Genomic DNA, 55137 nt, shown 5'->3' with positions numbered 1-55137 from the left:
GACCGACATCCTGCCTAAACTGCCGACCCGCTCCGCCGGCCCCGAGAGCTTCCCGCATCGCCAGCCGCGCAGCCTGCGCCAGTGGTGTCGAGCGCTCCCGTCGGCCGACCCGGAATCGGCCTTTTCCCATTTGCGTCAGGCCCTGAGAGAACTGAACAGTCTCGCGCTGGAACCCGGGGTTCGTTACTTGCTGGTCACCCTGTTGGAAGAGCCCCTGCTGCCCTTGCTGCAGCGGAACGGAAGATCCCTTTCCCAGCGCACGCTACCCCTGGGGGCACGCAGTCTGAGGCGCGCGCGGGAGCAGGCCGAGGCACTGGACAGCCTGCTCACCGCCTGGCTCCTGGTTGCCCGCGAGCACCATGGGCAGGGCGAACGCGGTGCGCGCGCGTTGCAGGCCGCCCTGGCCTTGAGCGCCGCCCAGGCCGTGCACCACTGGCGCCTGTATCAACCGCTCCCGGATGACTTCTGGCAGCGTACCTACGCCGTCCTGTCATGGGCCCGCGCACAGAACCTCGCGCAGGCACAGCCGCGTGACAAGCCCCGCTATGGGCTCCTGTCCATGGTCCCGGTCGAGACCCTGGCGGCACGTCTGATGCTGCTGGGCGGCAGCGACCCCAACGCCCTGGAGGTGGGCGAGGTCGACCTGCTGGCTCGCTGGCTGGACCGGCTGCCGCTGTCCTGTGCCGAAGGGCTGTCCGCAACCCCGCACCCCGGCCTCCCGGTCCTCTGTGCGGCCCTCGACAGCGCCCACCCTCCGGGGCTAACGCTGCGCGAGCACGCACGGCTGCACAGCGACTGTTGCGTCGAACTCGGACCGGTGCTGGAGCAGCTGCGAGAGGAACCCCGCCGCCTGGAACCGCATCGGCGCCCGGACGAGCGCAGCCTGACCGAACGCCTGCTGCGGCTCTGGTCGCAGCTGCCCACCCGCCAGCATTCGCGCGAAACCACCGAGGGCCAGCACCGTTTGTGCCTGCTGGGGATCAAGCGCATCCAGCACTTCCTGTGCGAGGAACTGGAGGAGCGCAAGCGCGGCACATCGGATGCATTCCCTCCAAGCGGAGTCACGCGGGACACGGATCGGGTGGGCGTTTACCACATGTCGACCGCCGCCGAGCGGGGCTCGGACTTCGCCCTGGTGGACGCCGCGAGTCCACACCGGCCACCGTCCGAGCTGCGCAAGCTGGCAGATGAGCCGCCCGATACGGCCGCAGCCGCCTGGGAGAACGTCGGCCGCGGGCTGGAGAGTGCCCGTCCGGACGAGCCCCGCACCCCGATCACCAAGCGGCATACCCCCGAGCAATGGACCGTGGACGATATCGGGGCGGGCGGACTGCGCCTGCGGCTGGCTCAGCCCCGCCAGTCACTACTGATTGGCGACCTGGCCGCCCTGCGCCACTCCGACGACCACTACTGGACGATCGGCGTCCTGCGCTGGATCCGCTACGAAAGCGAGATCGAGATCAGCATCGGGGTGGAATTTCTCGCCGAGCGCGGCCTTCCGGTGCAACTACAGGAGTACCGTAATGGTCGCGCGGCCGGCCCGGCGCACCCGGGTCTTTTTGCCTCGCTGCGCAGGGATCGCGGCGGTGCGGCGCTGTTCATGCCGGCCCAGGTATTCGACCACGAGAGCCGCCTCGTATGCTGGCTGGCCGGGCGCCCGCGCGTCCTGGCACTGGACAGCGAGCGCACCGGTACGACACTGTTTACCGAAACCGGCTGCCGGATGACCGATCTGACGCTGGGAGAACCGCCTCCCGATGACATGGAAGCCAACGAAGCAGTGACCGAGCAGGTCCGATCCGGGCTGTCGCTCACACCGCGCGAACGCAAATAATGGACCCGCATGAGCGAAACCATCCGAATCCTCTTCGTCACAGCGAACCCGAATCTCGCCGAGCAAGTCATCAGCAGCATTCGTACGCGGGGTAGCGCGGTACGGCCGGAACAGGTCGAGACCCAGGATGACCTGATCAACGCGCTGGAGAACACTCGACACGATGTGGTGGTATTGATCGAGCCGGGTCTCGCGCTCTCGCGCGAGGTGGTCGATACCGCCCTGCGCGACAGTGGGCGCCGCATCCCGCTGGTCCTGCTGACCGAGCGTCCGGAGCCCGAGCGCGTCCTGGACTACGAGGCCGGGAGTTTCGCCGTGGTCGATCACGAACAGGTGGAACTGGCGAGCCTGATGGCCATCCGTGCGGCCGAACAGCGGCGCCTGCGCCAACGCATCCAGCGCCTCGAGGCCGCGCTGCACGAGTCGGAAAACCGCTGCCAGTTGCTGCTCGACAACTCGCGCGATGCGATTGCCTATGTGCACGAGGGCATGCACCTGTACGCGAACGCCTCCTGGCGCGAGCGCTTCGGTATCGAGGATCCGGACGAGGTCGACGGGCTGCCACTGATGGACTTGGTCACGGCCGATAACCGCGGCGAGATGAAGGCGCTGCTGCGCCGCTTCCAGAATGGCGAGGAAGGCGATACGGCTCGCGCCCACTTCCACCTGCAGAGCATCGATGGCCTGCCATTCGAGGCCGACCTGCGCCTGTCCGCCGCAAGCGTGGAGGGCGAGGCCTGCACCCAGCTCCAGCTGGAAGCCAGCCAGGAAGACCCCGAGCTGGCGGAGCGAATCGACTTCCTCTCGCAGCGCGATCTGGTCACCGGCTTGTACAACCGCCAGCACTTCCTGTCCGCGATCGAGAGCGCTCAGACCCGGGCCGAGGAGACGGAGAAACCCTTTGCCCTGCTGACCCTGGCAGTCGACCGCTTCGCGGAGATCCGCGCGAAGGTCGGGATGTCCGCCGCCGACCTGCTCCTGGCCGACATGGGCAAGCTGATCGAGGATCACTTCCCCGAACCCGCGATTGCCGCGCGCCTGGAGGGCGAGCACTTCGGCGTGCTGGCGCCAGAGACCCGCCGCCAGGAGGTCGAAGAGCGGGTCCACGGCCTGATGCAGGCCGTCACCGCACATGTCTTCGAACTCAACCAGTCGTCGACCAACTGCACCCTGTCGGCCGGCGTGGTGATCGCCGACGAGAGCGCCCCCAGCACCGAAGATCTGCTCGACCAGGCCCACCGGGCGCTGGAGGAGGCCGTCGAGGCGGGCGGCGGCGTCCATCGGTTCTACCACCCGGCCGAGGGCGAATTGACCCAGGGTCAGGCCGACCAGCAGTGGAAGCTGCGTATCCAGGACGCCCTGGACCATGACCGCCTGGAGCTTCGCTTCCAGCCGATCGTGCATCTGCACGGCAACGACCGGCCGCGCTATTCGGTGTTCGTGCGCCTGCGCGACGCCGACGGCCACCTGCACGAACCACCCGCCTTCCTGCCTGCGGCCGAACGCACCGGCATGGCCCCGGCCGTGGATCGCTGGATCGTCAAGACCGCGCTGACCGAACTCGCCGGGTGCCTGAAGACCCAGCCCAAGACCCAGTTTTTCCTGAAGCTGGGCACCGGCTCAATGGGCGATCCGACCGTGGTCAGCTGGCTCAACGATGACCTGCACGCCCTGCGCATCCCGGCCGACAACGTCGTGGTCGAGCTCAAGGAGCCGACCGTTGTCACCAACCTGAAGCCAGCGATGAATGTATCGCGCGGCCTGGTCGAGATGCACAGCCACCTGTGCATCGACGACTTCGGCAATGGCCTGAACCCGTTCCAGCTGCTGCAGCACCTGGAGGCCGACCACATCAAGCTCGACCCGTCGTTCGTCGAGGGGCTGGCGGAGAACGAGGAAAACCAGGAGGCGATCCGCGAATATGTCGATGCGGCACACGCCAAGGGCAAGCAGGTAATCGTGCCGCACGTGGAGGATGCCAGCGTGCTGGCCGTGCTCTACGGGCTGAACGTCAACCTGGTGCAGGGGTACTTCATCCAGTCGCCTCTCGCCAAACCAACGTTCGACTTCGAGGCGACCTGACCGCCGCCTATTTCGACCAGAAGTTCAGATCCTCGAAAAAGCCCTTCACGCCATCCAGCCAGGAGTGCGCCTGCGGGCTGTGCTTGGTGCCACCTGCCTGGGTCGAGTCCTCGAACTGGCGCAGCAGCGCCTTTTGCTCCTTGGTCAGGTTGATCGGGGTCTCCACGGTCACGCGGCAGATCAGATCGCCGACACCCCCCCCGTGCACGGACTGCACGCCCTTGCCACCGACGCGGAACTGCTTGCCGGTCTGGGTCTCGGCCGGCACCTTCAGCTTCACTCGGCCATCCAGGCAGGGAACCTCCAGCTCGCCGCCGAGTGCGGCGGTGGCAAACGAGATCGGGACCTCAATATGCAGGTCCGAGCCCTCGCGGCGAAACAGCTTGTGCGGCTTGACCCGCACCTGCACGTAGAGATCTCCGGGGGGCCCGCCGTTGACCCCGGCCTCGCCCTGGCCGGCCAGGCGGATGCGGTCACCGCTGTCGACCCCGGCGGGGATCTTCACATCCAGCGTGTTCTGCTCCTGCACCCGGCCGTTGCCGTTACAGGCCTTGCAGGGATTGGCGACGATCTTGCCCGAGCCCTCGCAGCGCGGGCAGGTCTGCTGCACCGAGAAGAAGCCCTGCTGGATGCGCACCTGCCCCACGCCGTTGCAGGTCGGGCAGGTCTCTGGCGAGGTCCCCGGTTCGGCACCCGAACCGTCACAGGCCTGGCAGGAGACGGTGGTCGGGATGCGGATCTTGACCTCGGTGCCGAACACGGCCTCCTCGAGGGTCAGGTCCAGGTTGTACTGCAGGTCGGAACCACGGAACGCACGCGAACCGCGCGCGCGACCACCGCCACCCCCGAAGATGTCGCCAAAGATATCCTCGAAGATATCCGAGAAATTGGAGGCCCCGGCACCACCACCAAAGCCCCCGGCCGCGCCATCGACACCGGCATGGCCGTAGCGGTCGTAGGCCGCACGCTTCTGGTCGTCACTGAGGACGTCATAGGCGGCGCGCGCCTCCTTGAACTTGGCCTCGGCCTCCTCATCCCCCGGATTGCGGTCGGGGTGGTACTTCATCGCCAGGCGGCGAAAAGCCTTCTTGATGTCGGCGGCCGAGGCGTCCTTGGAGACACCCAGCACCTCGTAGTAGTCGCGTTGTGACATGGTCATTCCCAGCTAGCCCGAATGTTTGCGTGAACGCGGAGCGCCTTCACGCAAACGCCCGGAGAGTACCCCGGGCGCTGCGTTAAAACGACAGGGAAACGCAGGTCTCCCTGGCGGTGGGGCACCAGGCCCCACCGGATGTGGCATCAGCCCTGCTTCTTCTGGTCGTCGTCGACTTCCTCGAACTCGGCGTCCACGACGTCGTCGGCCTGCTGCTCGCCACTGGCCTGCTCGGCCCCGGCCTCGCCCGCGGCATCGGCACCCTGGGCGTAGGCCTTCTCGGCCAGCTTGCCGGAGGCCTCGGCCAGCTTCTGGGTGGACTGTTCGATGGCCTCGACGTCATCCCCCTCCATCGCCTTCTTGACCTCGGCAACGGCCGCCTCGATCGCGGAACGCTCGTCGTCGGAGACCTGGTCACTCAGGTCCTTCAGCGATTTCTCGGCCGAGTGCACCAGGGCATCGGCCTGGTTGCGCGCGCCGACCAGCTGCTGGAACTTCTTGTCTTCCTCGGCGTGGGCCTCGGCGTCCTTGACCATCTGTTCGACTTCTTCGTCGGACAGGCCGGAGGAGGCCTTGATCACGATCTTGTTTTCCTTGCCGGTCGCCTTGTCCTTGGCCGACACATTCAGGATGCCGTTGGAGTCGATGTCAAAGGTGACCTCGATCTGCGGCACACCGCGCGGCGCGGCCGGGATGTCCTGAAGGTCGAAGCGACCCAGCGACTTGTTGGCGCTGGCCATCTCGCGCTCACCCTGCAGCACGTGCACGGTCACCGCGGTCTGGTTGTCCTCGGCGGTGGAGAACACCTGATTGGCCCGGGTCGGGATGGTGGTGTTCTTCTCGATCAGCTTGGTCATCACGCCGCCCATCGTCTCGATCCCGAGCGACAGCGGGGTCACGTCCAGCAGCAGCACGTCCTTGACGTCGCCACCCAGCACACCGGCCTGCACCGCGGCACCGACCGCGACGGCCTCATCCGGGTTCACATCCTTGCGCGGCTCCTTGCCGAAGAACGCCTGCACCGCTTCCTGCACCTTGGGCATGCGGGTCTGGCCGCCGACCAGGATCACGTCGTCCACCTCGGAGGCGGACAGGCCGGCATCCTTCAGCGCGACCTTGCACGGCTCGATGGAACGCTTGACCAGGTCGTCAACCAGGCTCTCCAGCTTGGCGCGGGTAATCTTCAGCGCCAGGTGCTTCGGCCCGGTGTTGTCGGCCGTGATGTACGGCAGGTTGACCTCGGTCTGCTGGCTGGAGGACAGCTCGATCTTGGCCTTCTCGGCGGCCTCCTTCACGCGCTGCATCGCCAGCGGGTCGCCCTTGATGTCGATGCCCTGATCCTTTTTGAACTCCTCGACCAGGTAGTCGATCAGGCGGTTGTCGAAGTCCTCGCCACCCAGGAAGGTATCGCCGTTCGTCGCCAGCACCTCGAACTGGTGCTCGCCGTCGACCTCGGCGATCTCGATGATCGAGACGTCGAAGGTACCGCCACCCAGGTCATACACGGCGATCTTGCGATCCCCGCGCTGCTTGTCCATGCCGTAGGCCAGCGCGGCTGCGGTCGGCTCGTTGATGATGCGCTTGACCTCGAGCCCGGCGATCTTGCCGGCGTCCTTGGTCGCCTGACGCTGGGAGTCGTTGAAGTAGGCCGGGACGGTAATGACCGCCTCGGTCACGGGCTCGCCCAGGTAGTCCTCAGCGGTCTTCTTCATCTTCTGCAGCACACGCGCGGAGATCTCCGGCGGGGCCATCTTCTTGCCCTGCACCTCGACCCAGGCATCGCCATTGTCGGCCTTCACGATGTTGTAGGAGACGAGCTTGATGTCCTTCTGGACCTCGTCTTCCTCGAACTTGCGCCCGATCAGGCGCTTGGCCGCAAAGATGGTGTTCTGCGGGTTGGTGACCGCCTGGCGCTTGGCGGACTGGCCGACCAGCACCTCGCCATCGTCACTGAACGCGACGATGGACGGGGTGGTGCGGGTGCCTTCCGCGTTTTCGATGACCTTGGCCTGGTCGCCTTCCATGACGGCGACGCAGGAGTTGGTGGTCCCGAGGTCGATACCGATGATCTTGCCCATGGCTGAATTCTCCTGATGCGAAAATTGTTGCTCGGCAGAGAAAGAGTCTCTGCCAACTTGTACGGGAATTTGGGGCCCCGGGCCGTGTTTTCAAGGGACGCCGTGTCACGCGCCCCGAAAACCCGCCCGAAGGGACCGGATCAGGCGCTCTCGTCGATATTCGGCGAGGCGGGCGCCTTGGAGACCACGACCATCGCCGGGCGCAGCACGCGGTCCTGCAGGAGGTAGCCCTTCTGCATGGTCGCCACCACGGTATTCGGCGGATTCTCCGGGTCTTCCTGCATGGACATCGCCTGATGGCGCTCCGGATCGAAACGCTCGCCGGTGGGGTCCTCGGCCTGGATACCGAACTTCTCGAAAACCCGATTCAGGTTCTTCAGGGTCAGCTCGGCGCCCTCGATGATACGCTCGACATCCTTGGACTCGCGGGCGGCCTGCAGGCCCATCTCCAGGGAATCGCCCACCTCCAGCATCTCGGAGGCGAATTTTTCCATCGCGTACTTGTGCGCATTCTCCAGCTCGCGCTCGAAGCGCCGGCGCTGGTTTTCCAGCTCCGCCTGGGCACGCAGGGCCTGGTCGCGGCGTTCCTCGGCCAGGGCCTCGAGCTCCTGCAGGCGCGCGTCAGTATTATCGACGGCCTCGGCGCCCTCGGGCTGGGTGTGCTCCGAATCCGCGGCCTCGGATGCTTCCGCCGGTTCCTGGGGTTCACGCTGATCGGACATGTCTGCCTCGTAAGAATCGGTGAAAAGTAAAACGCATGCCGGACCCTGCGGGCGGCATACGCGAATCAATTCGGTTTAACTATCGGGACTCTGGGGGCACCCGGAGCGGTTTCAAGGGTGTCCGGCTATTTCGTGTCATGGACCGGGTCACCGAGCGCCGAGCCCAGCAAGCGCGCGGTCACGTCCACAATCGGGATCACGCGATCGTAGGACATGCGCGCGGGTCCGATCACCCCGAGCACGCCGACCACTTCCCCGTCGACACTGTAGGGGGCCGTGACCACCGAACAGTTTTCGAACCAGTCGAGCCCGGACTCGCGGCCGATGAAGATCTGTACCCGATCGCTGCGGATGCACTGATCCAGAATCCCGAGGATCTCGCGCTTCTCGTTGAAGGCCTCCAGCAACTGACGCAGGCGGTCGATGTCGGCTAGTTCCTCGTAGCTGAGCAGGTGGGTCTGCCCCGCCACCACGACGTCGTCCGGGTCTTCGCCGGCCACGGCCTTCTCGCCGAGATCAATGGCCGCCAGCATCATCGCGTCCAGGTTCTCGCGCACGTCGCGCATCTCGCGCAGCAGGGCATCGCGCACCGCGTGCAGGCTCTTGCCGGCCAGGTGCGCGTTCAGATAGTTGGCCATGCGCTGAAGCTGGTCCTGGTCGAAGTCGCGCTCCAGTTCCAGCACGCGGTTCTGCACCTCCTTGCCATCGATCACCAGGATCGCCAGGACCCGGCGTTCGCCCAGGCGCAGGAACTCGAGCTGACTGAGCGCCACGTTGCGGTGGCGCGGCAGGCGCACCATGCCGGCCATGCGCGTCACCTGCGACAACAGGTTGGAGGTCGCCCCCATCAGGTCCTGGGTGGTCGCGTTCGGGTCGAAACCCGACTGGATCGCGCGAATCTCCTCGACCGTCGGTTCGCGCACCTGCAGCAGACTGTCGACGAACAGGCGGTAGCCGCTCGCGGTCGGGATCCGCCCGGCGGAGGTATGCGGTGCCTGAATCAGACCCAGATCCTCGAGATCGGCCATCACATTGCGCACCGTGGCCGCGCTGACCTTGAGCCCGGAGGTGCGCGCGAGGGTACGCGAGCCGACCGGCTGACCGTCGCGGATATAGCTCTCGATCAGGGTCCGCAGCAGGGTACGGGCCCTGGCATCCAGATTGATCGCCGCATTTTCCATCGTTGATCAGCGCTCCATTGGGGCGAGTGACAGGCCCAAGTGTTTGCCCCAGACCAGGAGACGTCAAGAAACCGCGGATGCAGTCCCCCGCCCTTTTCCGGATAATGCCGCCATGATGCCGGAATTCAACACGATCGGGCTGGTGGGCAAGGCCAGCGACTCGCGCACGGGCCCACTGGTGGGCCGGCTGGTCGAACTGCTTCGCACGCGCGGCCGCCAGGTCCGAATGGAGGAGGACATCCCCGGCTTCGAGCGCCCGGACGATATCCCGCTGCTCCCCCTGGCTGAACTCGCCGAAGCGGCCGACCTGCTGGTTGTCATCGGCGGCGACGGTACGCTGCTGTCCACCGCACGCCGGATCGCGGATGCCGAGACGCCGGTACTCGGGATCAACCTGGGGCGTCTCGGTTTTCTGGTGGATGTCTCGCCGGAGACCGCCTGCGAGGAACTGGGCGAGGTGCTCGACGGGGCCTATGAGCTGGAACCGCGTGCGATGCTCGAGGCCGAGTTGATCCGTGACGGTGTCACCATCCACGAGGGCATCGCGCTCAACGACGTCGTGCTGCATGTGCTCAGCGTCGTGCGCATCATCGAGTTCGACACCGCGATCGACGGCATGGACATCGGCCGCCTGCGCGCCGATGGGCTGGTCGTGGCTACGCCCACCGGCTCCACCGCCTATGCCCTGTCCGCCGGCGGCCCGATTCTGACCCCGCAGCTGGATGCGATGGTCATGGTGCCGGTCTGCCCGCACAGCCTGAACCACCGCCCTCTGGTCGTCAGCGGCCGCTCCACGGTGGAGATTCGCCTGTCCAGCGGCAGCCGGTCGCCGGCTCAGATCGCACTGGATGGCCAGGAGAACATCGATTTCGCCCCCGGCGATCTGGTGCGCATTCGCCGCCGCGAGCGCAACCTGACCCTGATCCACCCGCGCGAGCACTACTTCCTGCGTGTCCTGCGCACCAAGCTGCGCTGGGGCGAGCAGCCCTGATCCCGCCATGCTGCGACTGATCAGCATCCGCGACTTCGCCATCATCGACCACCTCGAGCTGGAGCTGGACACGGGCCTGAGCGCCCTGACCGGCGAGACCGGCGCCGGCAAGTCCATCCTGATCGACGTGATCGGCCAGCTGCTGGGGGATCGCGCCGACGCCGGCATGGTGCGCGAGGGTACCCAACAGGCCGACCTGTCCGCCGAGTTCGCCCTGCCCGACACGGGCCCGGCCGGCAGGTGGCTGGCCGAACAGGAGCTGGCGGACCCCGACGACGACACGGTGCTGCTGCGGCGGGTCCTGACCCGTCAGGGCAAGAGCCGCGCCTGGATCAACGGCCGCCCGGTCGCGGTCGGCCAGTTGCGCACGCTGGGCGAGTGGCTGGTGGACATCCACGGTCAGCACGCGCACCAGCAACTGCTGCAGCGCGACACCCAGCGCCACTGGCTGGACGGCTTCCTCGAGGGCGACCGGGTGTCCCGCGTGCGCGAGGCCCATGGCGCCTGGCGCGAGGCCGCCCGCGCGCTGGAACAGGCCCGCGAGAGCCAGGCCGACACCTCCGACCGCCTCGACCTGCTGCGCTTCCAGACCACCGAGCTGGCCGAACTGGCCCCGGTACAGGACGAGTACCCGCAACTGCTGGTCGAGCAGAACCAGCTCGCCCACGGCACCGAGGTGCTGACCGCGCTGCAGACCGCCAGCCAGCAGATCGAGGACGACGCCGGCGTCGATTCCCGGATCGGCCATGTCCTGCACGCGCTGCAGGACGCCGCGCAGCACGACGAACGGGTCAACCCGGCTGTCGAGCTACTGGAATCGGCGCGCATCCAGATCGACGAGGCCAACGACACCCTGCGCCGACTGGCCGACGGCATCGAACTGGACCCGGAGCGCCTGGCCGAACTGGACCAGCGCGTCGGCGAATACCTGCGCCTGGCGCGCAAGCACCGGGTCGACCCCGAGGCCCTGCCGGGCCTGCACGACGAACTGCAGACCGAGCGGGACGCCCTGGAGAACGGCGACCAGACCCTCGAGGCCCTGGAGGCGCGCGAGCAGGAGACTCGCACGGCCTTTGATGCGGCCGCCGCGGCGCTCAGCAAGGCCCGCCGGCAGACCGCCAAGCGCATCGGTCAGGCAGTCACCGACACCATGCAGGAGCTGGGCATGGCCGGCGGCCACTTCGAGATCGCCATCGAGCCCGCCGACAAGCCGCAGGCACACGGCGTGGATCACATCGAGTTCCGCGTCGCCGCGAACCCCGGCGCCGCCCCCCAGCCGATGGCGAAGGTCGCCTCCGGCGGCGAACTCTCGCGTATCGGGCTCGCGCTACAGGTGCTGGCCAGCCAGCAGCAGACCGTGCCCACGCTGATTTTCGACGAGGTCGACAGTGGCATCAGCGGCGCGGTCGCCGAGGTCGTCGGGCGCAAGCTGCGCACCCTGGGCGAGCGCCATCAGGTCCTGTGCGTGACCCACCTGGCGCAGGTCGCCGCCCAGGCCCACCAGCAACTGGAGGTGCAGAAGTCGCACGGCAAGGACGGCACCCGCACCGCCATCCAGCCGCTGGACGACGAGCGCCGCATAGAGGCCCTGGCCCGCCTGATCGGCGGCACCCAGCTCACCGAAACCACCCGCACCCACGCCCGCGAACTCCTCGCCGCTGCTGGCTAGTCCTGCACGAAGACCACAAGGCAAAACGCAGGATGCGATGAGCGCATCGCATCGCTTCAAGCGTGGAACCTATCTCAGCCCCAATGTGATGCGATTCGCTGCGCCCATCAGCATCCTACACCCCGCGCGGATCGTGGAGCGGACGCTACAGGACCACCACAGCTGAGCCAGGCGGTTCAGGGCCGTGCCGGCCAGGTGCCGTCCGCCAGATGGCGCGCGCCGGGCGGCAGGCGTGGCATCCAGTAGACCCAGAGGGCAGCCGGACCATCCTCGGTCCAGGCGGGCACCAGGGCGCGGCGATACTCCCCGCGGCCGTCCGGGCGTACACCCTCGAGGGCGTCGACGTGCGGCAGGGTCCGTGGCGGGTCGGGCAGGCGAATCCACTCGCCGTGCACAAGCCCCTGCGCCCCCTCCGGGGCTGGCTGCGTCAGACCCCGAAAGCGGTGCTGACGCCCCGCGTCACGGGCCGGGTCCTGACCGGCCTTCAGGAGAATGCTGTTGTCGGGAATCTGCACGGCGGGATAACCCACGGGCAGGTCATAGAGCTGTCCGGCAATCGTGGCGGCGCGGATCTTCAGGGCCTTCTTGCAGAACGTCCGGTGGTTGGCGAAGCCCTGCTTCAGTGTCCCGTACACGAACAGGTCGACGTAGCCCGACATCGCTACTCCTGCGGGAGCCGTACCACCGGGCGCCACAGACGCGCGGACTCCGGCACCTCGCCGGGCCAGTCGACCACGTAGTCGATCAGGGGGAGGTCCGGGGCATCACACTCGCGGATGACCCGGCCGGCCACCGAGACGCGGGCTTGCTTGACCGTCTCCGGATCGCCCGTCAGCAGCGGGTGCCAGGTGGGCAGCGGCTGGCCTTCGAAGCGCAGTCGGTAGGCGCAGGTCGGCGGCAGCCAGTGGTAGCTGGCCAGGTCTTCCAGGGTGAGCTGGATGCAGTCGGGCACGAAGTTGCGGCGATTTGCGTAGTCCGAACAGGCGCCGGTCTCGCAGTCGAGCAGGTCGCAGGCCAGCCAGGTAAAGGCCAGGTCACCCGAATCCTCGTCTTCCAGCTTGTGCAGGCAGCAGCGGCCGCAGCCGTCGCAAAGGGCCTCCCACTCGGCGTGGCTCAGCGTCTCGAGCGGGCGCTCCCAGAACGGGACCGGGGGCTCGTCTGCAGGGTCACTCATGGTCCTCGCCGAGCATGCGCCGTCCTTCATCACGCAAACGACTCACCGTCTGGGCCCAGCGCTCCTGGGTGACAAAATGCATCAGCACGCGGCCCCGGCGCGGCACCATGATGGCCAGGCCGCGGTCGGGATAAAGCCAGTAGCTGTGGTCGGAATCGACCTGCATACGTTCGGCCGGTTCGCCAAAGCGCTCCACCAGAACGTCGTGGGTCCAGCGCGCGCGGGGGATGTAGCTCATCTCGACGATCGGCACATTGCCCAGCGAACTGAGCGCCTCGTCGCTCAACCCGTAGCGCCATGCCCCGCTGGGCATGGGCCGATCGGAGGTCGTCTGGGACTCGATGCGATCAAGGTCGGCCTCGTCCAGATCCGGGCGCAGAACCAGGTTCGTCTCGAACGGGGGAATGCGCGCGTTCACGTAATAGGCCTCGACCGAACGGCTCCCGTCCGGGTCCACGAACAGGCGGATATCCGGCACCGGCAGACGGCCCATCTGGTCCGCCATGGTGGATTCACCCAGCGTAATACCCAGCACGCGGGTACGCTGCTCGTCGATCACCTGCACCTGCCAGGGCAGGTCGGTGAACTGCTGGGTACGCTGACCGCCCGGGTTGGAATAGACCCACATCGCCAGCGCCATAATCACGGCCATCGCGATCAGTCCCACGATCCAGCGTATCTGCATGCCTTGCACTCTCCGACGCGGGGCGGCCCCGGCGCGCCGGCTCTCGTATAATGCCGGCCCTCCCGCTGACCACCGGATGACAGCCCGCCATGTTCTCACGTTTGTCCGCCTGGATCACCGCCCGCTCCGTGCCTGCCGGCAGTGCCGGCCGCATCGTCGTGCTGGCCCCGAAACAGACCCTGCTGGCCGCCAGCGACTGGCTGGACGACCTGGCCGCTACCGCGGGCCCACTGACGCTCGGCGTGACCGATTCCGAGCGCGACGGAGAACTGCCCGACCCGGGTGGTGACCGGCCCACCGTGGCGCTGCTGCCGAATCTGGCCCGGGAACGGCTGGCACGCCTGCAGCCACGGGCCGTGGTCGTCATCGGCCCGGCGGGCGAACTGGGTCCGCCACTCGCCGCAATCACCGTGCCCCGCCTCTGGGTGAACGCCGAGGGCGACGCCCCGGCTGGCGTCGAGTGGACCGGGATCTTCGCCGCGCGCGATCAGGCCTGCAAAGCGCCCGGGGCACAGGTGATCGGCGATCCGCTCGCCGGCGCCGTCGAACTGCCCGCAGCCCCGCCTCCCGACTCGGACTTCTGCGAACGCTTCCGCGAATACCACGAGAAGGGGCACCCCATCCTGCTCGCCCCCAACACGGGGCCTGGCGAAGAGGCCTTTGCGTTCGCCGCGCTGTTCGCCGTGCTGCGCCAAACCGCCGCGATCCTGCTGCTGGCGCCCGCGGATCGCGAGCGTCACGAGCCGGTGTACCGCGACGCGATCAAGTATTCGCTTCCCATCATCCGCCACAACCGCTTCATGACGTCCTTTGTCCCCCGCAAGAATCGGGTGTACTACATCGAGGACCCCGACACCCTGCATTCGGCCTATGGCTGCGCACACGTGACCCTCCCTGGCGGCACACTGGCCGCCAGCGAGACGCCGCCGGATCTCGCGCTGCCCCTGGCCTACGGCAGTGCCGTTGTTTGTGGCCCGGCGGACAATCCGGCTCAGCCGGACGCCGCTACCCGCCTGCGGCTGGCCGCCGAGCACACCGGCCTGGTGTCGCGCGGCAGCACACCGGAAGAGGTGGCCGACGAGGTCCTCGCACGCCTGGCCGAGGGCCGGACCGCACAGGATCGACGCGATGACCTGGCGCAATGGCAGCAGCGCCAGGCCAATGCCCGCTCCACCATTCGCGATGCCCTGACCGGCAGTCTCGCCAACGCATGAAGCGTCTTCCAAGTAATTGATCTATAATTGTCAAGACGTTCATTTAACGGATTCACCCGATGATCGATGGCAGCGCGTCCCTGACGGGCATCCAGAATGGGGTCACCCGCCTGCGCCAGCAGGCGCATACGGTGGCCACCGAGCCGGCCGGCGGGCGCGAAAGCACAACCGCACAGGTCGGCATGATCGCGAGCCAGAATCAGGTCGAGGCCTCGGTGAAAACCCTGCAGGCCGAAGATCGCATGATCGGCTCGCTGCTGGACGTGCGCGCCTGAGAAGGCGGATTCCGGGAGGCGCAGGATGGAAGTCCCCGTCAGTAATCCTTCAGCGGCAGTCCCGCTCGGCACGCGGCCGACGGGTTCCGATCGCCTGGGACTCGGCCAGACCTCGGCACCCGCGGAGTTTGACCGCCCGCTGAACGACCCCGAGGCCGGCGAGGCCCGCCGTCCGATCGAGGACGATGCGGAGCAGGATAGCGATCGCCGCGGTGGCGACCAGAGTGACCGCTCACTGGAGTTCGGCGCGCGTTCCGAACAGGAACTGTCGAGCCGTGCGCGCATCAGCGCCGAGCAGGAGGCGGCCCGCATGCGCCGCGATGGCGACACGCCGGACGATTCAGCGATTCGTGATGGCAGTTCGCTGGGGCAGGACGGCGTCGAGGCCTTGCGCCGTCGGGTGGAACTGGCCGTGCGCCTGGCAGGCCCCACTGAGGAGCCACGGCGCGAACTTAACGTGGTGGTCTAGTCACGCCACCTTACGCACCAACCCCGCCGGTTATTGCAACCGCGTCACCGGCTGTCCCTGACTTTGCAGCCACTCGCGGGCCTTCTCGCCCGCATGCAAGCGCTCGTCGGGAGACAGCTCCCGGGCCACGCGCTCGCGATAGCGGGCGGCATTGGCCACGCCCATTTCAGCGGCAATCGCGTACCACTTGAACGCCGACACGTCCGAGCGCTCCACACCCTCACCCATCGCGAACAGCCGCCCCAGATTCGCGGCACCCCGGCCCTCGCCACCCTCGGCTGCCAGCAGGTACCACTGCGCGGCCTGCTCGGCGTCCTGGGGCAGCCCGCGGCCCTCATCGAACTTGAGTCCGAGATTGAACATCGCCTGGGCATTGCCGCGCTCGGCGGCTACGTGAAACCAGCGGGCGGCCTCGTTGGCATCGGGGGCGACACCATCGCCCTGTTCGTAGAGGACCGCGAGATTGAAGGCGGCATCCGGAAAGCCGGCCTCCGCGGCTCGGCGGTACCAGCGGGCGGCTGCTTCCGGATTGCGCGGCTGATATTGCCCCTCGTCGGCCAGTACACCCAGGTTGTAGGCGCAGCGGGCATCGCCAGCAGCGGCACCGGCACGCCAGCCATCGATCGCGGCCTCGATATCGCCGCGCCCCCAGGCCTTGCGGGCCTGTTCCACGAGGTTTTCCAGTTCTGGAGTATCAGCCATCGTTATGTCTTGCGAACCCGATATTGTCCGGGACCCTCCGGGTAGTAGTGAGTTCACTTTAACGCCCCCCCATGCGGAGGGCGATTTGGCACACAGTCTTTCGTGACGGCCGGCACAGCCGGGGACGCTCCGAAAAATTCGGTCGAACTCATGAAAACGGCGATTGTCCCCTGACCGGAAAGCAGAGTGTTTTCACACACGACTCACCCAAGCCTTCGAGCAACAAGGAGAGCCATCATGAAACGATCCACTGGAATTCTGGCAACGCTTGCGATCGCCCCGTTTGCCCTGATCCTGGCCGGCTGCGGCAATGGCGACATGGACATGGAAGAATTCGAGCAGCAGCAGATGGAGCAGCAGGAACAGGGCGGGGGTGAACCGATGCAACCGCCGGCCGATGAGGGCATGCAACAGCAGCAGCCCCCGCAGGAAGGCGGCCAGATGCCGGATGAAGAGGGCAGCATGGAACCGCCCGCGGACGGGGGTGGTGAACAGGACTTCTAGTCCTGCTGCACGCCTGAAGCGTACGAAGGGAGGGGCCTGTCCCCTCCTTTTTTGTGCCCGGCCGACTGCCCCGGACACAAAATCAAAAAGGGCAGCGACAACGGCCGCTGCCCTCCTGGATCAGAAAACCTGACAACTGGCAATCAGTTGTCGAAGGTGTCTTCCATCTCTTCGCCCGCATCTTCCATCGTATCGCCGGCATCATCCATGGCGTCATCAATGTCTTCGCCCGCCTCTTCGGCCGGGCCCTGGTTGTCACAGCCGGCGAGGCTGGCACCGCCCAGCGCCAGCATCAGCGCCAGGAAGAAAATCGTCAGTCGAGACTTGTTGAGCATCGGTTCGCTCCTTTACCGGAAAATGGATCCTTCTCGTAGATAGTCCAATCGGCGACCTCTGTCGAGGACCGCCGCTTGCTGGACTCGGGCGTTGGGACCGTCCACAACACCGAACGATCACTGCAATCCACGCATCGACCCTGGTTTTGTGAAGTCTGTCGCGGCGCTCGGACCGAAGCTTCAATCCATGCTTCCAGGCTCAAGGCCGGCAATAGGGGCGCAGACGACCTCGTCCTTATTGCGTCTGGATCCAAGGCCCGACCGGCCAACCCGCCGGGATCTATCCGAGCCGAGCCGCCCCGTTCTCGGCGGCCGCAGCTCAGAACCGGTGTTTCAAACCGACGGAAATCGTACGGGGTTGGTTCGGCCGGGCTCCGTAGGGCGAACGTGCCACGATGCGTTGCTCATCGAAAACGTTGCTGGCCCGCAGGAAGATGTCGGTCTGGCTGGATAGTGCATAACGGCTTGTCAGATCAACCGTCATCAAAGAATCCGTCTCGTCAAAGGACGATCCACTGCGATTGCAACCAACCGAGCTACAGGACGAATCGGTGTAGTTCAGCACCGCATAGTGATCCCAGCCACTGGGATGCTCCAGGCCCGCGCGCAGGTTGAGTTGATGGCGCGGGATATCCTGCAGGTGATCGCCCTTCTCCAGACCCTGTGCCGGGTTGTCGCGACTGATGCGCGCCCGGGTATAGGTATAGGCGGCCGACACCGGCACTTGAAAACGTCCCATGGCAAATTGCGTCCCGGCCTGGAGTTCAAGCCCGGAGATCTCCGCTTCACCGGTGGTGAACGTGCCGGAAGTGGAGCCATCCGAGCAGGGCGAGCCTACCGAACAATCCTCTCTCTGGTCGGTAAAGTCGCTATGGAAACCAATCGCCTCGACAAAAAGGTTATTGGTTCGATAACGCCCTCCAAGCTCCCAGTTGATGCTGGTCTCGGGTTGCTCACCGTCGCTCGATCCACCACCCAGAGGCGAGAAACCGCGATGAACCCCCGCCAGTAGCTGCCAATTGTCGTTGACATCGAACGTCATGGAAGCCCCGGGCAACCATTCGCTGTAGGCGTTCGAGCGCCGGTCTTCCACGGTGTTCCGACCCGGGTCGGCATATTGGACACGGGACGTCCTCACATCCTCGTAGCGCATCGCGAGATTCAGTCGCAGGCGGTTCGTCACTCGCCATTCATCGGTGATCCAGAGGCTCCAGGCCTTGGCATCCTCGAGACGGTTATTGCTACCAGTCGGTTCGACGCGACTCTGGCGTACCAACGAACCATTAACCTGGTCATAGAGTTCGTCTGGCTGGAACCGATCCATTTCGTCTTCGTGATAACGCACTCCCGTACGAATCCAGTGATCACCCAAAGCCAGGTCAAACTCGGTTTGCACTCCCTGGGAGACGTACTCTCGATTGTTGTTGCGATAGGTCAACTCGCCACCCGAGGTATCTTCCGTTCCCTGAAGGATCCGATAGGCACGTTCATCGCCCTCGTTGGCATCCGCCACCAGATCGCCGCTCAACTTGAACCAATTGCGAGCGGTATCGTTACGGTAGACCGTCGAGGTCTGGCGCACGTGGGGCGACCAGTCGAATTCATGCGTAAGGCTGGCACCCTGATGCTCGACATCCATCTGATCAATCTCGGACAGCCCGTAACGGCGATTCGGCGCACGGGAGAAGTCGCCATCGGTCAAGCCGAGGTAGGTCTCGTTGGAAACCTCCTCGGAATGCTGTGCCTTGAGCTCGACGCTCTGACGGTCCCCGTCCCACCGAAGCTTCGCGACATAATCCTCGACTCGGAAACCACTGTCCCGGTTACTGCGGTCGATATCCTTGAACCCATCACTACGGCGCTGGACCGTTTCGACCATGTAGCTCCAATCCCCCACGCGGTCGCCCCAGGTCCCGTGTACGTCCAGCCCTCCACGCTCACCGACGACGGTCTCGATACTGCCTTGACGCTCGGTCGGGATCGGAGTCGACAGCAGATTGACCACCCCGCCGGTTGTTTGCGGCCCATGCCGTAGCAGCGGCGCACCCTTGAGAATTTCAATGGAGTGGATACGTTTGGTGGTCGGAAAATAGTACGCCGCCGGGTTGGAGTATGGCGCTGGCGCCATCAACACCCCGTCCTCCATGATGGTGACCTTGCTGCTGCGGCCCGGGGGCGCGGCCCGGACCCCAATGTTCGGCCTTAGCCCATAACCCTCTTCTTCACGCACATACATGCCCGGGACGGTCTTAAGAGCCTGATGGATATCGGTCGTGCCATCCAGTTCCAACTGTTCGGGTTCCACAACGGCACCCGAACCAGCCAGATCCCGGGCATGCACAGAGTCACCAATGATCTGCACGGGTGCCAAGTGCGTTGGCTCCGCATCCTGGGCCTGGGCCACCGGGACTCCCATAACCCCCAGAACCGCAAGCGTGACAGCGTGGCGGCGCCAGTCCCTACGATTGCGGGTGTATGGGGTGGTCAGAAGTCCCACCTGACGGCATTTCGTCTTTCGAGCCATGAGTTTTCTCCCTCTATTCGGACAGCAGACGTCGTGCCACGGGCGACAAACGTCCGTAGCAGTCGTGATTGAAGGCTGGCTGAGGGAGAAGGTCCCTTGGCTGGCGGGGCCGTATCGGTCGAGACGGCGGTGTAAAGCTCGTTTTACTTGTTCAGAATCAATTTCTTGCTGGAAGTCACCCGAAGGGTGTAACACTGCCCTTCGTGGCGGATAAACAGGCGGTCGGCATCACGCAGCAATTCACTCGAGGCCACCTCTCTCGGCGTACCGAGAGAGTGATCATGCGTCCTCAGGCTCACTGGAGATGCGTCAGTGGATTCCGGGATACGCCTGCCTTCGCTGGAACTCATGATTGCCTCCCCGACCGCCCTGAAGGACGGTCGAACTTGTTGAAACGGTTACGACGCGGAGCTCGCCTGGCTCTGCTCGTAGTTCTGCAAGCCGATGCGATCGATGAGCTGCAGCTGGGTCTCCAGCCAGTCGATATGGCTTTCTTCACTGTCCAGGATCTTCTGCAGCAGATCTCGCGTCACGAAATCCCGCACCTGTTCGCAATGGGCAATCGCGTCGCGGTAGACAGGGGTACTCGCGTGCTCGAGGGCCAGATCCGCTTCCAGGATCTCGCGGGTGTTCTCGCCAATGCTCAGCGTGCCCAGGTCCTGCAGGTTGGGCAGTCCTTCGAGAAACAGGATGCGGTTGATCAGCTCGTCCGCGTGTTTCATCTCGTCGATCGATTCTTCATATTCGGCCGCGGCCAGTTTCTCCAGCCCCCAGTCCTTGAACATGCGGGAATGGAGGAAATACTGGTTTATCGCGGTCAACTCGCCCTTGAGGGCCTGGTTGAGGTAACGAATTACATCCTTATCGCCTTGCATCAGAACTCTCCTGAGAAGATATTTTGGGGTTGGTCGGGTCAAACGCCGGATTGATTAAAGAGACCCCGGGACCGCCAGGGTCCGTCCCCACTATCCCGCCCGGCTTCGCCCGGATGCAAGGCACCCTCAACGCGTCGATACAATATCGGTAATGCGAACGATTTGCAACACCATTATCTATATTTGCAGCGAAACCGGCTGGACAGGCCACGGTAATCTCCTGGCACCTGCCTCAACGAATCAGGGGCACATCCGCCAGACTTTCGATCTCCAGCCGATCGACGCAGCCCTCTATCGCGCCCTCGGGGCCTTCGCAGGCGGCGATCTCGTTGATCAGGATTCGCCCGATGCCGTCGCAGTCCGTGTCCGGCATCCGGAAGGCCCGCACGGAAGTGCTCCCCTCCCGCAGCGGTGCCAGTTCGACTGCGGTGCGGCGCTGAATAACCCCCTCCTTGTCGAAAACCACCATATCCAGCTGGAATGATTCCAGCGCTTCACCCAGGGCATTTTCCAGTACCAGATGGGCACGACAGTCATCACCGTCGGCTTCCAGCTTGTTAAGTTGGACACTGATCTCGGGGTCCGCTTCGGCTGCCGCGTTTCCCGAAAGGCCGAATACGAAAAGGCCCGCGATCAGTATCCGGATGCTCCTGCCTGGTAAATGCATGGGTAAGTCCTCGTTTTCAACTGGGTCTGCCGCCAAGGTCCGGGTCATCGGTCCTCATGCCGGTGTCCGTGACGGTGCTCCACTCCTGGTCAGCGAATGGAAAACGTTACGGGAACCACGATCTCGAACTCGTCTCGATCGATCGCGCTCGGCGCCGGAAACGGATCGGCGCGCTCGACCATCTCCTCGACCGCCCGATCCAGGATCCGGCTGCCGGATCCCTCCTCGATCCGATAGTCGACGACGTTGCCATCTCCATCGAGCCGCAACCAGACCGATGCCGTGCCCTCTTCTCTGCGGCGCTGGGCCTGGCGCGGATAGCGTTTGTGTTGCTCCACCCAAGCCTGCAGTTCCGCAAGATAATCGGGATCCACACCCGGCTCACCACCACCTTCGGCATCAGCGTCCGCAGGAGTGGCACCGGCACCCGGAGTACCGGCTTCCTCGTCGCCAGGGTCGTCCTCGACCGCTTCGGCGTCCTCATCCGTCGGGGAGGCATCCGCGGCCTCCACAGAGTCCGCATCGGAGTCTGGCTCTGGCTCTGGCTCTGGCTCTGGCTCTGGCTCTGGCTCTGGCTCTGGCTCTGGCTCTGGCTCTGGCTCTGGCTCGGGCTCTGGCTCGGGCTCGGGTTCGGGTTCGGGTTCGGGTTCGGGTTCGGGTTCGGGTTCGGGTTCGGGTTCGGGTTCGGGTTCGGGTTCGGGTTCGACAACCTCGGCCTCTTCGACGGGCTGACGTTCCGGTTCCGCAGGTTCCGCGTCGACCGCTTCGACAGGCTCCGCCTCCACGGGCTCGTCGTCTACAGGCTCGGCCTCCGTAGTCTCGGCCGGCTCTGCCTGCTGGGCATGAGGAGCACCACCAGCGGCCGCCATGGAGATTTCCAGCCCGCCCACTCCGGCATCCTCGGCGCCCGCCGGCGGCTCGCGCAGCAGGAAGGCCATCGCCACCAGCAGGTGCAACGCGACCGCCAGCACGATGGCCACCATCCAGTGTCGAAACGTCGGCTGCATCAGACTTCCGGTACTGTCAGCAGATCAATGCGCTCGATCCCCGCCTCGCGCAGGCGTTCAAGCACCCCGACGACCTCGACGGCTTCCGCCCGTCCATCCGACTTCACACGGACCCGGGCCGCATCTCCGTGACGCTCGACGTGTTCGCGTACCAGGCCGGCCATTTCGTCAAGATCGACTTCATCCTGATTAACCGCCAGCCGGCCCTCGGTCCCGATGATCACCATGAACTCGTCCGGCCCGGGCTGGCCATCCACGGCCGACTCCACCGGTTCGACCTCGAACGGATCGATCGCGCTCAACTGGCCAGCCACCATAAAGAAGATCAACAACAGGAAAACAATGTTGATCAGCGGCAGGATGCTCTCGTCGTCGTTGCGCGGGCGATGGGCAACCTGAAAGTGGCGACGCTGTCCGATCATGGCTGTGCCTGCCGGATTACCGAAAGATTGCGCGCCCCAACATCTGCGAGTCCCTCCAGCACGTTGACGGTGTCCTGCATGCTGACCCCCGGGGCCGGCATCACCAGGACCCGCGTGTCCGCTTCTTCGCGCACGCGCGCGCTGATACGGTCGTGCAGGTCGCCCTCCGACAGCATCTCTCCCGCCAGCCGCAGCCCGTCCGACCGGATCTCGACCAGCATGGCGCCTTCCATCGAGCCGGCCCCACCGGCCTCGGCCGGCGCCTCGAGTTGCACCGCGCGCCACTCAAGGAAGCTCGAGGCGAGCATGAAGAACACGAGCAGGATGAAGACGACATCGATCAGCGGAGTGAGGCTGATCAGATTGCGTCGGCGCGGGCGGCTAGTGTCCAGCATCGGCCGTTCGGGGCAGAGCGCCCCCAGGCGAGTTTGCCTCGTCAGCCTCGCAAGGCCTCGGTTGGACCGGGCTCTCGGCGGTCAGGGGTACGGCCGCGTACTGCCCCCCGGTGAACAGGCGGGTCACGGCATCATCCATGCGGTGCGCGACCCGCTCCACCCGCGTCTCCAGCCAGTTGAGTGCCGCCACGACCGGGATCGCGACCGCCAGCCCGACGGCGGTCGTCAGCAGGGCCTCCCAGATACCACCGGACAGGACCGCCGGGTCCACCTGACTTCCGGCCTCTTCCATCGCTCGGAAGGCGCGGATCATCCCCATCACGGTACCCAGCAGGCCCAGCAAAGGCGCCAGCGCGCCGATCACTTCGAGTGGCCGCAGCCCCTGACGCAGGGACTGGATGGTCGCGTTACCGTAGCGCACGACCTCCTCCCGCACGATGGACTCCGACGCGCCGGCCTGCAGGCCCCGGATGCCCCGCGCCACCGCCCGCGCGGCGGGATTGGGGGTGGCCTCGGCACACTGGATCGCACCCTGGATATCCCCGCGGTGGAAGCGGTTCAGCGCTTCATCCGCCGGACGCACATCGGTGACCCTCATGCGCCACAACTGCCACAGCTTGACCAGCACAAAGGCCAGTGCGACCACCGAGGCCCCCAGCAGGATCAGGACGACGGGCCCACCCGCGTCGAGAAAGCCGGCCAGGCGCTCCGATGGAATCCATTGATCGAAATTCATCGCTAAGCTCCGAGCGTTCTGAAAATGCACACCGCCCCATGCAAGCAACGCCTGGCAACGGACGTAGCACGATGGCCCATGGCAGGCGACGGTATGGGCAAAAAATGGGCGCGGCGGACCCGCCACCGCGCCCCACTACAATACGATAAAGCGAATGATGGACTTACATGGCCACGGCGGGGTCGGGTCGCCCGACAGGCTCCGGGGGCGTCCGCGCTCCCGACACCTGCAGCACATTCACGGCGGTATCACGGGAGCACCCCTTCAGCAGGCAATTGGCTCGACGAGCGCACTTGCCACATTCGGAACTCACACCCAGTCGATCACGAAGATCCCGCATACGCAGGCCTTCCTGGCTGGAGTCGATCAATTCCCGGATATCGCGCTCGCGAACCGATTTGCAGATACAGACGATCATCACCTTCCTCGACCTACCTGACTGTCGAGGCAGACGATACGATGACTGAGAATGGTTTTCAACACCATTAGCGATTGGAAGGGTTTCGCATGCTGGAGGAGTGCACCGCACTGCCACCCCGCGCACCCAGACGAAAAAAGCCCCGCATTCGCGGGGCCTCAATAAAGCGCTTGGCAGGCCAGGAAACGCGATGTATGCGCGTCCTTCGAGGCCCTGGCAACAAACTCAGTGCTGGTGACCGCCGACGCCGTGGGCGTGGCCGTGCTCCAGCTCCTCGGCGGAGGCCTCGCGGACCTCGACCACCTCGACGTCGAAGTTGAGGTTTTCGCCGGCCAACGGGTGATTGCCGTCCACGGTCGCGGTGTCGCCCTCGACCTTGGTCACGGTCACGGTCAGCGGACCATTCTGAGTCTCGGCCTGGAACTGCATGCCCGGCTGCACGGAATCCACGCCCTGGAAGGCCTCCAGCGGGATCTCCTGCACCATGGCGTCGATTTTCTCGCCGTAACCCTCGGCGGGGGCAACCTTGGCCTGAACCTTGTCACCGGCGGCCTTGCCCTCAAGCTCGCGCTCGAGACCCGGGACCAGCTGGCCGTTCCCGTGCAGATAGGCGAGCGGCTCGCGGCCCTCGGAGCTGTCGATGGTCTCGCCAGCGTCGTTGGTCAGGGTGTAGTGGATGGACACCACGGCGTTTTGTGCAACTTGCATGGGCTTGGCCCTCTCGATATATGAGCCGCATAGGGTAACGCGCGTACCCCCGCGACGTCAGGTCCACCCGCTTCCGGGACGGATTCCAGGGAGGGGCGGACCCTCCCCGGCTTGGCCGTCAGGCCTTTTGCAGCAGCAGGCGGTTCAGGCGCGAGACGAAGCCGGAGGGGTCTTCAAGCTGTCCCCCTTCGGCCAGCAGTGACTGGTCAAACAGCAGCGATGCCAGATCGTCGAAGTCGTCCCCTTCGGCGGTGCGCAGACGCTCGACCAGCGGGTGCTTCGGATTGATCTCGAGCACCGGCTTGCTGGAGAAAGTCTCCTGTCCGGCTTGCTTCAGCAGTTCCTGCAGGTACAGCGCCATCTCGTGCTCGCCGAGCACGATGCAGGCCGGTGAAGCGACCAGGCGCTTCGAGGCGCGTACCGAGTCGACGCGCTCGCCCAGCGCGGCCTGGATGCGCTCCGGCAGATCGCCCAGGTCCTCGTCGGCCTTCGCGCTGTCGTCCGCGGCATCCTTTTTCGCCGCGTCTTCGCCAATGATCTTGTCCAGGTCGAGGTCGCCCTTGGCGACATTCTTGATCGGCTTGCCGTCGAACTCGCGCAGGTGCGACAGCAGCCATTCGTCGACCCGGTCGGACAGCAGCAGCACCTCGATACCGTGCTTGCGGAAGATCTCCAGGTGCGGGCTGTTGCGCGCCGCGCTGGCGTTGTCCGCGGTGATCACGTAGACCGCGTCCTGCCCGTCTTTCATCCGGCCGATGTAGTCGGCCAACGAGACGTTCTGGGTGTCATCACTGTTATGTGTGCTGGCGAAGCGCAGCAGGCCCGCGATCTGTTCGCGGTTCGCGTAGTCCTCGCCCGGGCCCTCCTTCAGCACGCGACCGAAGTTCTGCCAGATCTCGGCGTATTTCTCCGGCTCGTTTCTGGCGATCGTCTCGAGCAGGCCGAGGATCTTCTTGACCGAGCCCGAGCGGATCGAATCCACCAGCCGGTTGTCCTGCAGGATCTCGCGCGAGACGTTCAGCGGCAGATCGGCCGAGTCCACCACCCCGCGCACGAAACGCAGGTAGCTGGGCAACAGTTTCTCGGCGTCGTCCATGATGAACACGCGCTTCACGTAGAGCTTGACGCCGTGGCGCGCGTCGCGGTCCCACAGGTCGAACGGGGCGCGCTTCGGGATGTAGAACAGCGTGGTGTACTCCTGGCGCCCCTCGACATGGTTGTGGGTCCAGGCGGCCGGATCCTCGAAGTCGTGCGCGACGTGCTTGTAGAACTCACGGTATTCGTCGTCGCTGATCTCGCTCTTCGGCCGGGTCCACAGCGCGCTGGCACGGTTGACGGTCTCCCACTCGTCGGTGGGCTTGCCGTCGTCATCCATCTTGCGCATGCGGATCGGGAACGCCAGGTGGTCGGAATAGCGGCTGATGATGTGACGCAGACGGAAGAGCTCGAGGAACTCGTCGGCGTCCTCTTTCAGCGTCAGCGTGATCTCGGTACCCGCCTCGGGGCGCACGCAGTCGCTCAGGCTGTACTCGCCGTCGCCGCGCGACTCCCAGCGGGTGCCGCTGGCCTCGGACGTCCCCGCTCGACGGGTCTCGAGGCGGACGTGGTCGGCCACGATGAACGAGGAATAGAACCCGACGCCGAACTGGCCGATCAGCTGCGAGTCCTTTTTCTGGTCTCCGGTCAACTTCTCGAGGAAGGCCTTCGTGCCGGAACGCGCGATGGTGCCGATGTGCTCGATGACCTCGTCGCGCGACATGCCGATGCCATTATCACGCACGGTGACGGTGCGGGCCTCCTTGTCCACCTCGACGTCGATCGCCAGCTCGGCCGGCTGCGGGATCGCGTCGGGCTGGGCCAGCGCCTCGAAGCGCAGCTTGTCGCAGGCATCGGCGCCGTTGGAGATCAGTTCCCGCAGGAAGATCTCGCGGTTGGAATACAGCGAGTGGATCATCAGCTGCAACAGCTGACTGACCTCGGTCTCGAAGCGGCGGGTCTCGGTATGGGCCTCGGCGGCCGATGCGGTCTGCGTGTCCGTCATGGTCCTGTACGTTCCTCTCGTGCGCTTGGATGGGTTCTACAGCACGCACCTTGGGGGCAGCGTTCGCATTTTCAAGCCCGCAGGCTCCGCGCGACGTCCTCTAGCCGTGGCCAGCACCCGGCCCCTGCAAACAAAAAAACCACCGCGGGCAGCCCGCGGTGGTCCAAGGGGGCCGGCCCTCTCAGACCCGCCCGCGACCGTGTGAACGGTTTACTGATTCACCGGCGATTCGGGATCCAGCAGATAGGCCATAACGTGGCTGATCTGCTCCTCGGTCAGGAAGTTGCGCCCGAATCGCGGCATGTAGGTGCAAGGGAAATACTGGTGCGGGTTACTGACGACCTCATGGACATAGTTCAGTACTGACTCGTCGGTACCGCGCTCGCGACCGTAGTTGGCAAGACTCGGGCCAATCGTCCCGTAGGTGGTTTCCGCCGGATCCATCTGGTGACAGGCGTAGCAGTTCGCCCCCGGCTCGCGGGTGCCGTGATCGTCGTTGTTGTGCCCGACACGATAGCCATAACCGGAACGGGCCAGCTCGGCGCCGCGGCGCCAGTCGCCCAGTTCCACACCGCCATCGGGGCGTTCGTACGCCGCGCGCGCGGCTGCGACGACCTGGCCTGCGGTTTCACTGTCCGGGGACCCTTCGAGCGAGCACAGCGCCTGGATCTCGTCCTGCTGCATCCGTTCCCGGCCGGTACCCCCTTCCTGAACCTCCTGGTCCAGGCGGTAGCTGTCGGTCTCGAGCACCAGGTGCTCGGCCAGTTCCTCGGGGCTCATCTGGGTGATATCGACCTCGCGATCCGAGGCGTCCTGAAAGAACTGGTCGCAACCCGCCAGCGCCGCCGATGCCGAAACCACTACAGCGGCAGTCAGAATTTTTTTATTGAACATCCCTGAGCCTCCCCTCACGTCCGTCACGACCGATGGCTTTCGTAGCCCATGCCGCATCAGTCCTGCGGCCCATCGGTTCCCCTGTTCAGCCCATCTGTGCGGCCCGGCGGACACGCTCGCAAAAAAGCCGAGCAAACACCCAACCGCAGAAATTTGTAAGGAAGCGGGTTGCCGCGCGCCTGGCGCGACAACCCGTTCTACTGCCTTGCTGCACCGGCCCCGATGGGGCCGAGCAGCTGTCGTGCAAGACGACTACCGGTTGTTAACCGGGGACTCCGGGTCGAGCAGGTAGGCCATGATGTGGCTGATCTGCTCTTCGGTCAGCAGCCCCTGGAAACGCGGCATCTGCGTGCAGGGGAAATACTGGTGCGGGTTGGAGATCACCTGATGCACGTACTGACGGATCTCCTGGCTGTCGCCACGCTGCGCACCGTAGTTTTCGAGGTTCGGGCCAATGGTGCCCTGTACCGAAACGCTCGAATCCATCACGTGGCAGTTGTAGCAGTTGCCACCCTGCTCGCGGGTGCCGTGATCATCGTTGTTGTGGCCGATGCGGTAGCCGAAGCCGGAATCCGCCAGCTCGGCGCCCCTGCGCCAGTCACCCAGCTCGATGTCGCCTTCCGGCGCTTCGTACTGCTCGCGGGCGAGTGCTACAACCCGACCGGCAGTTTCACCGTCCAGATCATTGCGGGTGGAGTCGAACGAGCAGGCCTTCTGGATCTCGTCCTGGGTCATACGGTCGCGCCAGGTACCGCCTTCCTGCATCTCCTGATCACGCCAGCTGTTGGTCTCGAAGATGAGATGCTCAGCCAGCTCCTCGGCACTCATGGCCGTGATATCCACGTCATCCGCCTTGTTGCCATCGGCGACGGCACAGCCGGCAGCCAGGGCGACGGATGCAAATGCGGCTACACCGGCCGCAACAGTGTTTTTATTAAACATACTTGATGTCTCCTATTGCGTCCGTAGTTACCGCTTCAGGTCGGGCAGGATGGCCGGTTCGCCACGCGCCGCGTCATTCCAGTAGGAGATCAGCGCGGTGTTCACCGGGGTATCCGGCAGGATACCGGCATGACGCATCTGCCATACGCAACCACGGATACGGTGGTTCTGGCTGCGGACGTTATCCTGTCCAGCGCGGTGGGCCGGCCAGGAAACCGCCTTGGTCCACTCCTGCGAGTTACGCATTTCCGGCAGCACGGACGCACGGATCTGCTTGCCCGAATCGCCATGGCAAGCCGCGCAGTTGAAGTCCATCGCGCCGCCACGGCGGAAGAAGAGCTTCTCGCCCGCGTCACGCATCGCCTGCTCTTCCGGGTGGTCCAGCGGCGGATTCCAGGCATAGCCGGACGACTGGTGCGCGATATAAGTCGTCAGACGCATGATGTCCGAGCCGGAACCATGACGCTGGGAGACAGCGGAATCGTCGCTGGTAAAGCCCTGGATTTCCTTCATGCAGTGCACGAGGCGCTGCTCGAAGTCCATGACCTTGCCGACGTCGTCGAAGTACCGCGGCAGTTCGACGTAGGCACCTTCCAGCACGCCCTCGCCCTTGCCGAAGTCGCAGCTTTCGAGCGATGCGTTATTCGGGCCGCGCTCTTCGTGGAACAGGCGCTCGCCGTCATCCAGCAGCCACAGGGCGGGGTTGTCCGGCATCATCATGATGTTCATTTCACTCTGATGCAGGTACTTCGAGTCGGGCTGCGCCTCGAGCAGCATCTGCAGGACGTCGTTCGGATCCTGCCATTCATCCGCTTGGGCCGCGGTACCCGCAACCCCGACCGCCATTGCTACGGGCAACGCAAGCAATGCTTTCTTGAACATGGAAACCTCCATCACACGGTTTTTTCGATACGGTCCGTGACCGGAGCGGCCCGGACCTGTGTAGCAGAGTGCTGAACCGGGGTCCGTGCTGTCAACACAAAAAGCTATATTAGCTTTTTCTAACAGTCTGTTTTTCAAGGATTCTCGGAGCCCAGCACCGTCTGGCAGACGCAGCATACGCGAATTCTATTCCGCCGGGTGATGGAATTTTCGGGGGTATCGTCTCACCGACCCTGGCCAGGCCAGACGAGGTGCCTGGCAAGCCATTGAACTAGGAAGAAAACCGCGCCGCGCACGAAGGGCACGCTGCCAGTAACTGGAGTGGGAAGCGCTAGCCGAGCTGGGGCACACCTTCGTGAACGAGCAGGGCGCGTTTCACTTCGGCCAACGGGCCATCCTGGTCGCCCGCGTAGCCACCAATGTCGCGCGTACCGCGGTGACGCGCGGACACCACGCGATGACAGGGGATGAACAACGGCCAGGGGTTGGTGCGGCAGGCTTGGCCCACCGCGCGCGGGGCCGAGCCGATCTGCGAGGCAATCTGCGCGTAGGTCCGCACCTCGCCGACGGGGATGGCCGAGAGCGCGGCCCAGACCCGGCGTGCGTGCTCCGTCCCCGGCGGTACCGCTGGCGTTGCCCGCCACTTGGTCGGATCGCGGGCGTAGTCTGCAGGGTCGAAGGCAGGAGGGGACCGGTCAGCGGTCGGGATATCCCGCAGCGGGGACAAATCGAGTGGATCGTCGGGGCGCTGCCAGCCACAGGCCAGCAGATCCCCCTGCCCGGACTCCAGCCACACAAAAGCCAGCGCGACTCCCGGCAGGAGACAGCGCTGGCTTCGCATGGCCAAGTCGGCCGACAACGGAAAACCGGGTGGGCGCGAGCGGAGCTGCGCGGCCACCCTGGTCATCAGGCGCCGTTCCGGTTCGCCTTGATGTCTTCCTTGATGCGCGCGGCCTTGCCAGTGCGATCCCGCAGGAAGTACAGCTTGGAGCGACGGACCTTGCCGCGGCGCTTCACCTTGATCTCGGCAATCTGCGGGCTGTGCGTCTGGAAGGTCCGCTCCACGCCATTGCCGTAGGAGACCTTGCGCAGGGTGAACGCCGAGTTGAGGCCACGGCTGCGCTTGCCGATCACCACGCCCTCGAAGGCCTGCAGGCGCTCGCGCTCGCCTTCGCGCACCTTCACCTGCACCACCAGGGTGTCGCCCGGACCAAAGTCCGGCACGTCGGACTTCATCTGTTCGGCTTCCAGTTCCTGAATCACGCTGTTCATTGTTCGACCTCAATCATCGCTTTCGGTGTGCGGACCGCCCTTCCGGCGTTCCACACGGTATTCGTCCAACAGGGCCAGATCCTCGACCCCAAGTTCTTCGCGCGCCAGCACGTCCGGCCGCCGTTCCCAAGTGCGCCCCAGCGCCTCGCGCCGCCGCCAGCGCCGGATCGCGCCATGGTCGCCACCCAGCAAAACCTGCGGTACCGCGCGCCCAGCCACAACCTCTGGCCGCGTGTAGTGCGGGCAGTCGAGCAGGCCCTCGCTGAACGAGTCCTGCCCGGCGGAATCCGCGTGCCCGAGCACACCCGGGAGCAGGCGCGCACAGGCATCGATGACTACCATCGCGCCCAGCTCGCCACCGGACAGGACATAGTCGCCCAGCGACCATTCCTCGTCGACCTGCGCCTCGATGAAGCGCTCGTCGATGCCCTCGTAGCGGCCGCACACCAGTGCCACCCGCGGCTTCCTGACCAGCTCCCGCAACATCGCCTGCCGGATCGGCCGCCCCTGGGGGGTCAGGGCGATCACGTGCAGGGGCGCCGTCGCGTCGGCTCGCGCCGCCTCCAGCGCGGACGCCAGCGGCCCATACTGCATGACCATGCCGGGACCACCGCCATAGGGGCGGTCATCCACCGCCTGATGGAAACCGGCCCCCCAGTCACGCGGGTTCCAGGTCTCCAGTGCGAGCCGTCCCTGCTGCACCGCCCGCCCGGTCACCCCGGACTCGCCCACCGCCGTTACCAGTTCCGGAAACAGCGTGACGATATCGAAGCGCATCGTCCGCCTCAGAATTCCGGATCCCAGTCGACCCGCAACCGCCGGCCCTCCAGGTCCACATCCAGGATGTACTGGCCCCGCACCCAGGGGATCAGTCGTTCGCGATCGCCGCGCACGACCAGCACATCGTTGGCGCCCGTCTCCATGAATCCGGAGATGCGCCCCAGCGCGGTCCCGTCCTGGTGCTCGACCTTCATACCCAGCAGGTCGGCCCAGTAGTACTCGCCGTCCTCGGCGGGCGGGAGCCAGTCGCGTTCGATCGCCAGTTCGGCGCCCATCAGGCCGTAGGCCGCCTCGCGATCGGCGGTCTCGGCAAATTTCATCACGACGCCGTGCCCGTGGGCCCGGCCCGCTTCGACCTCCACCAGCCGCCAGTCGGCGCCGGCACGCAGCCACAAATGGGGGAAGTCGGCAATCGCGGCGCGTGGCTCGGTCTCGGAAAAGATCCGCACCCAGCCCTTCACGCCGTACACCCCGGAGACGCGTCCGACGCGGATGCGTTCACCCGCCTCGTTCATCACCGGGGTTCGGACTACGCGTAATCAGCGAGCCGACGGCCTCAGGCCGCGGCTTGCTGCTTGCGGTAGCCCTTGACCAGGTGGTTCACGCGCTCGGACATGCCAGCACCGTGGCCCAGCCAGTAGTCCACGCGTTCCAGGTCAATGCGCAGCGGCTCTTCCTGACCGCGGGCGACCGGGTTGAAGAAGCCGATCTGTTCCTTGTAGCCGCTGTCCCGACGCTTGCGCGAATCGGTGACGACGATCGAGTAGAACGGGCGCTTTTTGGCGCCGCGGCGAAGCAGGCGAATCGTAACCATATGTTCTGTTGAACCCCGTTTGAGTCCGTTTTCTCGAGAAAACGCGCGATTATAACGAATCCCGCCGCCAGCACAAGGTGCCGAGGCCGGTAGCGTCCTCCGGCTAGCGGAACGGCATGCCCCCACCGGGGCCACCCATTCCACCCATGCCGCCCAATTTTCCACCCAGGGCGCGCATCATCTTCGATGCGCCACCCTTGGAGAATTTTTTCATCGCCTTGCTCATCTGCGCGTGCTGCTTGAGCAGGCGGTTCACATCCTGGATCTGGGTGCCGGACCCGGCGGCAATCCGGCGCTTGCGCGAACCCTTGATGATGTCCGGGTGGCGACGCTCGTGCTCGGTCATCGACGAAATCACCGCCATCATGCGACCGATCTCCTTGTCGTTGGCCTGGTTCTTCACCGCGTCCGGCAGCTTGCCGCCGCCGGGCAGCTTTTCCAGCATCGAGCTGATCCCGCCCATCTTCTGCATCTGACCGAGCTGTTCGCGCAGGTCGTTCAGGTCAAAGCCGCGCCCCTTCTTCAGCTTGCGCGTGAGCTTGGCGGCCTTGTCCTGGTCGACCTGGCGGCTGGCCTCCTCGACCAGCGACAGGACATCGCCCTTGCCGAGGATGCGCGAGGCGATACGTTCGGGGTGGAACGGCTCCAGCGCATCCGGGCGCTCGCCCATGCCGATGAACTTGATCGGCACCCCCGTGATCTGGCGCACCGACAGCGCAGCGCCGCCGCGGGCGTCACCGTCAGCCTTGGTGAGCACCACCCCCGTCAGCGGCAGGGCCTCGCCAAAAGCGCGCGCGGTGTTCGCCGCGTCCTGGCCGGTCATGGAGTCGACCACAAACAGGGTCTCGATCGGGTCGATCGCCTGATGCAGGGCCTTCACCTCGGCCATCATGTCTTCGTCGACATGCAGCCGCCCGGCGGTATCCACCAGCAGCACCTCGGTACCATCGCGGCGCGCCCGGGCAACGGCCTCGCTCGCGATCGCCTCGGGCTTCTGGCTGGTATCGCTGGGATAGAACGTGACCTCGACCTGCCCGGCCAGGGTCTCCAGCTGCTGGATCGCCGCCGGCCGATAGACGTCGCAGCTGACCACCGCGACCTTCTTCTTCTCGCGCTCGCGCAACAGGCGCGCGAGCTTGCCGATACTGGTGGTCTTGCCCGCGCCCTGCAGACCGGCCACCAGCACCACGGCCGGCGGCTGGACCGCCAGATTCAGCGCGGCGTTCTCCCCGCCCATCGTCGCGACCAGCTCGTCATGGACGACCTTGATCAGGGCCTGCCCCGGGGTGAGGCTCCCAATGACCTCCTGGCCCAGCGCCTTTTCCTTGACGTCCTTGACGAACTCGCGCACCACCGGCAGGGCCACATCGGCCTCCAGCAGTGCCATGCGCACCTCGCGCAGGGCGTCCTGAATATTGTCCTCGGTGAGCCGCGCCTGGCCTTTCAGGCGCTTCATGGTCTCCTGGAGGCGGCTGGAAAGGCCGTCGAACATCGTCTGTCCTCGTCTCGCTCGTTCTGGCCCGGCCCGTGCCGGGAAAGACCGTACAGTATAGCGGCCTCGCCACCCGGCCTGCACGGCCCCAGTCGTGTTCCGGGATTGCCGCCCCGAATGTGCATTCAGGATCGGGAGCGGGGATAATCGCCGCCCATGACCACCGTTGCCGGATTGCTTGCCGTAGCGCTGTATCTCGCCACCACGGGATACCTGATCGTCGCCACCCGCACCCAGCCCCTGGCCGCCGGGCAGCCCCGCGCGCCCCTGGTGCTCTGGCTGGCGGCCCTGATCGTGCACCTGGCGGCACTGATCCCGCTGGTCGTAACCGAGGCCGGGCTGAACCTGTGCCTGGGCAATGCCCTGTCCGCGTCGCTGTGGCTGGTGGCTGCGCTGTTGTGGCTGACCGCCCTGCGCCACCCGCTGGCCGTACTGGGCGTGATGATCCTGCCGCTGACTGCGCTGGCCGCCCTTGGCGCACTGCTGTGCGAAGACGGTACCCGCTACGCAACCTCGGCCGGGATCGACGTGCATATCCTGTTCTCGGCGCTCGGATGGGCCTTCCTCGCGCTGTCCACGGCCCAAGCCGCAGTCATGGCTGCCCAGCACCGCGCACTGCACAACCATCACACCTCGGGGATCGTGCGCTACCTGCCGCCGCTGTTCTCGATGGAGGTCTGGTTGTTCCGCATGATCTTCATCGGCTGGCTGTTCCTTGGGCTCAGCCTGCTCTCCGGCCTGATCTTCGTCGACGACCTGTTCGCCCAGCATCTGGTACACAAGACCATCCTGTCGCTGCTGGCCTGGGTGATCTTCTCCATCCTGCTGCTCGGGCGCTGGCGCCTGGGCTGGCGCGGGACGCGCGCCCTTGCATGGACTACTGGCGGCTTCGTGGTGCTGGTGCTGGCCTACTTTGGCTCCAAGCTGGTGCTGGAAGTCATCCTCGGGCGTGTCTGATGGCACTCCCGGCCGGCCGGCTTGACACCCCGGCGGCGCTTGCCTGAAATGACCCAGACGCCCTTCACGGGGCGACCACCCCATCCCTGACCCGCAGGCCGCCCCTTGCAAGAGATCCCGCTCTCCTTTCTGTTCGGCGCCCTGATCGTTCTGTTCCTGCTGTCGGCGTTTTTCTCCGGTTCGGAGACCGCGCTGATGGCACTGAACCGCTACCGCATGCGCCACCGCGCGCAGACTGGACACCGGGGCGCTGCACTCGCCGCCCGGCTGCTGGAGCGGCCGGACCGCCTGATTGGCCTGATCCTGCTGGGCAACAATTTCGTCAATATCCTGATCGCGCAAATCGCCACCTTTATCGGCTGGCGACTATTCGGCGATACCGGCGTGGCCATTGCTACCGGCGTTCTTACGCTCACCCTGCTGATCTTCGCCGAGACAGCCCCCAAGACCCTCGCGGCCCTGCACAGCGAACGTGTCGCCTACCCGGCGGCCTGGGTCTATACCGGCCTGCTGAAGGTGATGTGGCCGGTGGTCTGGATGATCAACGTGATGGCCAATGGCGTATTGCGCCTGTTCGGGGTACACATGAAGCCCGGCCAGCGCTCGGCCCTGAATACCGACGAGCTGCGCAGCGTGGTCTCCGAGGCCGGCGCGCTGATCCCGGCCAACCATCAGCGCATGCTGCTGAATCTGCTGGATCTGGAGCGCACGACGGTCGAGGACATCATGATCCCGCGCAACGAGATCGTGGTCCTGGATCTGAACGAACCCTGGAACGAGGTCGTCGAGCAGCTGGTACACGGCAGCTTCACCCGCCTGCCGGTGGTCGAGGGCGAACTGGACCATATCGTCGGCTTCCTGCACCGGCGCGACGTGATCCCGCTGATCGAGCGCGATGACTTCGATGCCGAAGACCTGCGCCAGATCCTGACCCCGCCCTACTTCATCCCCGAAGGCACGGCGCTGAACCGCCAGCTGATCAACTTCCAGCAGCAGAAAAAGCGGATCGGCCTGGTGGTGGACGAGTATGGCGACATCGAGGGACTGATCACGCTGGAAGACCTGCTGGAGGAGATTGTCGGAGAGTTCACCACCGACTCCCCGGCCATGAGCGACGACGTGCTGCGCCAGGAGGACGGCTCGGCGATGGTCGATGGCGGCATCCACCTGCGCGAGCTCAACCGCTCGCTGGGCCTGGAGCTCCCGGTGGATGGCCCCAAGACCCTCAGCGGACTGATCGTGGAATACCTTGAGAGCATTCCCGAGGCGCCAGTAAGCGTGCGCATCAATGACGTGGTGATGGACATCGTGCAGATCAAGAACAACACCATCCGCACGGTGCGCGTGGTCGCCCCTGATCTACCGACAAGCCCGGACAACAAGGAAGCCTGATGGCGAAGGCGAAGACCCAGTACGTCTGCCGGGAATGCGGCGCGGTGAGCCCCAAGTGGGCCGGCCAGTGCGGCGACTGCGGCGCCTGGAACACCCTGGAGGAGGCCGTACCGGCCACCCAGGCCGGCCCACGTGGCGGCTACGCCGGCGAGGTCGCCGGCATCACCCGGCTGGGCGAAGTGGAGGCCGGCGAGGTCCCGCGCACCGGCACCGGCTTGTCGGAACTGGACCGTGCCCTGGGCGGCGGGCTGGTACACGGATCGGTCGTGCTGCTGGGCGGCGATCCGGGGATCGGCAAGTCCACCCTGCTGCTGCAGACCCTGGCCATGCTGCCGGTCGGCGACACGCTCTATGTGACCGGCGAGGAATCCGCCCAGCAGATCAGCATGCGCGCGCGCCGCCTCGGGCTCGAGGTCGACGGACTGCGCCTTTTGACCGAGACGCAGGTGGAAAACGTGATCGCCACCTGCGAACGCGAACGCCCGCGCGTGCTGGTGATCGACTCCATCCAGACGCTCTATACCGCCGCGCTGCAGTCCGCGCCCGGCTCGGTCGGCCAGGTGCGCGAGAGCGCCGCGGCACTCGTACGCCTGGCCAAACAGCGTGGCATCACCGTGATCCTGGTCGGCCATGTGACCAAGGACGGCCAGCTCGCCGGCCCGCGCGTGCTGGAGCACATGGTCGATACCGTGCTCTATTTCGAGGGCGACCCGGACGGGCGCTACCGCATGCTGCGCGCGGTGAAGAACCGCTTTGGCGCGGTCAACGAGCTGGGCGTGTTCGCCATGCTGGAGAACGGCCTGAAGGCAGTCTCCAACCCCTCCGCGATCTTCCTCTCGCGCCACCAGGGCCCGGTGCCCGGCAGCGTGGTAATGGTCACCCGCGAGGGCACCCGACCACTGCTGGTGGAGGTACAGGCCCTGGTCTCCGAGAGCCATGCCCCGCAGCCACGGCGCATCACCGTCGGCCTGGAACAGAACCGCCTGACCATGCTGCTGGCCGTCCTGCACCGCCACGGGGGCGTGGCCCTGTTCGACCAGGACGTTTTCATTAACGTGGTCGGCGGCGTGCGCGTCACCGAGACGGCCGCCGACCTGCCGATGCTGGCCGCCGCCCTGTCGAGCTTTCGCGACCGGCCGCTGCCGCAGGAGATGCTGGCCTTTGGCGAGGTCGGGCTGGCCGGCGAGATCCGGCCTGTGCCGAACGGCGAGGAGCGCCTGCGCGAGGCGGCCAAGCACGGCTATACCCGGGCGATCGCGCCGGCGGCCAACGCGCCACGCAAGCCCATCAAGGGCATGGAAGTGGTCGCGGTCTCCCGCCTCTCGGAAGTCCTCGACGCCCTGTAGTGCCTGGCCCCGCCGCCTCTTCTGGCTAGGCTCGGTTCGTCATCTGGTGTTTACGATGGCTTCGTCCGGCCGCCTGCCTGCGCTGTCTCGCCAGCGCGCCGCGCCAGTTCTTAATCAAAAACGGGCTTCTTTGCTCGTGCAAAGAAGTACCCAAGAAACACGCCCGGGATTCGCCCGGGAACCTTGCTCCGGACGCGCCAGGCCGGCGGCGCTGAAACTCGCTGCGCCTTCGGCTTCGCTCAGACAGTTAGCGTCCCCGTTACTATTTTGAATCGTCCGGCCTGTCACACCCTCCACAAAGGGCTCATATCGGGAGGGTAGGTCAAAACCGACGGTGTCCCCGTACCTGTCCTAAGCCCCGAGCTGTAGGGTGCGTTGAGCGCAGCGAAACGCACCACTCCGACGCCGGGGCAACCCAGATGCGATTCGCTGCGCTCATCCGCATCCTTGTGTCTTGCGGTTCACGGATCGCTACCATGGACCGCACCGGGCTCGGGGTAACCCGATCGCATCCTGAGGTCACGAACCTGTGCCGTAGATGGGCCCCCGAGTCCTTTTTCATCTCGAAGTTTGAACGGTATCCAAGCCCCCCGTAAGGGACGGGTGAGGCTGTACGGACAAGGCGAGAGGACGAGATGGCCCATATCGGCATTGATGTCAGCAAGAACAAGCTCGACTGCATGTGGGTCCGGGATCTGGAGGCGGGCAAGGTCAAGCCGAAGGTATTCCCGAACCGCCAGGACCAGTATCCGGAGTTGCTGCGCTGGCTGCAGCGCAACACGGGTGAAGCGCCCGAGACGCTTCAGGTGTATCTGGAAGCCACCGGCATCTATCACGAACCGCTGGCCTACTGGCTGCATGAGCAGGGGGTTCGGGTCCATGTGCTGAACCCGGCCCAAGTGCGCTTCCACGCCCAGGGCATGGGGGTGCGCAACAAGACCGACCGCAAGGACAGCATGATGCTGGCGCGTTACGGCATCGAGCGCGCGCCACGGCGCTGGCAGCCCGAGCCGCCCGAGGTGCGGGAGCTCAAGCGCCTGCTCAGCCGGCTGGAAGCCCTTGAGGAGGACATCCGGCGCGAGGAGAATCGCCTGGAGAAGGCGCAGTTCAGCGAGGACACCCTCGCCCAGGCGTCGATCGACAACGTGCTGCAAGCCCTGCGCGAGGAACACCGTCGGCTACAGCAGCAGATCGATGATCACTTCGACGCGCATGATCATCTCAAGCGGGATCGGGCCTTGCTGGAGAGCATCCCCGGCATCGGCCGGGTGTTGTCGGCGTCGATGGCCGCGACGTTGCGCAGCCGTGCGTTCACGAGTGCTCGGCAGGCGGCGGCGTTCCATGGGCTGGTACCGGTCCTGCAGGAGTCCGGGACCTCGGTCCAGCGACCCCCGCGGCTGGCGAAGGCCGGCTCGGGGCGGCTGCGCAAAACGCTCTACATGGCCGCTGTGGTGGCCACCCGCTACAACCCGGACGTGCGGCGCCAGTACCACCGCCTCCTGAGGCGGGGCAAAGCCAAGATGGCCGCCATCGGGGCGGCCATGCGCAAGCTCCTGCACATCGCCTTCGGCGTCCTCAAGTCGCAAACCCCGTATCAACCCCGAAATGACACGCCTTGCACCTCATAGGGCAAGACGGTATCTACGACGGGTTCTGGCGCCCACTGGCAGGCGCGGCACGCCAGGGCCGAAGGCCGCGCGTGCCCAGGATGTTGGAACACCTTGCCTCCAGCCATTCGCACAAACGTCAGGACCGCCGTTGTCTTGACCTTCATCCCCCGTATGAAGCCCCTTGCGGAAGGGTCCTCGGGGCGGAAGAGAGGCGCTGACTGTCTGAGCGGAGCCGAAGGCGCAGCGAGTTTCAGCGCCGCCGGCCCGAGGACCCTGGAGCAAGGTTCCCGGGCGGAATCCGGGTGCCCTTCTTTGGGTACTTTCTTGGGCAAGCAAGAAAGTACCTCGCGGCGCGCTCGCGAGTGAGCGCTTGGCAGGCGGCCGGACGAAGCCATCGTAAACACCAGACGACGAACCAGGCCCAGCCTGAACAGCCGCGGCAAAAGCCGGAAACGAAAAAGGCGCCCGGAGGCGCCTTTGGTGAAGCGGTCAAAAGGCCGCGTCAGTTGACGGCGTCGAGGTCGGACGCGAGGGATTCGCGCGTGCCCTCGGAGACGGCGTCCAGCCGGTGGCTGTAGTTCTCGTGCTCCACCCCCATGGCGATGGCTGCACCGGATTTCACGGCGGAGACCATCTCCGGGGTCAGCTCGAAGCGCAGGAAGTGCACCGACGAGGTCTTGTCGTCAGTCTCGCGGTCCAGATCCTCGTTCGCGATCGGGTAGACCTTGTCATGGCCCTCGACCTGCACGTAGGTCTTGCGCTCGATCCCGATCAGCTTGGACAGCTGGACCTTGCGCTCGTCCACGTCCGGATACTCGACCATCATGGTCGCCTTCCAGTTGGAGCCGTCCGGGATCAGCGGGTTGTAGGCGTCCAGCTCGTCCTGGATGCCCTCGGCGTCAAAAATCTTCTCGACCCGCAGCATCTCCTGGATCTGGTACTGCATGGTCTTGCGATCCTCGAAGTGCAGGGTCACGGCCGGGCCCACCTGCACCACGCGATTGCGCTTGTGCTGCATGACCTCGTTGCGGAACTGGGGCCGCAGCTCGTGGTACTTCTCCAGCGAATACAGGTCTTCTCGACTCAGCTTGTCCACACTTGCCTCCATCTCGCTACCTCCGTCACGTCGGACTGGTCCGCAGGACCCCTCAGTGGTCGTGGTGTCCCATCTTCGTGTAGTCCTTGTCGGACCAGAGGTTGTCTTTCAGTTCATGGTCGAACACCGGGTTATGGCGACGGATCCACTCCAGCACCATCGCCGCATGTTCGATCTCCTCGTCGCGGTTGTGCGCGAGGATCGCCTTGAGTTCCTCGTTCTTGCAGGCATCGATGCGCTGCTGGTACCAGTCCACCGCCTCGAGCTCTTCCATCAGCGAGACGATGGCGCGATGCATCCCGCGCGACTCGTCGCTCAGTTCCTCGACGGGTTCGTGGTAGCTGTCACTGGCCATTTCGTGTCTCCATCCGTGGCGCCTCGGCGGGCGCGCATCGTGTTGCTAGTAGCCGATGCCCGGCGCTACAGGCCGTAGGCCTGGCGCAGCAGGGTCAGCGGGTGTTCGGGCGCCTTGTCCTCGCCCTTGCCCTGCAGCCCGTTCTCGATCATGTGCCCGGCCATCGGGCAGTCACTCGAGTAGTGATCGGACTCGGCCTTCTGCACCCGGTTCACCACCGGGCGGCAGATCTTGGCCGCGGTCTCGTAGAACTCGCTCTTAACACCATAGGTGCCATCGTGCCCGGAGCAGCGTTCGATCACGTCGATCTCGGTATCCGGCACGAGCTTCAGCAGGTCACGGGTCTTCAGGCCCATGTTCTGGACCCGCAGGTGACAGGCCGCGTGGTAGGCGATCTTGCCGAGCTTCTCGGGGAAATCGGTCTTCAGCTTGCCTTCCTTGTGGCGCTCCATCAGGTATTCGAACGGGTCGAAGATACGATCGCGCACGGCGGCGACATCGGGCTCGTCCGGGAACATCAGCGGCAATTCCTGCTTGTACATCAGCACGCAGGAGGGGACCGGCGCGACAATGTCATAGCCCTGATCGATCATGCGCTTCATCGCCGGGATGTTCGCATCCTTCGCGGACTCGACCGCCTTCAGGTCGCCCAGTTCGAGCTTGGGCATGCCGCAGCACTGCTCTTTCTCGACCAGGGTGACCTCGATGCCGTTATGCTCGAAGACCTTGACTAGGTCCTCCACCAGGTGCGGCTCGTTGTAGTTGCCGTAGCAGGTAGCGTAGAGGGCGACCTTGCCCTGGGTGGCACCGGCCGGCTCGGGGTTGCTAACCCCCTTGGCAACCTTCGCCATGCGCGAACGACCCTTGCTCGAGTGGTATTCGGGGACCGGGGCATCCGGGTGCACGCCCATAGTCTTGTCCAGCACCTTCCGCATTGCGCCGTTCTTGTTCGCGGCGTTGACTACGCCGGCGACCACCGGGATGCCCGCCAGCTTGCCGACGGTATCGGTGCTGGACATGAACTTGTGCGCGGCCTTCGCTCCCTCTTTCTGGAAACGCACGGCTTTGGCCCGCAGCATCAGGTGCGGGAAGTCGACGTTCCATTCGTGCGGGGGCACGTAGGGGCACTTGGTCAGGTAGCACAGATCACACAGGTAGCAGTGATCGACCACCTTCCAGTAGTCCTTCCTGTCGACCCCGTCGACCTCCATGGTCTCGGATTCGTCGACCAGGTCGAACAGCGTGGGGAACGAATTGCAGAGGCTGACGCAACGCCGGCAGCCGTGACAGATGTCGTAGACCCGCTCCAGCTCGGCGAACAACGATTCCTCGTTGTAGAACTCGGGATTCTTCCAGTCCAGCGGATGGCGGGTCGGGGCTTCCAGACTTCCTTCACGTTGGTGCGTCGGCGCAGACATGCATCCCTCCGGTATCCGTATCAGTGACGATGCTTCGAGGGAAACACGGAACAACGTGCGAACGCAGCCGCAGGGCTGACTTCACAGGCTGTTCCGTACCTCCCGGAAAACGGGGCCGGAGTACCGGCCCCGCATGCTTCCGTTACTACCGGACGATCAGTCGTCCAGCTGGTCCAGGGCCTTCTGGAAGCGGTTGGCGTGGGAACGCTCCGCCTTGGCCAGGGTCTCGAACCAGTCGGCGACTTCGTCGAAGCCTTCGTCGCGGGCGGTCTTGGCCATACCCGGGTACATATCGGTGTACTCATGGGTCTCGCCGGCAACGGCGGTCTTCAGGTTCGCGGCGGTGGAGCCGAACTCCAGACCAGTGGCCGGGTCGCCGCAGCTCTCGAGGTACTCAAGGTGACCGTGGGCGTGGCCGGTTTCGCCTTCGGCGGTGGAACGGAACACGGTCGCGACGTCGTTGTAGCCTTCCACGTCCGCCTTGGAAGCGAAGTACAGGTAACGACGGTTGGCCATCGATTCGCCGGCAAAGGCCTCCTTGAGGGCTTCTTCGGTCTTGCTACCTTTCAGTTCCATGGGTCTCTCCTCTTGCTGGTTAAGATCTGCACACCGATGCGACCGCTGCGCAGACCGGACATTTAGACTGTGTCTAAACCACTTCGAAACTCTAGTCAGCACCCGGTCGCATGTCAACCGATTGCCCCGGTGACCGTGGGGGCACGGTCACGAAACTCAAGCCCCCGGTATCCCGGCTTCTTTCCTCGCCGCGGCGGATCGGATACTTTCTCACCTTTTGGCCCCCGCGATCCAATAAGAACCCAAACGTAATCCGACACCATGACCGACACATCCACCGACAGCCCTGCCGAGTTCGAAGCCAGCCTGGAGGCCCTGGAGGCCCTGGTGGCGCGGATGGAGTCCGGCGAACTGGGCCTGGAACAGTCGCTGGAGGAATTCCAGCGCGGCATGGAGCTGGTCGGCCTCTGCCAGAAGGCGCTGGACGACGCCCAGGCACGCATTGAAAAACTCGCCAGCGCGCCAGCGGAGCAGGGCACGGTGTCCGGGAGCGCCGCCGGCACCCCGACCGACCCCGACGACGTCCCGTTCTAGGATCCTGCCTTGGCCACCCCTGACCCATCCGAGGCGCTGAAAGCCTATCAGCGTCGTATCGAGACCGTACTCGACCAGCGCCTGGCGGCCGACTCTGCCCCGGACCCGCGGCTCATCGAGGCCATGCGCTATGCCACCCTCTCCGGCGGCAAGCGCCTGCGACCGGTACTGGTATACGCGGCCGGGGCCACCTGCGGCGCCCCCGATGACGTGCTTGATGCGATGGCGGCGGCCGTGGAGATGGTCCATGTCTATTCGCTGATCCACGACGACCTTCCGGCGATGGACAACGACGACCTGCGCCGTGGCCGGCCCACCTGCCACCGTGCGTTCGACGAGGCCACCGCCATCCTCGCCGGGGATGCACTACAGGCTTGCGCCTTCGAGATCATGACCGCCGGCGTGCGCGCCCTGCCCGGGACAGCCGCTCTGGATGCCCTGGCCGAGCTCGCGCATGCAGCGGGCCTGCACGGCATGGCCGGCGGTCAGGCCATCGACCTTGGCGCCTGCGGCAAGCCAATCGATCTGGCGGAACTGGAGCGCATGCACCGGCTCAAGACCGGTGCCCTGATCCGGGTCTCGGTGCGCCTGGGCGCCATCGCCGGCGGCGTTCCGGGGGACGCCCTTGGCCACCTGACCCGCTACGCCGAATGCATTGGCCTGGCCTTCCAGATCCGCGATGACGTGCTCGACGTGGAGGGTGACCCGGAGGTGCTCGGCAAGGCCTGCGGCGCGGATGCCCGACTGGACAAGGCCACCTTTCCCTCGCTGCAGGGCCTGGAGGCTTCGCGCGAGCGCGCGGTGGCCCTGGTCGACGAAGCGCTGGCCGAGCTGCAACCCTTTGGCCAGGAGGCGGACTTGCTTCGCTTCCTCGCGCGGTACATCGTCGACCGCATGAACTGATACGGCCTGCCCATGACCCCCACGCCCCTGCTGGATGCAATCGAATGGCCCGCCGACCTGCGGGCACACCCGGCCTCGGAACTGCCCGGCCTGGCCGGCGAGCTGCGCCAGTTCCTGATCGAGAGCGTCTCGCGCACGGGCGGGCACCTGGCCGCCAACCTGGGCACGGTGGAGCTCGCGATCGCGCTGCACTACGCGTTCAACACCCCGGATGATCGCATTGTGTGGGATGTCGGCCACCAGGCCTACGCGCACAAGATCCTGACCGGGCGGCGGGCCGGCATGGCCAGTCTGCGCCAGTACGGCGGACTGGCCGGGTTCCCCAAGCGTGCGGAGAGCGAATACGACGCCTTCGGGGCCGGGCATTCCAGCACCTCGATCAGCGCGGCCGCCGGGATGGCCCTGGCGGCCAAGCACGCCGGACTGGACCGCCGCCATGTCGCGGTGATCGGCGACGGGGCGATGACCGCCGGCATGGCCTTCGAGGCGCTCAACCATATCGGCGATCTTGACTGCAATCTGCTGGTCATCCTGAACGACAACGACATGTCGATCTCGCCCAACGTCGGCGCGATGAACCAGTACTTCACTCGCCTGCTGTCCGGACGCATCTACAGCTCGGTGCGCGAGGGCTCCAAGCGCATGCTGGAGTTCGTCCCGCCGGTGAAGGCCTTCGCCGAGCGCGCCGAGGAACACATGAAGGGCATGCTGGTACCTGGCACGCTGTTCGAGGAGCTGGGTTTTCGCTATTTCGGCCCCGTGGACGGGCACGACGTAAACGGCCTGGTATCGATCCTGAAGAACCTGCGCGGCGGCCACGGCCCACAGCTGCTGCATGTGGTTACGCGCAAGGGACAGGGCTACGCCCCGGCCGAGGAAGATCCCTGCCGCTACCACGGGGTCTCCAAGTTCGAGCCGGAAAACGGCCTGAAGCCCTCGGGCCCGAAGGCACCGACCTATACCGACATCTTCAGCCAGTGGCTTTGCGATCAGGCCGCGGCCGACGAGCGCCTGCTGGGCATTACCCCGGCGATGCGCGAGGGTTCCGGCCTGGTCGCCTTCTCCGAGCAGTTCCCCGAGCGCTACTTCGATGTCGGAATCGCCGAGCAGCACGCGGTCACGCTAGCCGCCGGCATGGCCTGCGAGGGACAGAAGCCCGTGGTCGCGATCTACTCGACCTTCCTGCAGCGGGCGATGGACCAGGTGATCCACGACGTCGCCCTGCAAAAACTCCCGGTACTGTTCGCGGTCGACCGCGCGGGGATCGTTGGCGCTGATGGCCCGACCCATGCCGGCACCTTCGATACCGCGCTGCTGCGCAGTGTCCCCAACATGCTGCTGATGGCCCCGGCCAGCGAGCGCGAGTGCCGCCAGATGCTGTCCACTGGCTACGCCTACGAGGGCCCGGCGGCGGTGCGCTATCCGCGCGGGGGCGGCCCCGGCGTCCTGCCGGAAGGGGGCAGCGAGGATTTGGAGACCCTGCCGATCGGACGCGCCGAGGTCGTACGCGAGGGCCGGGGTCTGGCGATCCTCAGCTTCGGCGCGCTGCTGGAGACCGCCCTGGCCGCCGGCGAAGCGCTGGATGCGACCGTGGTGAGCATGCGCTTTATCAAGCCACTCGACACCGAACTGCTGGCGCGGCTGGCCTCCAGCCACGAACGCTTCGTGGCGCTCGAGGATCATGCCCGAGCCGGTGGCGCCGGCAGCGCGGTGCTGGAATGGCTGTCCGCCGAGGGCCTGACCCTGCCCTGTCAGGTACTGGGCATCCCGGACGTCTTCACCGAACACGGCTCGCGCGAACAGATCCTGGCCGACTGCGGCCTCGACACCGAGGGCGTGCTGGCCGCGATTCGCCACGCATCCGGGCAGGAGAATTGCGCCGAAGACAACGGCCGGCTAGGCTTCGCGGGCTGACACAACCCCGGCCGGCGACGGCCGCTCGCCCGGAAAAGATCATGAGTGCCCGCTACACCCTTCGTGTCCTGACCGACTTTGCCTCCGCGCATACCCTGCGCGACTACCCGGGGCAGTGCGCGAACATGCACGGACACAACTGGAAGGTGGAGGCCGAAGTCCAGGCCGAGACCCTGGACGACGCCGGCATGGCGGTGGACTTCAAGGTGGTCAAGACCGCCGCGCGCGAGATCGCCGGGCAACTGGACCACCGCTATCTGAACGACGTCCCGCCGTTTGACACGGTCAACCCGACCGCCGAGAACATCGCGCAGTGGTTCTTCCGTCAGATGTCCGAACGCCTGAACCGCCCGGGCCTGCGCATGCACGCGCTGACCCTGTGGGAGACCGACCGCGCCTGCGTACGCTACAGCGAGGACGGCTAGTCCCTCCTCTTGCGCCCCGCAACGACGGGGCGCATCCGACAACCCCTGGGGAAACACTGATTAATGTACACGCTCGCGTTGGTACCCCAGGTTTTCCGAGACCAGGCGCGTCGCGCAGCGGGTAGTGGTTCTACCCGCAAGCGGCGCAACGCAGGATCGGGGAACCTGGGGTGCCAACCCCACAAGCCATTCAAAGCAGGGGCTCGGCCGCTTTTGCGTGGGAACGGCGTTGCGGTTCCTTTGTGCAGAGTGCTGCACGGCAGTCACCGCGCCTTGTTCGCACGCAAAAGCGACTCGAGCGCGAGCGTGCACATTAATCAGTGTTTCCCTAAAGATGATTCGAGGCGTAGTCCGCCAGCCGCGAGCGCTCGCCGCGGGTGAGCGTGATGTGGCCGCTGTGGGTCCAGTTGCGGAAGCGGTCCACCACGTAGGTCAGGCCGGACGAGGTCTCGGTCAGGTACGGGGTGTCGATCTGCGCGATGTTGCCCAGCGCCACCACCTTGGTGCCCGGCCCGGCGCGGGTGACCAGGGTCTTCATCTGCTTGGAGGTCAGGTTCTGCGCCTCGTCGAGGATGATGTATCGGTTGAGGAAGGTGCGCCCGCGCATGAAATTCAGCGAGCGGATCTTGATGCGGCTGGTCAGCACGTCGTTCGTGGCCGCCCGCCCCCAGTCGCCCGCACCCTCGGACTTGGCGAGCACCTCGAGGTTGTCCATCAGTGCGCCCATCCAGGGGGTCATCTTTTCCTCCTCGGTCCCGGGCAGGAAGCCGATATCCTCGCCCACCGGGACCGTGACCCGGGTCATTATGATCTCCTTGTAGGTGTTGTCCTCCAGCGTCTGCGCGAGCCCCGCGGCCAGCGCCAGCAGGGTCTTGCCGGTGCCGGCAGCCCCCAGCAGGGAGACGAAATCCACCTCCGGGTCCATCAGCAGGTTCAGGGCGTAGTTCTGCTCGCGGTTGCGGGCATTGATACCCCAGACGCTGTGGCGCGGGGTCATGTAGTCGTCCACCAGCTCGATCACCGCGGACTCGTTCGGCTGATCGATCTCCAGCACGATCGCGGACAGCGGGTTCTCCCCCTCGCGGTACACGAACTGGTTGGGCTGCCACTCGCTGACCAGGGGTCCGGTGACCCGGTAGTAGGTCCGGCCGGACTCCTGCCAGGAGTCCATCTTGGCCCCGTGGGTCTCCCAGAAGTCCGCCGGCAGCTCGGTCATGCCGGAGAACAGCAGACTGACGTCGTCCAGGACCTGGTCGTTGTAGTAGTCCTCCGCGTGCAGGCCGATCACCGCCGCCTTGATGCGCAGGTTGATGTCCTTGGAGACCAGCGTGACCGGGAGATCCGACCACTCCGTCTTGAGTGCCTGGGCGGTGGCCAGGATGTCGTTGTCCGGCGTCGAGCCGGGCAGCGAGTCCGGCAGGCGCGAGGTCAGATTGCGGGTCTGAAAAAACAGCCGCCCGGAGGGTGCAAGCGTCGACTCGCTGAGCGATTCGGCCTGTAGCGGCAACCCGGCGGCGATCTGCTCGTGGGTCGCGCCACTCATCAACTCGTCGATAAAGCGCGAGACCTGGCGCACGTTGCGCGCGACCTCGGAGACCCCCTTCTTGCCGCGGTCGAGCTCCTCGAGCACGACCATGGGCAGGAAGATGTCGTGTTCCTTGAAGCGGAACAGCGCGGTGGGATCGTGCATCAGGACATTGGTGTCCAGGACAAACAGGCGTTTCGGGTCCTCCGGTGTTTCGCTCATGGCGCCTCCGCGGCCGGGGTGAGTCGAAAACAAATGGGTCGAACGTCTACTGCCAGTGCTCTCGAAGAATTCGCGCGGCGCCTCACTGGCCGGCCATCTCGCGCACCGCGGCCAGGACCTCGTCCACATGCCCCGGCACCTTGACCTTGCGCCATTCCCGGCGCAGCACGCCCTGCTCGTCGATCAGGAAAGTGGAGCGTTCGATACCGCGCACCTGCTTGCCGTACATGTTCTTCATCTTGATTACGTCAAACGCCTCGCACAACTGCTCGTCGGCGTCGCTCAGCAGGTCGAACGGCAACTCCTGTTTGGTGCGGAAGTTCTCGTGGCTTTTCACGCTGTCGCGCGAAACCCCGAGGATGACGGCGCCGGCGGCGTCGAACGCGGCCTTGTTGGCGGCAAAATCGCGGCTTTCGTTGGTGCAGCCCGGGGTGCTGTCCTTCGGGTAGAAATAGAGCACCACGACCTTGCCGCGAAAATCACCCGGGCCCAGGGTCTGCTCGCCGGTGGCGGGCACGCGCAGGTCTTCGGGAACGGTCTGGTCAATGGCGATCGTCATCAGCTGTCACTCCGTGTCGAGGTTGGGCCGGACAGCCCCGGATCGGATCAGGCCTTGATCGGATCCAGCACCCCGTCCAGGTTCAGTTCGTCGCAAAAATCCATGAATTCGCCGCGCAGGCTGGCCAGGTGCTGTCCCGCCGGGATGTCCACCACCATGTTGGCGGCGAACATGCGCGCCCCCGTGTGCTGAGCGGTATAGACGCGCGTCTGCACATCGCGCAGGTTCACGCCACGGCTGGTGAAGAAATCGGCCAGGGCATTGACCAGCCCCGGGGCGTCCAGCGCGACCACGTCCACCGCATAGGCCATCGCGGGCTGGCTGGACTCATCCAGCGGCCCACGGCGCACGGTGATCGCGAGATCCAGCTCGGCCTCCAGCCGTTCCAGGCGGGATTCCAGCGTGGCGAGGGTCTTCCAGTTGCCGCTGGCGCTCAGCGCCATGCAGCAATAGCCGTCCAGGGTCGTAATGCGGCTGGACTCCAGGTTGCAGCCTGTATCGACGATTACCCGCGTGACGCCGGCCACCAGGCCAGGCTGATCGGGTCCGATCAGGTTCAGGATCAGATGGGTGTGCGAGCCGGCCCCGACGACCTCAGCCATGCCGGCCCCTGGAGCGCAGAGCGCCGCCGAACGGCCAAAGGCCTGAGGCAATGCTGGACGGGTTGGATGCATCTGCGGGCATGATGGCTGGGAACATACCACCTCGCCCTGGTGGCGCCAACGGTCGGGGTGGCATGGAAGGGTCATCCAGACGGGGGCTTCGCGCGGCTTCTTGAACGCCTTGTCGCGCGCCCGTTAGACTGCACCATTACCGTCGCTGGAGGAGTCGATGTTTCAAGGCAGCATGGTCGCACTGGCGACCCCGATGCACGCGGACGGCAGTCTTGACTGGCCGGCGCTTGATCGGCTCCTCGAATTCCACATCGAGGCCGGAACCGACGCCATCGTAGCGGTCGGTACTACCGGCGAATCCGCCACCCTCGATTTCGACGAACACTGCGAAGCGATTGCCCATACGGTCAAGACCGTGGGCGGTCGCCTGCCGGTCATCGCCGGCACCGGCGCGAACTCCACGCGCGAGGCGATCGCCCTCACGCGCTGCGCCCGCGAGGCCGGCGCTGATGCCTGCCTGCTGGTATCCCCGTACTACAACAAGCCCACACAGGAGGGCTTGTATCTGCACCACAAGGCCATCGCCGAGGCCGTGGATATCCCGCAGATCCTCTATAACGTCCCGGGACGCACGGCCGTCGACATGCTCCCCGAGACGGTCGAACGCCTGGCCGACATCCCCAACATCGTCGGGCTCAAGGAGGCAACGGGCAATAACGAGCGCACCGCGGAGCTTGTCCAGCGCGTGGGGGGGCGATTGGACCTGTTCAGTGGCGAAGACGCCAATGGTCTCGCGTTCATGCTGGCCGGAGGGCAGGGCGTCATCTCGGTGACGGCCAATGTCGCGCCGGCACTGATGTCTCGCATGTGCCGAGCCGTGCGCGAGGGCCACGCGGACGAAGCGCGCGAGATCAATCGCCAGCTCGACGGCCTGCATTCGGCCCTCTTTCTCGAAGCGAATCCCATCCCGGTAAAATGGGCCTTGCAGCGCATGGGGATGATAGAGGAAGGTATCCGCCTGCCTCTGACACCCCTTTCCGAACCGTTCCATGCACCGGTACTGGACGCGATGCGCCAAGCCGGCATTGAGGTCTGAGCCCGATCATGAAATTGCCTTTCAAGCCCTACCACTCCGCCACGCGCGCCACCCTCGCGATCGCCACGGGTCTCGCCGTCGCTGGTTGCGGAGGCTGGGGCGGTGATCGCCAGTCCGGCCCGGAATACGAAATGAGCCGGCAGATGGAGGACCTTGAAGTCCCGCCGGATCTGATCGCGCCTGATACCGAACGGGCCTACCGCCTGCCCGATGACCCGGGCGGCCGCATCAGTGCCCGCGACATGCAGCAGGACACCGCCCAGCGCCAGCAACAGCCCGCGCAGGCCCAGCCCGGCGCCCCGACCCGCACCGTCCAGGTACTGCCGGAGTCCGCCGAGGTGCAGCTCATGCGCGACGGGGGCACGCGCTGGCTCCAGGTCGACGGCGATCCCGGCGAGATCTGGGACCGTTTGGTCGCCTTCTGGGACAGCCAGAACCTCCGGCTCGAACGCAACGAACCACAGGTGGGCGTGATGCAGACCGAGTGGGCCGAAGATCGCGCCGGCATCCCGCTGCGTGGCACGCAGAACATCTTCGCGCGCGCCCTTGGCAACGTGTACGACGCCAACACCCGGGACCAGTACCGGATGCGCGTCGAGCGCGTCAACGGACAGTCGGAAATCTATATCACCCACCGGGGTGCCGAAGAACAGGCCGAGGGCCAGTCCTGGCGCTGGGCCATGCGCCCGTCGGACCCGGAACTCGAAGCCGAGATGCTGAACCGCCTGCTGGTTTACCTCACCACCGGCGATCCGGGTGAAGGGGGCGCACGCGTTGCCGAGACTCTCGTCGACCGTCCCACCGAACTGCAGATGACGGAACAGGATGGTTCGCCCGCCCTGCTGCTGGGCGGTGAATATGAACGCGTCTGGCGCCAACTGGGCACCTTCCTGGACCGTGCCGGATTGCTGGTGGACGAACAGGACCGCCAGGCCGGCATCTACGAGGTCACCTACCGACCGGACATGACCGGCGACCGCGACGAGCCCGGTTTCTTCGGCCGCATCTTCGGTCGCGGCGGAGACCGCCGCGAAAACGAACGCTACCAGATCCGCCTGGAGGATCGAGGCGATGGCGACCTGTTGATCGAGGCACGCGACATTGAAGGTGACCGCCTGAGCAATCGTGACGCCGAGTTTGTGCTCGAGCGTATTCAGACGCAGATGCAGCGGTAGGACGCGCACGGGGACCACTTCAGCGAAGATGTGGCCGGATGGAGCACGTACCCCCCCGGCCGCGGAACCCTGATAGCGTGCGCCAGTAGCCCACCCTGCATTTACCTTCGGAGTAGCGCGTGATCCGATTCTGTTCACTTGGCAGCGGGAGTGGCGGCAACGCGCTCGTGGTCGAAATCGGGTCGACTCGTCTGCTGGTGGACTGCGGATTTTCCGTACAGGAGATTGAGCGCCGCCTCGCACGTCAGGGGCGTGCTGCCTCTGACCTCGACGCCGTGTTCGTCACCCACGAACACGGCGACCACCTGGGATCTGCGCCGGCTCTCTCCCGACGCTATGACCTGCGCGTCTATGCCTCAGCCGGAACCCGCCTGGCGGCGCGCGACAGCGCATTTGCACACCTCGAAGAGATTCAGCCGGATATCCCGGTCGAGCTGGATGACGCCCTGATCATCCCCTATACAGTCCCGCATGACGCCCGCGAACCAACCCAGTTTGCCTTTTCCGACGGCGCGTCCCGTCTCGTCCTGATGACCGATGCTGGCCACATTTCACCTCACATGATCGACACTGCCTCCGGCGCCCAGGGCCTCCTGCTCGAATGCAACCACTGCCCGGAGATGCTCGCGTCCGGTCGATACCCGGCCAAGCTCAAACGACGCATCGCTGATGGGTACGGACACCTGCCCAACCACGACGCGACCCGACTCCTTCAAAGCGCCGACACATCCAAGTTGGAACACCTGATCGGAATGCACCTTTCGAGCGACAATAATCGCCCCGAGTTGGCCGAGCAGGCCTTATGCGAGGGCGTCGGTGCCAGTCGCGACGAGATCGCAATCGCATCCCAGGACCACGGCTTTGAATGGCGCTGCATCCCCTAGCCAGCGCTCTTGTTCCGCCCGCGCCCTACCGGTAGACCGATGGCTAGCGGAGTTACTGTCAAAAGTGGTGTACGGGGGGATTGAGGAAGGCGGCGTATCCGGCTGGAATGGAAGTGCGACCAACCAGCCAGCCAGAGGAGATACGCCAACATGGCTCACGATACGACAGAGAACCCGAACGGACCAGAGGACCCGTTGACCGATCTGCTGCGCCGCGGGGCGCGGGATCTGATCCAGCAAGCGGTGGAGGCAGAGTTGCGGACGTTCATGGAGACCTACGCGGAGGATCGCATGCCGGACGGTCGCCGGGCGGTCGTACGCAATGGCTATCAGCCCCAGCGCCGGGTTCAGACCGGCATCGGCGATGTACCGGTGCAGGTGCCGAAGACCCGGGATCGGTCCGGCGGTGGCCGGCACTTCACGTCGAGCCTGCTGCCCCCGTATCTGCGCCGGGCGCGCTCGGTCGAGGAGCTGCTGCCCTGGCTCTATCTCAAGGGGGTGTCCTCGGGCGACTTCCAGGAGGCGCTGAGCGCGCTGCTGGGCGAGCAGGCCCAGGGGCTGTCGGCCTCGACACTGGGCCGCCTCAAGCAGCAGTGGCTGACCGAGCACGCCGAATGGCGCGAGCGTGATCTCCGCGCCTACCGCTACAGCTACTGGTGGGCGGACGGTATCCACTTCAACCTGCGCGGGGAGGACGACGAACGCGCCTGTGTGCTGGTCATCATCGGGGTCCTGCCCGACGGGACCAAGGAGTTTGTTGCCCTCGACGACGGGATGCGCGAGTCCGAGCAGAGCTGGTACGAACTGCTGGTGCGCCTGCGGGATCATCAGGGCCTCGCGAACGGCCCGAAGCTCGCCATCGGCGATGGCGCGCTGGGCTTCTGGAAGGCCCTGGCCCGGGTCTACCCGGACACCCGCCGCCAGCGCTGCTGGGTCCACAAGACCGCCAATGTGCTGAACCGGCTGCCCAAGCGCAGTCAGCCCAAGGCCAAGTCCGCCTTGCAGGCGATCTGGATGGCCGAGACCCGCGCCGACGCCGAACAGGCCTTCGACGCCTTCCTGACCGCCTACGGCGACAAGTACCCGAAAGCCGCCGAGACGCTGGCCAAGGACCGGGAAGACCTGCTCGCGTTCTACGACTTCCCAGCCGCGCACTGGCAGTCGATCCGGACCACCAATCCGATCGAATCGACCTTCGCCACCGTGCGGCTGCGCACCGACAAGACCCGGGGCTGCGTGACCCGCAACACCGTCTTGAGCCTGACGTTCAAGCTCGGTCAGAGCACGCAGAAGCGCTGGCGTCGGCTCCGGGGTTACGAATGGCTCGACAAGCTCGAGCGCGGGGTCAAGTTCATCGACGGCATCGAGCAGACCGAACCGACCAACGACGAGGCATCCTCCATCACCGACCGGAGCGCCGCCTGAACCCGCCATCGCTCATACACCAGACTTGACCATAACTCTGGCTAGCGGCGTGACTCCCGCAGGAAATACACCCCGCCCGCAATGAAGGCCAGCCCGATAATGGTCGCGATCGGCCCGCCAAAGCCCGAACCCTCGCGAGGCGCAATCGGTGTAAACGCGACCTCGCCCCCGAGTACCGCGTAGGTCCCGATCCCGATCAGCACCAACCCGACCGTCACCAACCCACCGTCTGTCCGTTTCTTGCCTCGAGCCATCTCTTCAAACCGTCTCTATTCGCCTGGGCGAAGGTGCATTCAGGATCATGCCTGCGTTTGCAGCCATAAAAAAAGCCCGGCCCCCATATTGGGAACCGGGCTTCGGATTAATGCCTGGCGGTGACCTACTCTCACATGGGGAGGCCCCACACTACCATCGGCGCAGAGCAGTTTCACTTCCGAGTTCGGGATGGGATCGGGTGGTTCCTACTCGCTATTGCCGCCAGACAAACTGGCCAGATCACCCAGCGCGAACGCTGCGTCATCTGAATTCGGAATGCATTCTAGGTGATGTGTACAACAGTGATGTGTCAGACGAGACCAACCATCAACACCTTGGGTGTTATATGGTCAAGCCGCACGGGCAATTAGTACTGGTTAGCTGCACGCGTTACCGCGCTTCCACACCCAGCCTATCAACGTTGTAGTCTTCAACGGCCCTTTAGGGACCTCGAGGGTCCAGGGAGATCTAATCTTCAGGTGGGTTTCCCGCTTAGATGCTTTCAGCGGTTATCCCTTCCGCACATAGCTACCCGGCAATGCCACTGGCGTGACAACCGGAACACCAGAGGTGCGTCCATCCCGGTCCTCTCGTACTAAGGACAGATCCTGTCAAATCTCCGACGCCCACGGCAGATAGGGACCGAACTGTCTCACGACGTTCTAAACCCAGCTCGCGTACCACTTTAAATGGCGAACAGCCATACCCTTGGGACCTGCTTCAGCCCCAGGATGTGATGAGCCGACATCGAGGTGCCAAACACTGCCGTCGATATGGACTCTTGGGCAGTATCAGCCTGTTATCCCCGGAGTACCTTTTATCCGTTGAGCGATGGCCCTTCCATACAGAACCACCGGATCACTAAGACCTGCTTTCGCACCTGCTCGACGTGTCTGTCTCGCAGTTAAGCACCCTTTTG

General features: G+C 65.3%; 57 protein-coding genes and 2 rRNA genes (2 of these 59 cut by a window edge). 20 read left to right on the top strand and 39 right to left on the bottom strand.

Annotation, left to right across the window (positions count from 1 at the left end; all coding sequences use genetic code 11):
- Positions 1-1834 carry the 3' portion of a hypothetical protein gene (locus TK90_RS02290; protein WP_012981876.1) on the top strand. The gene continues 2 nt to the left of window position 1, outside the view, so only the last 1834 of its 1836 coding nucleotides appear in the window; the start codon is cut by the window's left edge — 1 of its three bases falls inside, at position 1; it ends in the stop codon at positions 1832-1834.
- 9 nt (positions 1835-1843) lie between these two features.
- Positions 1844-3916, top strand: coding sequence for an EAL domain-containing protein (locus TK90_RS02285; RefSeq protein WP_012981875.1), 2073 nt, complete (start codon positions 1844-1846; stop codon positions 3914-3916).
- A gap of 7 nt (positions 3917-3923) precedes the next feature.
- On the opposite strand, the gene dnaJ is transcribed toward TK90_RS02285, so the two are convergent.
- The 4 genes from dnaJ to hrcA form a co-directional block, all read right to left on the bottom strand.
- Positions 3924-5075 (bottom strand): molecular chaperone DnaJ, encoded by a 1152-nt coding sequence (dnaJ, locus tag TK90_RS02280; protein WP_026148183.1) that lies wholly within the window; start codon positions 5073-5075, stop codon positions 3924-3926.
- Positions 5076-5215: 140 nt separating this feature from the next.
- On the bottom strand, positions 5216-7147 hold the full coding sequence (gene dnaK / locus TK90_RS02275; protein WP_012981873.1) for a molecular chaperone DnaK: 1932 nt from the start codon (positions 7145-7147) through the stop codon (positions 5216-5218).
- A 140-nt stretch (positions 7148-7287) separates the two neighbouring features.
- A complete protein-coding gene (grpE, locus tag TK90_RS02270; protein WP_012981872.1) occupies positions 7288-7869 on the bottom strand; it encodes a nucleotide exchange factor GrpE in 582 nt (193 codons plus the stop codon).
- Between the two features lie 125 nt (positions 7870-7994).
- Complete coding sequence (gene hrcA, locus TK90_RS02265; RefSeq protein ID WP_012981871.1) at positions 7995-9050, bottom strand: heat-inducible transcriptional repressor HrcA; 1056 nt, start codon at positions 9048-9050, stop codon at positions 7995-7997.
- Between the two features lie 112 nt (positions 9051-9162).
- On the opposite strand from hrcA, the gene TK90_RS02260 reads away from it, so the two are divergent.
- Both TK90_RS02260 and recN read left to right on the top strand, forming a co-directional pair.
- Positions 9163-10041 carry an NAD(+) kinase gene (locus tag TK90_RS02260; RefSeq protein WP_012981870.1) on the top strand — a complete coding sequence of 293 codons (879 nt, stop codon included), beginning with the start codon at positions 9163-9165 and terminating at the stop codon, positions 10039-10041.
- 7 nt (positions 10042-10048) lie between these two features.
- The gene (gene recN, locus TK90_RS02255; protein ID WP_012981869.1) at positions 10049-11710 is read left to right on the top strand and encodes a DNA repair protein RecN; all 1662 of its coding nucleotides are present in this window, start codon (positions 10049-10051) and stop codon (positions 11708-11710) included.
- 176 nt (positions 11711-11886) lie between these two features.
- On the opposite strand, the gene TK90_RS02250 is transcribed toward recN, so the two are convergent.
- The 3 genes from TK90_RS02250 to TK90_RS02240 are packed head-to-tail and all read right to left on the bottom strand — an operon-like array spanning position 11887 to position 13569.
- Positions 11887-12369, bottom strand: coding sequence for a gamma-glutamylcyclotransferase (locus TK90_RS02250; protein WP_012981867.1), 483 nt, complete (start codon positions 12367-12369; stop codon positions 11887-11889).
- A gap of 2 nt (positions 12370-12371) precedes the next feature.
- On the bottom strand, positions 12372-12884 hold the full coding sequence (locus TK90_RS02245; RefSeq protein ID WP_012981866.1) for a YcgN family cysteine cluster protein: 513 nt from the start codon (positions 12882-12884) through the stop codon (positions 12372-12374).
- Positions 12877-13569: a hypothetical protein gene (locus tag TK90_RS02240; protein ID WP_012981865.1), complete on the bottom strand. Its 693-nt coding sequence runs from the start codon at positions 13567-13569 to the stop codon at positions 12877-12879. Before TK90_RS02240 ends, TK90_RS02245 begins: the two co-directional genes overlap by 8 nt.
- An 89-nt stretch (positions 13570-13658) precedes the next feature.
- Here TK90_RS02240 and TK90_RS02235 point away from each other — a divergent pair, with 89 nt between their 5' ends.
- From TK90_RS02235 to TK90_RS02225, 3 genes are read left to right on the top strand one after another with little or no spacing between them, the layout of a single operon-like run.
- Positions 13659-14783, top strand: a complete 1125-nt coding sequence (locus TK90_RS02235) for a hypothetical protein (protein ID WP_012981864.1) — start codon at positions 13659-13661, stop codon at positions 14781-14783.
- A gap of 59 nt (positions 14784-14842) precedes the next feature.
- A complete protein-coding gene (locus tag TK90_RS02230) occupies positions 14843-15058 on the top strand; it encodes a hypothetical protein (RefSeq protein ID WP_012981863.1) in 216 nt (71 codons plus the stop codon).
- A gap of 25 nt (positions 15059-15083) precedes the next feature.
- Complete coding sequence (locus TK90_RS02225; protein WP_012981862.1) at positions 15084-15527, top strand: hypothetical protein; 444 nt, start codon at positions 15084-15086, stop codon at positions 15525-15527.
- 30 nt (positions 15528-15557) lie between these two features.
- Here TK90_RS02225 and TK90_RS02220 read toward each other — a convergent pair whose 3' ends face one another.
- The gene (locus tag TK90_RS02220; protein WP_012981861.1) at positions 15558-16229 is read right to left on the bottom strand and encodes a tetratricopeptide repeat protein; all 672 of its coding nucleotides are present in this window, start codon (positions 16227-16229) and stop codon (positions 15558-15560) included.
- Positions 16230-16466: 237 nt separating this feature from the next.
- Here TK90_RS02220 and TK90_RS02215 point away from each other — a divergent pair, with 237 nt between their 5' ends.
- Positions 16467-16733, top strand: coding sequence for a hypothetical protein (locus tag TK90_RS02215; RefSeq protein WP_012981860.1), 267 nt, complete (start codon positions 16467-16469; stop codon positions 16731-16733).
- Between the two features lie 143 nt (positions 16734-16876).
- Here the strand turns inward: TK90_RS02215 and TK90_RS02210 are convergent, their stop codons facing one another.
- The 21 genes from TK90_RS02210 to ffh form a co-directional block, all read right to left on the bottom strand.
- Positions 16877-17068, bottom strand: a complete 192-nt coding sequence (locus TK90_RS02210; RefSeq protein ID WP_012981859.1) for a hypothetical protein — start codon at positions 17066-17068, stop codon at positions 16877-16879.
- A gap of 319 nt (positions 17069-17387) precedes the next feature.
- Positions 17388-19484 carry a TonB-dependent receptor domain-containing protein gene (locus TK90_RS02205; protein ID WP_041444156.1) on the bottom strand — a complete coding sequence of 699 codons (2097 nt, stop codon included), beginning with the start codon at positions 19482-19484 and terminating at the stop codon, positions 17388-17390.
- A gap of 251 nt (positions 19485-19735) precedes the next feature.
- Positions 19736-19942: a hemin uptake protein HemP gene (gene hemP, locus TK90_RS02200; protein ID WP_012981857.1), complete on the bottom strand. Its 207-nt coding sequence runs from the start codon at positions 19940-19942 to the stop codon at positions 19736-19738.
- A gap of 48 nt (positions 19943-19990) precedes the next feature.
- A complete protein-coding gene (bfr, locus tag TK90_RS02195; RefSeq protein WP_012981856.1) occupies positions 19991-20467 on the bottom strand; it encodes a bacterioferritin in 477 nt (158 codons plus the stop codon).
- 232 nt (positions 20468-20699) lie between these two features.
- Positions 20700-21134 carry a hypothetical protein gene (locus tag TK90_RS02190; protein ID WP_012981855.1) on the bottom strand — a complete coding sequence of 145 codons (435 nt, stop codon included), beginning with the start codon at positions 21132-21134 and terminating at the stop codon, positions 20700-20702.
- A gap of 89 nt (positions 21135-21223) precedes the next feature.
- Positions 21224-22141 (bottom strand): energy transducer TonB, encoded by a 918-nt coding sequence (locus TK90_RS02185; protein WP_012981854.1) that lies wholly within the window; start codon positions 22139-22141, stop codon positions 21224-21226.
- The gene (locus TK90_RS02180) at positions 22141-22563 is read right to left on the bottom strand and encodes a biopolymer transporter ExbD (protein ID WP_012981853.1); all 423 of its coding nucleotides are present in this window, start codon (positions 22561-22563) and stop codon (positions 22141-22143) included. Before TK90_RS02180 ends, TK90_RS02185 begins: the two co-directional genes overlap by 1 nt.
- Positions 22560-22958, bottom strand: a complete 399-nt coding sequence (locus tag TK90_RS02175) for a biopolymer transporter ExbD (protein ID WP_012981852.1) — start codon at positions 22956-22958, stop codon at positions 22560-22562. The genes TK90_RS02180 and TK90_RS02175 overlap by 4 nt, the downstream gene beginning before the upstream one ends.
- Positions 22945-23694, bottom strand: a complete 750-nt coding sequence (locus TK90_RS02170) for a MotA/TolQ/ExbB proton channel family protein (protein ID WP_012981851.1) — start codon at positions 23692-23694, stop codon at positions 22945-22947. Before TK90_RS02170 ends, TK90_RS02175 begins: the two co-directional genes overlap by 14 nt.
- Before the next feature lie 163 nt (positions 23695-23857).
- Complete coding sequence (locus tag TK90_RS02165; RefSeq protein WP_012981850.1) at positions 23858-24112, bottom strand: bacterioferritin-associated ferredoxin; 255 nt, start codon at positions 24110-24112, stop codon at positions 23858-23860.
- A 225-nt stretch (positions 24113-24337) separates the two neighbouring features.
- Positions 24338-24820, bottom strand: coding sequence for a peptidylprolyl isomerase (locus tag TK90_RS02160; protein WP_012981849.1), 483 nt, complete (start codon positions 24818-24820; stop codon positions 24338-24340).
- Between the two features lie 118 nt (positions 24821-24938).
- Entirely contained in the window at positions 24939-26861 is a 1923-nt protein-coding gene (htpG, locus tag TK90_RS02155) for a molecular chaperone HtpG (RefSeq protein WP_012981848.1), read from the bottom strand.
- Between the two features lie 210 nt (positions 26862-27071).
- Entirely contained in the window at positions 27072-27755 is a 684-nt protein-coding gene (soxX, locus tag TK90_RS02150; protein ID WP_012981847.1) for a sulfur oxidation c-type cytochrome SoxX, read from the bottom strand.
- A 252-nt stretch (positions 27756-28007) separates the two neighbouring features.
- Entirely contained in the window at positions 28008-28697 is a 690-nt protein-coding gene (gene soxX / locus TK90_RS02145) for a sulfur oxidation c-type cytochrome SoxX (RefSeq protein ID WP_012981846.1), read from the bottom strand.
- Positions 28698-28724: 27 nt separating this feature from the next.
- The gene (gene soxA / locus TK90_RS02140; protein WP_041444153.1) at positions 28725-29543 is read right to left on the bottom strand and encodes a sulfur oxidation c-type cytochrome SoxA; all 819 of its coding nucleotides are present in this window, start codon (positions 29541-29543) and stop codon (positions 28725-28727) included.
- Positions 29544-29910: 367 nt separating this feature from the next.
- On the bottom strand, positions 29911-30486 hold the full coding sequence (locus TK90_RS02135) for a methylated-DNA--[protein]-cysteine S-methyltransferase (RefSeq protein WP_012981844.1): 576 nt from the start codon (positions 30484-30486) through the stop codon (positions 29911-29913).
- The gene (rplS, locus tag TK90_RS02130; RefSeq protein WP_012981843.1) at positions 30486-30851 is read right to left on the bottom strand and encodes a 50S ribosomal protein L19; all 366 of its coding nucleotides are present in this window, start codon (positions 30849-30851) and stop codon (positions 30486-30488) included. The genes TK90_RS02135 and rplS overlap by 1 nt, the downstream gene beginning before the upstream one ends.
- A 9-nt stretch (positions 30852-30860) precedes the next feature.
- Complete coding sequence (gene trmD / locus TK90_RS02125) at positions 30861-31628, bottom strand: tRNA (guanosine(37)-N1)-methyltransferase TrmD (protein ID WP_012981842.1); 768 nt, start codon at positions 31626-31628, stop codon at positions 30861-30863.
- An 8-nt stretch (positions 31629-31636) separates the two neighbouring features.
- Complete coding sequence (rimM, locus tag TK90_RS02120) at positions 31637-32146, bottom strand: ribosome maturation factor RimM (RefSeq protein ID WP_012981841.1); 510 nt, start codon at positions 32144-32146, stop codon at positions 31637-31639.
- Positions 32147-32187: 41 nt separating this feature from the next.
- A complete protein-coding gene (gene rpsP, locus TK90_RS02115) occupies positions 32188-32445 on the bottom strand; it encodes a 30S ribosomal protein S16 (protein WP_012981840.1) in 258 nt (85 codons plus the stop codon).
- 103 nt (positions 32446-32548) lie between these two features.
- The gene (ffh, locus tag TK90_RS02110; RefSeq protein WP_012981839.1) at positions 32549-33937 is read right to left on the bottom strand and encodes a signal recognition particle protein; all 1389 of its coding nucleotides are present in this window, start codon (positions 33935-33937) and stop codon (positions 32549-32551) included.
- Positions 33938-34093: 156 nt separating this feature from the next.
- Between ffh and TK90_RS02105 the strand changes: the two genes are divergently transcribed.
- The 4 genes from TK90_RS02105 to TK90_RS02090 all read left to right on the top strand — a co-directional run bounded on the left by TK90_RS02105 (position 34094) and on the right by TK90_RS02090 (position 39260).
- Positions 34094-34894, top strand: coding sequence for an inner membrane protein YpjD (locus TK90_RS02105; RefSeq protein WP_012981838.1), 801 nt, complete (start codon positions 34094-34096; stop codon positions 34892-34894).
- Between the two features lie 105 nt (positions 34895-34999).
- The gene (locus TK90_RS02100) at positions 35000-36286 is read left to right on the top strand and encodes an HlyC/CorC family transporter (protein WP_012981837.1); all 1287 of its coding nucleotides are present in this window, start codon (positions 35000-35002) and stop codon (positions 36284-36286) included.
- The gene (gene radA, locus TK90_RS02095; RefSeq protein ID WP_012981836.1) at positions 36286-37632 is read left to right on the top strand and encodes a DNA repair protein RadA; all 1347 of its coding nucleotides are present in this window, start codon (positions 36286-36288) and stop codon (positions 37630-37632) included. Before TK90_RS02100 ends, radA begins: the two co-directional genes overlap by 1 nt.
- Before the next feature lie 635 nt (positions 37633-38267).
- Entirely contained in the window at positions 38268-39260 is a 993-nt protein-coding gene (locus tag TK90_RS02090) for an IS110 family transposase (RefSeq protein ID WP_012981835.1), read from the top strand.
- Positions 39261-39744: 484 nt separating this feature from the next.
- Here TK90_RS02090 and TK90_RS02085 read toward each other — a convergent pair whose 3' ends face one another.
- The 4 genes from TK90_RS02085 to TK90_RS02070 all read right to left on the bottom strand — a co-directional run bounded on the left by TK90_RS02085 (position 39745) and on the right by TK90_RS02070 (position 42687).
- On the bottom strand, positions 39745-40350 hold the full coding sequence (locus tag TK90_RS02085) for a DUF3501 family protein (protein WP_012981834.1): 606 nt from the start codon (positions 40348-40350) through the stop codon (positions 39745-39747).
- Between the two features lie 40 nt (positions 40351-40390).
- Entirely contained in the window at positions 40391-40693 is a 303-nt protein-coding gene (locus TK90_RS02080; RefSeq protein ID WP_012981833.1) for an encapsulin-associated ferritin-like protein, read from the bottom strand.
- Positions 40694-40758: 65 nt separating this feature from the next.
- The gene (locus TK90_RS02075) at positions 40759-42111 is read right to left on the bottom strand and encodes a heterodisulfide reductase-related iron-sulfur binding cluster (RefSeq protein WP_012981832.1); all 1353 of its coding nucleotides are present in this window, start codon (positions 42109-42111) and stop codon (positions 40759-40761) included.
- Between the two features lie 156 nt (positions 42112-42267).
- Positions 42268-42687 carry a rubrerythrin family protein gene (locus tag TK90_RS02070; protein WP_012981831.1) on the bottom strand — a complete coding sequence of 140 codons (420 nt, stop codon included), beginning with the start codon at positions 42685-42687 and terminating at the stop codon, positions 42268-42270.
- 261 nt (positions 42688-42948) lie between these two features.
- Here TK90_RS02070 and xseB point away from each other — a divergent pair, with 261 nt between their 5' ends.
- The 4 genes from xseB to queD are packed head-to-tail and all read left to right on the top strand — an operon-like array spanning position 42949 to position 46463.
- Positions 42949-43221, top strand: a complete 273-nt coding sequence (gene xseB / locus TK90_RS02065) for an exodeoxyribonuclease VII small subunit (protein WP_012981830.1) — start codon at positions 42949-42951, stop codon at positions 43219-43221.
- Between the two features lie 9 nt (positions 43222-43230).
- A complete protein-coding gene (gene ispA / locus TK90_RS02060; protein WP_012981829.1) occupies positions 43231-44124 on the top strand; it encodes a (2E,6E)-farnesyl diphosphate synthase in 894 nt (297 codons plus the stop codon).
- A gap of 12 nt (positions 44125-44136) precedes the next feature.
- Complete coding sequence (gene dxs / locus TK90_RS02055) at positions 44137-46038, top strand: 1-deoxy-D-xylulose-5-phosphate synthase (protein WP_012981828.1); 1902 nt, start codon at positions 44137-44139, stop codon at positions 46036-46038.
- A gap of 41 nt (positions 46039-46079) precedes the next feature.
- Complete coding sequence (gene queD, locus TK90_RS02050; RefSeq protein WP_012981827.1) at positions 46080-46463, top strand: 6-carboxytetrahydropterin synthase QueD; 384 nt, start codon at positions 46080-46082, stop codon at positions 46461-46463.
- 328 nt (positions 46464-46791) lie between these two features.
- Here the strand turns inward: queD and TK90_RS02045 are convergent, their stop codons facing one another.
- The 3 genes from TK90_RS02045 to TK90_RS02035 form a co-directional block, all read right to left on the bottom strand.
- Positions 46792-48210, bottom strand: a complete 1419-nt coding sequence (locus TK90_RS02045; RefSeq protein ID WP_012981826.1) for a PhoH family protein — start codon at positions 48208-48210, stop codon at positions 46792-46794.
- A gap of 82 nt (positions 48211-48292) precedes the next feature.
- Positions 48293-48769, bottom strand: a complete 477-nt coding sequence (locus TK90_RS02040) for a peroxiredoxin (protein WP_012981825.1) — start codon at positions 48767-48769, stop codon at positions 48293-48295.
- Positions 48770-48816: 47 nt separating this feature from the next.
- Positions 48817-49371 carry a glycine cleavage system protein R gene (locus TK90_RS02035; protein ID WP_012981824.1) on the bottom strand — a complete coding sequence of 185 codons (555 nt, stop codon included), beginning with the start codon at positions 49369-49371 and terminating at the stop codon, positions 48817-48819.
- A gap of 229 nt (positions 49372-49600) precedes the next feature.
- On the opposite strand from TK90_RS02035, the gene dapA reads away from it, so the two are divergent.
- From dapA to TK90_RS02015, 4 genes are all read left to right on the top strand, one after another.
- Positions 49601-50479 carry a 4-hydroxy-tetrahydrodipicolinate synthase gene (dapA, locus tag TK90_RS02030; RefSeq protein WP_012981823.1) on the top strand — a complete coding sequence of 293 codons (879 nt, stop codon included), beginning with the start codon at positions 49601-49603 and terminating at the stop codon, positions 50477-50479.
- A gap of 8 nt (positions 50480-50487) precedes the next feature.
- Positions 50488-51654 (top strand): outer membrane protein assembly factor BamC, encoded by a 1167-nt coding sequence (gene bamC / locus TK90_RS02025; RefSeq protein ID WP_012981822.1) that lies wholly within the window; start codon positions 50488-50490, stop codon positions 51652-51654.
- A gap of 167 nt (positions 51655-51821) precedes the next feature.
- The gene (locus TK90_RS02020; protein WP_244406391.1) at positions 51822-52538 is read left to right on the top strand and encodes an MBL fold metallo-hydrolase; all 717 of its coding nucleotides are present in this window, start codon (positions 51822-51824) and stop codon (positions 52536-52538) included.
- 150 nt (positions 52539-52688) lie between these two features.
- Positions 52689-53963: an IS256 family transposase gene (locus TK90_RS02015; RefSeq protein WP_012981820.1), complete on the top strand. Its 1275-nt coding sequence runs from the start codon at positions 52689-52691 to the stop codon at positions 53961-53963.
- A gap of 41 nt (positions 53964-54004) precedes the next feature.
- Here TK90_RS02015 and TK90_RS02010 read toward each other — a convergent pair whose 3' ends face one another.
- The 3 genes from TK90_RS02010 to TK90_RS02000 form a co-directional block, all read right to left on the bottom strand.
- Positions 54005-54217 carry a hypothetical protein gene (locus TK90_RS02010; RefSeq protein ID WP_041444148.1) on the bottom strand — a complete coding sequence of 71 codons (213 nt, stop codon included), beginning with the start codon at positions 54215-54217 and terminating at the stop codon, positions 54005-54007.
- A gap of 112 nt (positions 54218-54329) precedes the next feature.
- Positions 54330-54445: ribosomal RNA gene (gene rrf / locus TK90_RS02005) — 5S ribosomal RNA — on the bottom strand.
- 119 nt (positions 54446-54564) lie between these two features.
- A 23S ribosomal RNA gene (locus tag TK90_RS02000) occupies positions 54565-55137 on the bottom strand (it continues 2307 nt past the right edge of the window).

It is taken from the genome of Thioalkalivibrio sp. K90mix (assembly GCF_000025545.1).
Classification (GTDB): domain Bacteria; phylum Pseudomonadota; class Gammaproteobacteria; order Ectothiorhodospirales; family Ectothiorhodospiraceae; genus Thioalkalivibrio.
This window is presented reverse-complemented; position numbering and strand designations above follow the sequence as displayed.

Excerpts from the sequence above, each read along its gene's own strand:
- TK90_RS02285 (WP_012981875.1), top strand. The coding sequence starts at position 1,844 with ATGAGCGAAACCATCCGAATCCTCTTCGTCACAGCGAACCCGAATCTC.
- dnaJ (WP_026148183.1), bottom strand. The coding sequence starts at position 5,075 with ATGACCATGTCACAACGCGACTACTACGAGGTGCTGGGTGTCTCCAAG.
- dnaK (WP_012981873.1), bottom strand. The coding sequence starts at position 7,147 with ATGGGCAAGATCATCGGTATCGACCTCGGGACCACCAACTCCTGCGTC.
- grpE (WP_012981872.1), bottom strand. The coding sequence starts at position 7,869 with ATGTCCGATCAGCGTGAACCCCAGGAACCGGCGGAAGCATCCGAGGCC.
- hrcA (WP_012981871.1), bottom strand. The coding sequence starts at position 9,050 with ATGGAAAATGCGGCGATCAATCTGGATGCCAGGGCCCGTACCCTGCTG.
- TK90_RS02260 (WP_012981870.1), top strand. The coding sequence starts at position 9,163 with ATGATGCCGGAATTCAACACGATCGGGCTGGTGGGCAAGGCCAGCGAC.
- recN (WP_012981869.1), top strand. The coding sequence starts at position 10,049 with ATGCTGCGACTGATCAGCATCCGCGACTTCGCCATCATCGACCACCTC.
- TK90_RS02250 (WP_012981867.1), bottom strand. The coding sequence starts at position 12,369 with ATGTCGGGCTACGTCGACCTGTTCGTGTACGGGACACTGAAGCAGGGC.
- TK90_RS02245 (WP_012981866.1), bottom strand. The coding sequence starts at position 12,884 with ATGAGTGACCCTGCAGACGAGCCCCCGGTCCCGTTCTGGGAGCGCCCG.
- TK90_RS02240 (WP_012981865.1), bottom strand. The coding sequence starts at position 13,569 with ATGCAGATACGCTGGATCGTGGGACTGATCGCGATGGCCGTGATTATG.
- TK90_RS02235 (WP_012981864.1), top strand. The coding sequence starts at position 13,659 with ATGTTCTCACGTTTGTCCGCCTGGATCACCGCCCGCTCCGTGCCTGCC.
- TK90_RS02230 (WP_012981863.1), top strand. The coding sequence starts at position 14,843 with ATGATCGATGGCAGCGCGTCCCTGACGGGCATCCAGAATGGGGTCACC.
- TK90_RS02225 (WP_012981862.1), top strand. The coding sequence starts at position 15,084 with ATGGAAGTCCCCGTCAGTAATCCTTCAGCGGCAGTCCCGCTCGGCACG.
- TK90_RS02220 (WP_012981861.1), bottom strand. The coding sequence starts at position 16,229 with ATGGCTGATACTCCAGAACTGGAAAACCTCGTGGAACAGGCCCGCAAG.
- TK90_RS02215 (WP_012981860.1), top strand. The coding sequence starts at position 16,467 with ATGAAACGATCCACTGGAATTCTGGCAACGCTTGCGATCGCCCCGTTT.
- TK90_RS02210 (WP_012981859.1), bottom strand. The coding sequence starts at position 17,068 with ATGCTCAACAAGTCTCGACTGACGATTTTCTTCCTGGCGCTGATGCTG.
- TK90_RS02205 (WP_041444156.1), bottom strand. The coding sequence starts at position 19,484 with ATGGGAGTCCCGGTGGCCCAGGCCCAGGATGCGGAGCCAACGCACTTG.
- hemP (WP_012981857.1), bottom strand. The coding sequence starts at position 19,942 with ATGAGTTCCAGCGAAGGCAGGCGTATCCCGGAATCCACTGACGCATCT.
- bfr (WP_012981856.1), bottom strand. The coding sequence starts at position 20,467 with ATGCAAGGCGATAAGGATGTAATTCGTTACCTCAACCAGGCCCTCAAG.
- TK90_RS02190 (WP_012981855.1), bottom strand. The coding sequence starts at position 21,134 with ATGCATTTACCAGGCAGGAGCATCCGGATACTGATCGCGGGCCTTTTC.
- TK90_RS02185 (WP_012981854.1), bottom strand. The coding sequence starts at position 22,141 with ATGCAGCCGACGTTTCGACACTGGATGGTGGCCATCGTGCTGGCGGTC.
- TK90_RS02180 (WP_012981853.1), bottom strand. The coding sequence starts at position 22,563 with ATGATCGGACAGCGTCGCCACTTTCAGGTTGCCCATCGCCCGCGCAAC.
- TK90_RS02175 (WP_012981852.1), bottom strand. The coding sequence starts at position 22,958 with ATGCTGGACACTAGCCGCCCGCGCCGACGCAATCTGATCAGCCTCACT.
- TK90_RS02170 (WP_012981851.1), bottom strand. The coding sequence starts at position 23,694 with ATGAATTTCGATCAATGGATTCCATCGGAGCGCCTGGCCGGCTTTCTC.
- TK90_RS02165 (WP_012981850.1), bottom strand. The coding sequence starts at position 24,112 with ATGATCGTCTGTATCTGCAAATCGGTTCGCGAGCGCGATATCCGGGAA.
- TK90_RS02160 (WP_012981849.1), bottom strand. The coding sequence starts at position 24,820 with ATGCAAGTTGCACAAAACGCCGTGGTGTCCATCCACTACACCCTGACC.
- htpG (WP_012981848.1), bottom strand. The coding sequence starts at position 26,861 with ATGACGGACACGCAGACCGCATCGGCCGCCGAGGCCCATACCGAGACC.
- soxX (WP_012981847.1), bottom strand. The coding sequence starts at position 27,755 with ATGTTCAATAAAAAAATTCTGACTGCCGCTGTAGTGGTTTCGGCATCG.
- soxX (WP_012981846.1), bottom strand. The coding sequence starts at position 28,697 with ATGTTTAATAAAAACACTGTTGCGGCCGGTGTAGCCGCATTTGCATCC.
- soxA (WP_041444153.1), bottom strand. The coding sequence starts at position 29,543 with ATGGCGGTCGGGGTTGCGGGTACCGCGGCCCAAGCGGATGAATGGCAG.
- TK90_RS02135 (WP_012981844.1), bottom strand. The coding sequence starts at position 30,486 with ATGACCAGGGTGGCCGCGCAGCTCCGCTCGCGCCCACCCGGTTTTCCG.
- rplS (WP_012981843.1), bottom strand. The coding sequence starts at position 30,851 with ATGAACAGCGTGATTCAGGAACTGGAAGCCGAACAGATGAAGTCCGAC.
- trmD (WP_012981842.1), bottom strand. The coding sequence starts at position 31,628 with ATGCGCTTCGATATCGTCACGCTGTTTCCGGAACTGGTAACGGCGGTG.
- rimM (WP_012981841.1), bottom strand. The coding sequence starts at position 32,146 with ATGAACGAGGCGGGTGAACGCATCCGCGTCGGACGCGTCTCCGGGGTG.
- rpsP (WP_012981840.1), bottom strand. The coding sequence starts at position 32,445 with ATGGTTACGATTCGCCTGCTTCGCCGCGGCGCCAAAAAGCGCCCGTTC.
- ffh (WP_012981839.1), bottom strand. The coding sequence starts at position 33,937 with ATGTTCGACGGCCTTTCCAGCCGCCTCCAGGAGACCATGAAGCGCCTG.
- TK90_RS02105 (WP_012981838.1), top strand. The coding sequence starts at position 34,094 with ATGACCACCGTTGCCGGATTGCTTGCCGTAGCGCTGTATCTCGCCACC.
- radA (WP_012981836.1), top strand. The coding sequence starts at position 36,286 with ATGGCGAAGGCGAAGACCCAGTACGTCTGCCGGGAATGCGGCGCGGTG.
- TK90_RS02090 (WP_012981835.1), top strand. The coding sequence starts at position 38,268 with ATGGCCCATATCGGCATTGATGTCAGCAAGAACAAGCTCGACTGCATG.
- TK90_RS02085 (WP_012981834.1), bottom strand. The coding sequence starts at position 40,350 with ATGGAGGCAAGTGTGGACAAGCTGAGTCGAGAAGACCTGTATTCGCTG.
- TK90_RS02080 (WP_012981833.1), bottom strand. The coding sequence starts at position 40,693 with ATGGCCAGTGACAGCTACCACGAACCCGTCGAGGAACTGAGCGACGAG.
- TK90_RS02075 (WP_012981832.1), bottom strand. The coding sequence starts at position 42,111 with ATGTCTGCGCCGACGCACCAACGTGAAGGAAGTCTGGAAGCCCCGACC.
- TK90_RS02070 (WP_012981831.1), bottom strand. The coding sequence starts at position 42,687 with ATGGAACTGAAAGGTAGCAAGACCGAAGAAGCCCTCAAGGAGGCCTTT.
- xseB (WP_012981830.1), top strand. The coding sequence starts at position 42,949 with ATGACCGACACATCCACCGACAGCCCTGCCGAGTTCGAAGCCAGCCTG.
- dxs (WP_012981828.1), top strand. The coding sequence starts at position 44,137 with ATGACCCCCACGCCCCTGCTGGATGCAATCGAATGGCCCGCCGACCTG.
- queD (WP_012981827.1), top strand. The coding sequence starts at position 46,080 with ATGAGTGCCCGCTACACCCTTCGTGTCCTGACCGACTTTGCCTCCGCG.
- TK90_RS02045 (WP_012981826.1), bottom strand. The coding sequence starts at position 48,210 with ATGAGCGAAACACCGGAGGACCCGAAACGCCTGTTTGTCCTGGACACC.
- TK90_RS02040 (WP_012981825.1), bottom strand. The coding sequence starts at position 48,769 with ATGACGATCGCCATTGACCAGACCGTTCCCGAAGACCTGCGCGTGCCC.
- TK90_RS02035 (WP_012981824.1), bottom strand. The coding sequence starts at position 49,371 with ATGGCTGAGGTCGTCGGGGCCGGCTCGCACACCCATCTGATCCTGAAC.
- dapA (WP_012981823.1), top strand. The coding sequence starts at position 49,601 with ATGTTTCAAGGCAGCATGGTCGCACTGGCGACCCCGATGCACGCGGAC.
- bamC (WP_012981822.1), top strand. The coding sequence starts at position 50,488 with ATGAAATTGCCTTTCAAGCCCTACCACTCCGCCACGCGCGCCACCCTC.
- TK90_RS02015 (WP_012981820.1), top strand. The coding sequence starts at position 52,689 with ATGGCTCACGATACGACAGAGAACCCGAACGGACCAGAGGACCCGTTG.
- TK90_RS02010 (WP_041444148.1), bottom strand. The coding sequence starts at position 54,217 with ATGGCTCGAGGCAAGAAACGGACAGACGGTGGGTTGGTGACGGTCGGG.